Source organism: Pantoea agglomerans (assembly GCF_021397715.1).
Lineage (GTDB): Bacteria > Pseudomonadota > Gammaproteobacteria > Enterobacterales > Enterobacteriaceae > Pantoea > Pantoea astica.
On the sequence record NZ_CP090207.1, the window covers coordinates 3,778,250 to 3,833,563 of the forward strand.

The 55,314-nt window shown below is 55.9% G+C and carries 57 protein-coding genes (2 of these 57 only partly in view); 29 read left to right on the top strand and 28 right to left on the bottom strand.

Features of this window, described 5'->3' with window-relative positions; all coding sequences use genetic code 11:
- A protein-coding gene (gene fepD, locus LZU96_RS17975) for a Fe(3+)-siderophore ABC transporter permease (protein WP_233985467.1) crosses the window boundary here: on the bottom strand, window positions 1-604 show its 5' portion. The gene continues 386 nt to the left of window position 1, outside the view; 604 of the gene's 990 nt are visible here — the first part of the coding sequence; its start codon is at window positions 602-604; its stop codon lies beyond the left edge, outside the window.
- A 145-nt stretch (window positions 605-749) separates the two neighbouring features.
- On the opposite strand from fepD, the gene entS reads away from it, so the two are divergent.
- Complete coding sequence (gene entS, locus LZU96_RS17980; RefSeq protein WP_233985468.1) at window positions 750-2,000, top strand: enterobactin transporter EntS; 1,251 nt, start codon at window positions 750-752, stop codon at window positions 1,998-2,000.
- 30 nt (window positions 2,001-2,030) lie between these two features.
- Here entS and fepB read toward each other — a convergent pair whose 3' ends face one another.
- A complete protein-coding gene (fepB, locus tag LZU96_RS17985) occupies window positions 2,031-2,990 on the bottom strand; it encodes a Fe2+-enterobactin ABC transporter substrate-binding protein (protein WP_233985469.1) in 960 nt (319 codons plus the stop codon).
- A gap of 177 nt (window positions 2,991-3,167) precedes the next feature.
- Between fepB and LZU96_RS17990 the strand changes: the two genes are divergently transcribed.
- Genes LZU96_RS17990 through LZU96_RS18010 form a run of 5 tightly spaced genes read left to right on the top strand, consistent with a single transcriptional unit; the run spans window position 3,168 to window position 8,024 of the window.
- The gene (locus LZU96_RS17990; RefSeq protein ID WP_233985470.1) at window positions 3,168-4,346 is read left to right on the top strand and encodes an isochorismate synthase; all 1,179 of its coding nucleotides are present in this window, start codon (window positions 3,168-3,170) and stop codon (window positions 4,344-4,346) included.
- Between the two features lie 10 nt (window positions 4,347-4,356).
- On the top strand, window positions 4,357-5,973 hold the full coding sequence (locus LZU96_RS17995; RefSeq protein WP_233985471.1) for a (2,3-dihydroxybenzoyl)adenylate synthase: 1,617 nt from the start codon (window positions 4,357-4,359) through the stop codon (window positions 5,971-5,973).
- A 19-nt stretch (window positions 5,974-5,992) separates the two neighbouring features.
- Window positions 5,993-6,847: an isochorismatase family protein gene (locus LZU96_RS18000; RefSeq protein ID WP_094122259.1), complete on the top strand. Its 855-nt coding sequence runs from the start codon at window positions 5,993-5,995 to the stop codon at window positions 6,845-6,847.
- Window positions 6,844-7,602 (top strand): 2,3-dihydro-2,3-dihydroxybenzoate dehydrogenase, encoded by a 759-nt coding sequence (gene dhbA / locus LZU96_RS18005; protein WP_233985472.1) that lies wholly within the window; start codon window positions 6,844-6,846, stop codon window positions 7,600-7,602. Before LZU96_RS18000 ends, dhbA begins: the two co-directional genes overlap by 4 nt.
- Window positions 7,603-7,604: 2 nt before the next feature.
- Window positions 7,605-8,024 carry a hotdog fold thioesterase gene (locus tag LZU96_RS18010; protein ID WP_233985473.1) on the top strand — a complete coding sequence of 140 codons (420 nt, stop codon included), beginning with the start codon at window positions 7,605-7,607 and terminating at the stop codon, window positions 8,022-8,024.
- Window positions 8,025-8,102: 78 nt separating this feature from the next.
- On the opposite strand, the gene cgtA is transcribed toward LZU96_RS18010, so the two are convergent.
- From cgtA to rplU, 3 genes are all read right to left on the bottom strand, one after another.
- A complete protein-coding gene (gene cgtA, locus LZU96_RS18015; RefSeq protein WP_233985474.1) occupies window positions 8,103-9,275 on the bottom strand; it encodes an Obg family GTPase CgtA in 1,173 nt (390 codons plus the stop codon).
- A 242-nt stretch (window positions 9,276-9,517) separates the two neighbouring features.
- Window positions 9,518-9,775, bottom strand: a complete 258-nt coding sequence (gene rpmA, locus LZU96_RS18020) for a 50S ribosomal protein L27 (protein WP_031375434.1) — start codon at window positions 9,773-9,775, stop codon at window positions 9,518-9,520.
- A gap of 15 nt (window positions 9,776-9,790) precedes the next feature.
- Entirely contained in the window at window positions 9,791-10,102 is a 312-nt protein-coding gene (gene rplU / locus LZU96_RS18025) for a 50S ribosomal protein L21 (RefSeq protein ID WP_031375435.1), read from the bottom strand.
- A 256-nt stretch (window positions 10,103-10,358) separates the two neighbouring features.
- Between rplU and ispB the strand changes: the two genes are divergently transcribed.
- On the top strand, window positions 10,359-11,330 hold the full coding sequence (gene ispB / locus LZU96_RS18030; RefSeq protein WP_233985475.1) for an octaprenyl diphosphate synthase: 972 nt from the start codon (window positions 10,359-10,361) through the stop codon (window positions 11,328-11,330).
- A gap of 240 nt (window positions 11,331-11,570) precedes the next feature.
- Window positions 11,571-11,864, top strand: a complete 294-nt coding sequence (locus LZU96_RS18035) for a helix-turn-helix domain-containing protein (protein WP_233985476.1) — start codon at window positions 11,571-11,573, stop codon at window positions 11,862-11,864.
- Between the two features lie 67 nt (window positions 11,865-11,931).
- On the opposite strand, the gene murA is transcribed toward LZU96_RS18035, so the two are convergent.
- From murA to mlaF, 7 genes are all read right to left on the bottom strand, one after another.
- On the bottom strand, window positions 11,932-13,194 hold the full coding sequence (gene murA / locus LZU96_RS18040) for a UDP-N-acetylglucosamine 1-carboxyvinyltransferase (RefSeq protein ID WP_233985477.1): 1,263 nt from the start codon (window positions 13,192-13,194) through the stop codon (window positions 11,932-11,934).
- A 67-nt stretch (window positions 13,195-13,261) separates the two neighbouring features.
- A complete protein-coding gene (gene ibaG / locus LZU96_RS18045; protein WP_010251880.1) occupies window positions 13,262-13,519 on the bottom strand; it encodes a BolA family iron metabolism protein IbaG in 258 nt (85 codons plus the stop codon).
- A 113-nt stretch (window positions 13,520-13,632) separates the two neighbouring features.
- Entirely contained in the window at window positions 13,633-13,938 is a 306-nt protein-coding gene (mlaB, locus tag LZU96_RS18050; protein WP_233985478.1) for a lipid asymmetry maintenance protein MlaB, read from the bottom strand.
- Complete coding sequence (gene mlaC, locus LZU96_RS18055; protein WP_233985479.1) at window positions 13,938-14,573, bottom strand: phospholipid-binding protein MlaC; 636 nt, start codon at window positions 14,571-14,573, stop codon at window positions 13,938-13,940. Before mlaC ends, mlaB begins: the two co-directional genes overlap by 1 nt.
- 15 nt (window positions 14,574-14,588) lie before the next feature.
- The gene (mlaD, locus tag LZU96_RS18060; RefSeq protein ID WP_233985480.1) at window positions 14,589-15,134 is read right to left on the bottom strand and encodes an outer membrane lipid asymmetry maintenance protein MlaD; all 546 of its coding nucleotides are present in this window, start codon (window positions 15,132-15,134) and stop codon (window positions 14,589-14,591) included.
- A 4-nt stretch (window positions 15,135-15,138) separates the two neighbouring features.
- Window positions 15,139-15,921 (bottom strand): lipid asymmetry maintenance ABC transporter permease subunit MlaE, encoded by a 783-nt coding sequence (gene mlaE / locus LZU96_RS18065; RefSeq protein WP_233985481.1) that lies wholly within the window; start codon window positions 15,919-15,921, stop codon window positions 15,139-15,141.
- Window positions 15,922-15,925: 4 nt separating this feature from the next.
- Complete coding sequence (gene mlaF / locus LZU96_RS18070) at window positions 15,926-16,741, bottom strand: phospholipid ABC transporter ATP-binding protein MlaF (RefSeq protein ID WP_233985482.1); 816 nt, start codon at window positions 16,739-16,741, stop codon at window positions 15,926-15,928.
- Between the two features lie 227 nt (window positions 16,742-16,968).
- On the opposite strand from mlaF, the gene LZU96_RS18075 reads away from it, so the two are divergent.
- From LZU96_RS18075 to npr, 11 genes are all read left to right on the top strand, one after another.
- Window positions 16,969-17,949, top strand: coding sequence for a calcium/sodium antiporter (locus tag LZU96_RS18075; protein ID WP_233985483.1), 981 nt, complete (start codon window positions 16,969-16,971; stop codon window positions 17,947-17,949).
- A 16-nt stretch (window positions 17,950-17,965) separates the two neighbouring features.
- Window positions 17,966-18,949, top strand: coding sequence for an arabinose-5-phosphate isomerase KdsD (gene kdsD, locus LZU96_RS18080; RefSeq protein WP_233985484.1), 984 nt, complete (start codon window positions 17,966-17,968; stop codon window positions 18,947-18,949).
- A gap of 13 nt (window positions 18,950-18,962) precedes the next feature.
- A complete protein-coding gene (kdsC, locus tag LZU96_RS18085; protein ID WP_233985485.1) occupies window positions 18,963-19,529 on the top strand; it encodes a 3-deoxy-manno-octulosonate-8-phosphatase KdsC in 567 nt (188 codons plus the stop codon).
- Window positions 19,526-20,095 carry an LPS export ABC transporter periplasmic protein LptC gene (gene lptC / locus LZU96_RS18090; protein WP_233985486.1) on the top strand — a complete coding sequence of 190 codons (570 nt, stop codon included), beginning with the start codon at window positions 19,526-19,528 and terminating at the stop codon, window positions 20,093-20,095. Before kdsC ends, lptC begins: the two co-directional genes overlap by 4 nt.
- Window positions 20,070-20,621, top strand: a complete 552-nt coding sequence (gene lptA / locus LZU96_RS18095) for a lipopolysaccharide ABC transporter substrate-binding protein LptA (protein WP_233985487.1) — start codon at window positions 20,070-20,072, stop codon at window positions 20,619-20,621. Before lptC ends, lptA begins: the two co-directional genes overlap by 26 nt.
- Window positions 20,622-20,626: 5 nt before the next feature.
- A complete protein-coding gene (gene lptB, locus LZU96_RS18100) occupies window positions 20,627-21,352 on the top strand; it encodes an LPS export ABC transporter ATP-binding protein (protein ID WP_031375449.1) in 726 nt (241 codons plus the stop codon).
- A gap of 48 nt (window positions 21,353-21,400) precedes the next feature.
- Window positions 21,401-22,834, top strand: a complete 1,434-nt coding sequence (gene rpoN / locus LZU96_RS18105; protein ID WP_233985488.1) for an RNA polymerase factor sigma-54 — start codon at window positions 21,401-21,403, stop codon at window positions 22,832-22,834.
- 21 nt (window positions 22,835-22,855) lie between these two features.
- Window positions 22,856-23,143 (top strand): ribosome hibernation promoting factor, encoded by a 288-nt coding sequence (gene hpf / locus LZU96_RS18110; RefSeq protein WP_031375450.1) that lies wholly within the window; start codon window positions 22,856-22,858, stop codon window positions 23,141-23,143.
- A gap of 151 nt (window positions 23,144-23,294) precedes the next feature.
- Window positions 23,295-23,774: a PTS IIA-like nitrogen regulatory protein PtsN gene (gene ptsN, locus LZU96_RS18115; protein WP_031375451.1), complete on the top strand. Its 480-nt coding sequence runs from the start codon at window positions 23,295-23,297 to the stop codon at window positions 23,772-23,774.
- A gap of 47 nt (window positions 23,775-23,821) precedes the next feature.
- A complete protein-coding gene (gene rapZ, locus LZU96_RS18120) occupies window positions 23,822-24,676 on the top strand; it encodes an RNase adapter RapZ (protein ID WP_094122240.1) in 855 nt (284 codons plus the stop codon).
- The gene (gene npr / locus LZU96_RS18125) at window positions 24,673-24,945 is read left to right on the top strand and encodes a PTS phosphocarrier protein NPr (RefSeq protein WP_094122239.1); all 273 of its coding nucleotides are present in this window, start codon (window positions 24,673-24,675) and stop codon (window positions 24,943-24,945) included. Before rapZ ends, npr begins: the two co-directional genes overlap by 4 nt.
- A 3-nt stretch (window positions 24,946-24,948) precedes the next feature.
- Here npr and mtgA read toward each other — a convergent pair whose 3' ends face one another.
- Both mtgA and arcB read right to left on the bottom strand, forming a co-directional pair.
- Complete coding sequence (gene mtgA, locus LZU96_RS18130) at window positions 24,949-25,668, bottom strand: monofunctional biosynthetic peptidoglycan transglycosylase (protein ID WP_233985489.1); 720 nt, start codon at window positions 25,666-25,668, stop codon at window positions 24,949-24,951.
- Window positions 25,669-26,538: 870 nt separating this feature from the next.
- Window positions 26,539-28,890, bottom strand: a complete 2,352-nt coding sequence (gene arcB / locus LZU96_RS18135; RefSeq protein WP_233985490.1) for an aerobic respiration two-component sensor histidine kinase ArcB — start codon at window positions 28,888-28,890, stop codon at window positions 26,539-26,541.
- An 891-nt stretch (window positions 28,891-29,781) separates the two neighbouring features.
- Here arcB and LZU96_RS18140 point away from each other — a divergent pair.
- Window positions 29,782-35,313, top strand: a complete 5,532-nt coding sequence (locus LZU96_RS18140; protein WP_233985491.1) for a glutamate synthase-related protein — start codon at window positions 29,782-29,784, stop codon at window positions 35,311-35,313.
- A gap of 182 nt (window positions 35,314-35,495) precedes the next feature.
- Complete coding sequence (locus LZU96_RS18145) at window positions 35,496-37,253, top strand: sulfite reductase subunit alpha (RefSeq protein WP_233985492.1); 1,758 nt, start codon at window positions 35,496-35,498, stop codon at window positions 37,251-37,253.
- 109 nt (window positions 37,254-37,362) lie between these two features.
- Here the strand turns inward: LZU96_RS18145 and sspB are convergent, their stop codons facing one another.
- From sspB to zapE, 5 genes are all read right to left on the bottom strand, one after another.
- On the bottom strand, window positions 37,363-37,848 hold the full coding sequence (gene sspB / locus LZU96_RS18150; RefSeq protein WP_233985493.1) for a ClpXP protease specificity-enhancing factor: 486 nt from the start codon (window positions 37,846-37,848) through the stop codon (window positions 37,363-37,365).
- 3 nt (window positions 37,849-37,851) lie between these two features.
- Window positions 37,852-38,493, bottom strand: a complete 642-nt coding sequence (gene sspA, locus LZU96_RS18155) for a stringent starvation protein SspA (protein WP_031375458.1) — start codon at window positions 38,491-38,493, stop codon at window positions 37,852-37,854.
- Between the two features lie 330 nt (window positions 38,494-38,823).
- A complete protein-coding gene (rpsI, locus tag LZU96_RS18160) occupies window positions 38,824-39,216 on the bottom strand; it encodes a 30S ribosomal protein S9 (RefSeq protein WP_031375459.1) in 393 nt (130 codons plus the stop codon).
- A gap of 15 nt (window positions 39,217-39,231) precedes the next feature.
- Window positions 39,232-39,660 carry a 50S ribosomal protein L13 gene (rplM, locus tag LZU96_RS18165; protein ID WP_008925400.1) on the bottom strand — a complete coding sequence of 143 codons (429 nt, stop codon included), beginning with the start codon at window positions 39,658-39,660 and terminating at the stop codon, window positions 39,232-39,234.
- Between the two features lie 227 nt (window positions 39,661-39,887).
- Window positions 39,888-41,015, bottom strand: a complete 1,128-nt coding sequence (gene zapE, locus LZU96_RS18170) for a cell division protein ZapE (RefSeq protein ID WP_233985494.1) — start codon at window positions 41,013-41,015, stop codon at window positions 39,888-39,890.
- 178 nt (window positions 41,016-41,193) lie between these two features.
- Here zapE and zapG point away from each other — a divergent pair, with 178 nt between their 5' ends.
- The 3 genes from zapG (at window position 41,194) to degS (ending at window position 44,230) form a co-directional block, all read left to right on the top strand.
- On the top strand, window positions 41,194-41,595 hold the full coding sequence (gene zapG / locus LZU96_RS18175; protein WP_233985495.1) for a Z-ring associated protein ZapG: 402 nt from the start codon (window positions 41,194-41,196) through the stop codon (window positions 41,593-41,595).
- 110 nt (window positions 41,596-41,705) lie between these two features.
- A complete protein-coding gene (gene degQ, locus LZU96_RS18180) occupies window positions 41,706-43,079 on the top strand; it encodes a serine endoprotease DegQ (protein ID WP_233985496.1) in 1,374 nt (457 codons plus the stop codon).
- A gap of 89 nt (window positions 43,080-43,168) precedes the next feature.
- Entirely contained in the window at window positions 43,169-44,230 is a 1,062-nt protein-coding gene (degS, locus tag LZU96_RS18185) for an outer membrane-stress sensor serine endopeptidase DegS (protein ID WP_233985497.1), read from the top strand.
- Window positions 44,231-44,400: 170 nt separating this feature from the next.
- Here the strand turns inward: degS and epmA are convergent, their stop codons facing one another.
- Window positions 44,401-45,378, bottom strand: coding sequence for an elongation factor P--(R)-beta-lysine ligase (epmA, locus tag LZU96_RS18190; RefSeq protein ID WP_233985498.1), 978 nt, complete (start codon window positions 45,376-45,378; stop codon window positions 44,401-44,403).
- A 135-nt stretch (window positions 45,379-45,513) separates the two neighbouring features.
- On the opposite strand from epmA, the gene LZU96_RS18195 reads away from it, so the two are divergent.
- Complete coding sequence (locus tag LZU96_RS18195) at window positions 45,514-46,038, top strand: lipocalin family protein (RefSeq protein ID WP_233985499.1); 525 nt, start codon at window positions 45,514-45,516, stop codon at window positions 46,036-46,038.
- A gap of 54 nt (window positions 46,039-46,092) precedes the next feature.
- Here LZU96_RS18195 and LZU96_RS18200 read toward each other — a convergent pair whose 3' ends face one another.
- From LZU96_RS18200 to efp, 3 genes are all read right to left on the bottom strand, one after another.
- On the bottom strand, window positions 46,093-46,227 hold the full coding sequence (locus tag LZU96_RS18200; protein ID WP_233985500.1) for an entericidin A/B family lipoprotein: 135 nt from the start codon (window positions 46,225-46,227) through the stop codon (window positions 46,093-46,095).
- A gap of 103 nt (window positions 46,228-46,330) precedes the next feature.
- Entirely contained in the window at window positions 46,331-46,462 is a 132-nt protein-coding gene (locus LZU96_RS18205; protein ID WP_031375467.1) for an entericidin A/B family lipoprotein, read from the bottom strand.
- A gap of 50 nt (window positions 46,463-46,512) precedes the next feature.
- Window positions 46,513-47,079, bottom strand: a complete 567-nt coding sequence (gene efp / locus LZU96_RS18210; RefSeq protein ID WP_233985501.1) for an elongation factor P — start codon at window positions 47,077-47,079, stop codon at window positions 46,513-46,515.
- Window positions 47,080-47,122: 43 nt separating this feature from the next.
- Here efp and epmB point away from each other — a divergent pair, with 43 nt between their 5' ends.
- Window positions 47,123-48,151, top strand: coding sequence for an EF-P beta-lysylation protein EpmB (epmB, locus tag LZU96_RS18215; RefSeq protein ID WP_233985502.1), 1,029 nt, complete (start codon window positions 47,123-47,125; stop codon window positions 48,149-48,151).
- A 53-nt stretch (window positions 48,152-48,204) separates the two neighbouring features.
- Here the strand turns inward: epmB and LZU96_RS18220 are convergent, their stop codons facing one another.
- The 5 genes from LZU96_RS18220 to LZU96_RS18240 form a co-directional block, all read right to left on the bottom strand.
- Window positions 48,205-48,552, bottom strand: coding sequence for a DUF4156 domain-containing protein (locus LZU96_RS18220; RefSeq protein ID WP_233985503.1), 348 nt, complete (start codon window positions 48,550-48,552; stop codon window positions 48,205-48,207).
- A 303-nt stretch (window positions 48,553-48,855) separates the two neighbouring features.
- Window positions 48,856-49,011, bottom strand: coding sequence for a YegP family protein (locus LZU96_RS18225; protein WP_233985504.1), 156 nt, complete (start codon window positions 49,009-49,011; stop codon window positions 48,856-48,858).
- A gap of 213 nt (window positions 49,012-49,224) precedes the next feature.
- Window positions 49,225-50,874, bottom strand: coding sequence for a chaperonin GroEL (groL, locus tag LZU96_RS18230; RefSeq protein WP_094122227.1), 1,650 nt, complete (start codon window positions 50,872-50,874; stop codon window positions 49,225-49,227).
- Between the two features lie 48 nt (window positions 50,875-50,922).
- Complete coding sequence (locus tag LZU96_RS18235; protein WP_003848316.1) at window positions 50,923-51,216, bottom strand: co-chaperone GroES; 294 nt, start codon at window positions 51,214-51,216, stop codon at window positions 50,923-50,925.
- A 240-nt stretch (window positions 51,217-51,456) separates the two neighbouring features.
- Complete coding sequence (locus LZU96_RS18240; protein WP_233985505.1) at window positions 51,457-51,918, bottom strand: FxsA family protein; 462 nt, start codon at window positions 51,916-51,918, stop codon at window positions 51,457-51,459.
- Window positions 51,919-52,246: 328 nt separating this feature from the next.
- On the opposite strand from LZU96_RS18240, the gene aspA reads away from it, so the two are divergent.
- The 3 genes from aspA to cutA all read left to right on the top strand — a co-directional run.
- Complete coding sequence (gene aspA / locus LZU96_RS18245; protein ID WP_233985506.1) at window positions 52,247-53,683, top strand: aspartate ammonia-lyase; 1,437 nt, start codon at window positions 52,247-52,249, stop codon at window positions 53,681-53,683.
- Window positions 53,684-53,794: 111 nt separating this feature from the next.
- On the top strand, window positions 53,795-55,096 hold the full coding sequence (locus tag LZU96_RS18250; RefSeq protein WP_233985507.1) for an anaerobic C4-dicarboxylate transporter: 1,302 nt from the start codon (window positions 53,795-53,797) through the stop codon (window positions 55,094-55,096).
- A gap of 64 nt (window positions 55,097-55,160) precedes the next feature.
- Window positions 55,161-55,314 carry the beginning of a divalent cation tolerance protein CutA gene (cutA, locus tag LZU96_RS18255; RefSeq protein WP_233985508.1) on the top strand. The gene runs 161 nt beyond the window's last position, so only the first 154 of its 315 coding nucleotides appear in the window; it begins with the start codon at window positions 55,161-55,163; its stop codon lies beyond the right edge, outside the window.

Consider the following 55,314-nt stretch of genomic DNA (forward strand, 5'->3'; position numbering starts at 1 on the left):
GAGAGCCGACCACCACCGCGGGAAACGTCGTGCGCAGAATGGCAAAATTGCGGATATCCAGCGACCCGCTGTGCCAGAAACGCAGGTGGTCGTAGATGTCAGGATTAAGCAGCGACAAGCCGGAGGTTAAGCCTTCCAGCACCGCGCCCAGCGCGACCCCGGCCAGCGTCAGCCGTACCGGATTGACCCGCCCGCCACCGACCGCCCCGGTCAGCGCCACCAGCAACGACGCCAGCAGCGCGCCGCCAAAGGCAAAACCGAGCCAGTCAATCGGGGAATCCGCACCATAGAGCGCAATGCCGATCACTACCGCAAAACCTGCACCGGCATTAATACCCAGGATTCCGGGATCGGCCAGCGGGTTGCGTGTCAGGCTCTGCATCAGCGCGCCCGCCACGCCCAGACCTGCGCCCGCCAGCAGCCCGGCCAGGGTACGCGGCAGCCGGGCATCACGCACAATGATGCAGTCTGCGCTGGAGCAGTTGGTCAGCAGTGCCTGGGTGACATCATGGAAGGCTATGGATTTGGCCCCCAGCATCAGGCTGAGCGCGAGGAGCAGCAACAGCAGCATCCCTGAGCCTGCTATTACATGGAATTGACGCATCACAGTTAAACCTTTACGGATTCAATGGCATCGGGATGGAAACCATTATGATAATGATACTTGTTATCGTTATTACGCATTTTTTGTATGTTACCATGACTCGCAAACTCAATGATGAGGAAAATGGGTGCAAAAAGGCGACGTTATGAACAAACCCTCCCACTTTATCGATCTCAGCCTGCTGAAAACCCATCCCGCTTTTCGCGCCGTGTTTATTGCTCGCTTCATCTCGATTGTCGCGCTCGGTATGCTGGCGGTCGCCGTCCCGGTGCAGATTCAGCAGTTAACGCAATCGCCGTTGCTGGTGGGTCTGGCGGTCACGCTGGCCGGTGCCGGTATGTTTATTGGCCTGCTCACCGGTGGCGTACTGGCCGATCGCTATGAGCGCCGCCGCCTGATCCTGTTTGCCCGTTCAACCTGCGGCCTCGGTTTTGTCGCCCTGTGTGTGAATGCGCTGCTGCCTGCTCCGTCGGTGATCGCGGTGTTTGTGCTGGGCCTGTGGGATGGCTTTTTTGGGGCGATCGGCGTGACCGCGCTGCTGGCCGCCACACCAGCGCTGGTCGGCCGCGAAAACATTATGAAAGCGGGCGCGATCACCATGCTGACGGTGCGCTTTGGCGCCATTCTGTCACCGGCGATTGCCGGGCTGGTGATCGCCCACGGCGGCGTGGCCTGGAACTACGGACTGGCGGCGCTCGGCACCTTGCTGACGGTACTCACTCTGCTGCGCCTGCCGACGCTGGCCCCACCGCCACAGCCGCGTGAACATCCGCTGACCGCCTTATCCGCCGGGATGGGTTTCCTGTTTGCCAGCCCGATAGTCGGTATGGCGGCGCTGGTTGGCGCGCTGGTGACCTTAGCCAGTGCGGTACGCGTACTCTATCCGGCACTGGCGCCACACTGGCAGGTCGGGCTGGAGCAGCTGGGGCTGATGTATGCCGCCGTGCCGCTCGGGGCCGCGGTCGGAGCCTTAACCAGCGGCCGGCTGGCGCAGTCAGCGCAGCCGGGCCGCCTGATTCTGGCCAGCGCCATTGCCGCCTTTATTGCCCTTACCCTGTTCAGCCTGATGCCGTGGTTCAGCCTGAGCCTGGTCTGCCTCGCCGCGTTTGGCTATTTCAGCGCCATCAACAGCCTGGTGCAATATGCTCTGATCCAGACGCTGACCCCGGATGCGCTGCTTGGCCGGATCAACAGCCTGTGGACAGCGCAGAACGTCACCGGTGACGCGATTGGCGCGGCGATGATTGGTGCGATGGGTTCACTGCTGCTGCCGCAACAGGCGGCAGGCCTGTTGGGACTGGCCGCCATCGTGCTGGGGATGGTGATGTGGCTACTGATGGCGCGTTTGCGCCGCTATCAGCCGCCTGCTGCTGAGCAGGCGGAATCCACCGGTTAGAAGCCGCCTGCCCTGCGCAGACGGCGGATATCAGGATTTAACGAACAGCGTTTCCAGCCGCGTCAGCAAATTACTGGCGCTGTAGAAATCAAGCCGGAAGGTATCCAGCCCCAGCGCATAAACCGCGCTGGCACGCACCGCTGGGGTCTGCGCCAGGAAAGGGTTCTTCATCACCTGCTCTGCGGTCTGCGGCTCAGCGGCAAACAGCAGATAGGTGTGACCATTCAGTCCCGCCGCCAGATTTTCCCCTGACAGCTGAATAATGTCTTTACGCTGCCCCATGCTGTGACCGTGCTGCATGTCGGCTGGCGGCGTGGCCAGGGTGAACCCCAGTTGCTGCAGCAATTTTCCCTGCGCCGATGCCTCGGTCCAGAGATTAACGGCGCGACCGTCACCGTTCCAGACCATGGCGGAAACCGGCTGCGGCGGCAGCGTTAAGGCGGATTTAAGCGCTTTTTCCTGCGCATCAAACGCGCTGATGCGAGCGGCGGCGTCAGATTCATGACCGGTTGCCTCACCCAGTAGCGTCACCAGCTGCTGCCAGCTCTTATCGTCATAGTTGATCACCAGAACCGGTGCGATAGCGGTCAGCTGATCGACCAGTTTGATCGCCGAATCATTGCCGGTGGCGCTGACCACAATCAGGTCCGGTGCTTCCGCCGCAATCGCTTCAGCATTGGGCTCGCCAATATAGAGACGTTTTACGCCGCGCTGTTTTGCCACCTCGCCCCACTGACGGAAGAACCCCTGCCCATCGGCCAGCCGGCTGTTGGGTGCCGTTGCGCCACTGGCGATCACCGGAGCATTAATCGCCAGCAGCGATCCGGTCAGGGTGACGCTGGTCGAGACAATGCGGGTTGGCGCCTGGGATAAGGTCACACTGTCTTTTGCGCCGGCTATCGTGCGCGGCCAGCCGTTCTGAGCCGCCGCCGCGAAACTGATACAGAAGAAAAACAGCGCGATTGCCGCCTTTACACCACGTTTAGTCATAAATTTCAGTCCACTTTTCTGCTGGCAATTTGCCCTGCTGTTTGTGCTGATTTAACAGGAAAACGCAGCCGAAACACCGCGTATTTATTGACACTCCCGGCTAATCAACGTAGGTTACTGGGCCACAATACAAATGATAATCATTATTAATTATCTTATCATTTATAGGTGAAAATTATGGTGGAATCGTTGACGTTTGAACATCCCTTGTTGCAGGATTTCTCCGCGTTGTGCCGCGGTTTCCTGTTTACCTCTCCCTGGCAAAGCCTGACCACGCAAGGCTGTTTCACCACGCTGACCACCCCGGTCAACGATGGCGATGCGCTGACAGGGGATTTTCAGCAACAATTGCAGCACCATTTCGCCTCGGCCAGAAAACAGGGCATTACCCATCCGATTCTGGTAGGTGCGATTCCGTTTGACGTCAATCAGCCCTCGGCGCTGTTTATCCCTGAGTCCTGGCAAACCTTTAACCGCGCCGATCTGCACGCGGCAACCGCAATCCGTGAAAACGATCTGCCGCAGGTGCGCCGCCGCACGGCGGTACCGGATCATGACATTTTCACCGATATGGTGGCGCAGGCGGTCTCTGCTACGCAGCGTGGCGAGCTGGATAAAGTAGTGCTGTCGCGGCTGATGGATATCACCGCTGAACAGCCGGTGGATACCGCGGCCCTGATGCAACGCATCGTGGCGCAGAACCCGAACAGCTACCACTTTCATCTGCCGCTGCCGGAAGGCGGTGCGCTGGTCGGAGCCAGCCCGGAACTGATGATCCGCAAACAGGGCCACAGTTTCAGCTCCTGTCCGCTGGCCGGTTCGGCCCGCCGTGATGCCGACCCACAGCTGGACCAGGCGGCAGGCGATAGCCTGATGCGCTCAGACAAAGATCGCCATGAGCATAAGCTGGTGACCGATGCGATGCGCAATACGCTGCAAGCGCGCAGCCGGGTGCTGTCGGTGCCAGAGGTGCCGTCGCTGATCACCACCGCAACCCTATGGCATCTCGCCACCCTGATTGAGGGCGAGGTGCTCGACCCTCGTGAAAATGCGCTGTCGCTGGCCTGTCTGCTTCATCCGACCCCCGCCCTGAGCGGCTTCCCGCATCAGCGCGCCCAACAGCTGATTCAGCAACTCGAACCGTTCGAACGTCAGCTGTTTGGCGGCATTGTCGGCTGGTGCGACGATCAGGGCAATGGCGAATGGGTCGTGACCATTCGCTGCGGCACGGTGCATGGCCCGCGCGTGCGACTGTTTGCTGGCGCTGGCATCGTAGCTGACTCACAACCCGAATCAGAATGGCGCGAAACCGGCGTCAAACTCGACACCATGCTTCGCGCTTTTGGACTGCAATAAAGGAACCTGTATGACCCTTTCCTACAGCCGCTGGCCTGACGATCTGGCCGCGCGTTACCGCGAAAAAGGTTACTGGCTGGATCTGCCGATGACCGACATCCTCGAACGCCACCAGCAGCGCGACAGCGTGGCGGTTATTGATGGCGATCGACAGCTCACTTACCGCCAGCTGGCCCGTTTAAGTGACAACCTGGCGGCGGCGTTGCAGCGTCGTGGCCTGAAACCGGGTGATACCGCGCTGGTGCAACTCGGCAACGTGGCGGAGTTTTACCTGACGCTGTTTGCGCTGTTTAAAATTGGTGTTGCGCCGGTTAACGCGCTGTTCAGTCATCAGCGTACTGAGCTGACGGCGTACGCCAGCCAGATTGCGCCCCGCCTGCTGATTGCCGATCGCAGCCACGCGCTGTTCGCCGATGAGGCGTTTATTGACCAGCTGTGCTGCGATCATAACGGGCTACAGCAGGTGATCCTGCGCGGCAACGGCCAGGCTGAAAACAGCCTTGAAGCGCTGCTGGCCGAACCGGCGGGTGATTTTGTCGCTACGCCGACTGCGGGCGATGAAGTGGCCTTTTTCCAGCTGTCAGGCGGCAGCACCGGCACGCCAAAACTGATCCCGCGCACCCATAACGATTACTATTACAGCATCCGCGAAAGTGATGTGATCTGTGGCGTGACCGCTGACACCCGTTATCTGATCGCCCTGCCCGCAGCGCATAATTTTCCAATGAGCTCTCCGGGCGCGCTGGGGGTGTTTTACGCAGGCGGACAGGTGATTCTGGCCGCCGATCCCAGCGCCACGCTCTGCTTCCCGCTGATTGAAAAGCATCAGGTGACCGATACCGGTCTGGTTCCGCCCGCCGTGAGTCTGTGGCTGCAGGCGATTCAGGAATGGGGCAGCAATGCCGCACTGGCATCGCTGCAACGCATTCAGGTTGGCGGCGCGAAGCTGGGCGAGACGCTGGCGGCGCGTATTCAGACCGAGATCGGCTGCAAGCTGCAGCAGGTGTTCGGCATGGCGGAAGGCCTGGTGAACTACACCCGCCTTGATGATGATGAAACCACCATTCTGACCACCCAGGGTCGCCCGATCTCGCCGGATGATGAAGTGTGGGTCGCCGATGAACAGGGTAATCCGCTGCCGACCGGTGCCATTGGTCGACTGATGACGCGCGGGCCTTATACCTTCCGCGGCTACTACAACAGCCCGGAACATAACGCCGCCAGCTTTGATCAACAGGGTTTTTACTGCTCCGGCGATCTGATTGAGATCACCCCGCAAGGTAACATCATCGTCCAGGGCCGGGAGAAAGATCAGATCAACCGCGGCGGCGAGAAGATCGCGGCAGAAGAGATCGAGAATCTGCTGCAACGTCATCCGGATGTGATCCACGCGGCGCTGGTGTCGATGAACGATGAGCTGATGGGTGAGAAAAGCTGCGCCTTTATTGTGGCCCGTCAGCCGGTTAAACCGGTGGCGCTGCGTCGTCACCTGCGTGAATTAGGGGTAGCAGAATTCAAACTGCCCGACCGTATAACCTGCGTAGAAGCCCTGCCGCTGACCCACGTCGGCAAGGTGGATAAAAAACGTCTGCGCCAACAACTTGCCGATCAACAAGCGCAAGCCTGATCTGTCCGGAGATTTTTCTATGGCTATTCCAAAACTGACCTCTTATCCGCTGCCAGCCGCCACTGAGTTGCCGACCAACAAGGTAAAATGGGCGCTGGAGTCCGGTCGCGCCGCGCTGCTGATCCACGATATGCAGCGTTATTTCCTGAATTTCTGGGGCGAAAACAGCCCGCTGGTGGAGCAGGTGGTCGACAATATTGCCCGCCTGCGTCGTTACTGCAAAGCACAAGGGATTCCGGTGTTCTACACCGCCCAGCCCAATGCGCAGAGCGATGAAGATCGTGCGCTGCTCAACGATATGTGGGGACCAGGACTGAATAAGCATCCCGATCAGCAGAAGATCGTGGACGCGCTGGCACCGGATGCCGACGATCAGGTGCTGACCAAATGGCGCTACAGCGCCTTCCATCGCTCGCCGCTGGAGTCGATCCTGCAGGAGATGGGCCGCGATCAGCTGATTATCACCGGCGTTTATGCCCACATCGGCTGCCTGACCACCGCCACCGATGCGTTTATGCGCAACATTCAGCCGTTTATGGTGGCCGATGCGCTGGCGGATTTCAGCCGCGAAGAGCACATGATGGCGCTGACCTACACCGCAGGCCGCAGTGGCAAAGTGGTGATGACCGCCGACCTGATGCCGCTGCCGCTGAGCAAAGACGATTTGCGGGCGCTGATTCTGCCGCTGCTGGAAGATGATGACGTGCCGGAAGATGATGAAAACCTGATCGATTACGGTCTGGATTCGGTGCGGGTCATGGCGCTGGCGGCTCGCTGGCGTCAGGTGCACGGCGATATCGACTTTGTCAGCCTGGCCAAAAACCCAAGTATTGATGGCTGGTGGGCGCTGCTGTCACGGGAGCCTGCACAATGAGCCACGCATTCGACTTCAGCGGAAAAATTGTCTGGATAACCGGTGCCGGCCAGGGAATTGGTTATCATACCGCGCTGGCGTTTCATCAGGCGGGCGCGCAGGTTGAAGCCTTCGATCAACGTTTTCACGGCCACGACTACCCGTTTCCCTGTCATACGCTGGACGTCTCCGAGCCGGAGCAGGTGAAAACCCTTTGCCAGCGTTTGCTGGCGGTTCAGCCGCGCATTGATGTGCTGGTTAACGCCGCCGGTATTCTGCGGATTGGTGCCACCGATGAGCTGTCGTTTACCGACTGGCAGGCCTGTCTTAACGTCAATGCCGGTGGCGCGTTTAACCTGTTCCAGCAGACCCTGCCAGTGTTCCGGCAGCAGCGGGCGGGCGCGATTGTCACCGTCGCCTCAAACTCAGCGCACGCGCCGCGGATTGGCATGTCCGCCTACGGCGCATCAAAAGCGGCGCTGCGCAGCCTCTGCCTGACCGTGGGTCTGGAGATGGCGCCGTATGGCGTGCGCTGCAACATCGTCTCACCCGGCTCCACCGACACAGAGATGCAGCGCAGCCTGTGGCATACGCCGACCGGTGAGCAGGAGATGATCGCGGGCTTCCCGGATCAGTTTAAGCTCGGCATCCCGCTCGGAAAGATTGCGCAGCCGCAGGAAATTGCCGCCAGCGTGCTGTTTCTTGCCTCCGATCTCGCCAGCCATGTGACCTTACAGGATATCGTGGTGGATGGCGGCGCAACGCTGGGAGCCTGAAGATGTCAGCGATCTGGAAACGATCTATCGATCTTGCGGAGCTGAATGCGCTGGGTGAGAACTCGCTGGTGGCGCATCTGGGGATCATTTTTACCCTGATCGGTGATGATTATCTGGAAGCGACCATGCCGGTCGATGCCCGAACGCATCAGCCTTTTGGCCTGCTGCACGGCGGCGCGTCGGTGGTACTGGCGGAATCGATGGGTTCAATTGCGGGCTATCTGGCAACAGAGGAAGGCAGCAGCGTGGTGGGCGTGGAAGTGAATGCCAGCCATCATCGTGCGGTATCAAGCGGTGTGGTGCGCGGGATTTGTCGTCCGTTACATCTGGGTAAGCGCAGCCAGAGCTGGCAGATAGAGATTCGTAATAGTCGGGATCAGTTGTGTTGCAGTGCCCGTCTGGGCGTGGCGGTGATGCGCTAACGCCGGTGTGATGCTCCCTTTTCAGCCCGAAAAGGGAGCATCACGCATCAGCTATTGTCTGCTGATGCGCACAGAGGGTTAGCGCTGATAAATGATTTCGACGCCTTCGTCGTCTTCATCATCCCACTCCTCATCCCACTCTTCATCTTCCACTTCAACCGCGTTTTCAATGGCTTCTTTGTGGTAATCGTCCCACATGAACTCCACTTTCTCCGGCTGTTTCTCTTCGAGCTCGGCTTCTTTAGGATTCGCGTTGATGAAGCTCATCACGTCCCAGCAGAGTTCGTTGACGCCGGTACGGCTGGCGGCAGAGATCAGGTAATACTTCCCTTCCCAGCCCAGCGCATCAGCAACGGCTTTAGCACGCGACTGCGCCTCTTCTTCACTGATCAGATCAATTTTGTTGAACACCAGCCAGCGTGGCTTGTTGAACAGCTTCTCGCTGTACTTTTCCAGCTCGCCGAGAATGATGCGGGCATTTTCAACCGGATCGCTTTCATCAATCGGGTCGATGTCGATCAGGTGCAGTAATACGCGGCAGCGCTCAAGGTGCTTCAGGAAGCGAATACCGAGGCCTGCGCCATCAGCTGCGCCTTCGATCAGGCCAGGGATATCGGCCACCACGAAGCTCTGCTCACTGTCCATACGCACCACGCCCAGGCTTGGTACCAGGGTGGTAAACGGATAGTCTGCCACTTTCGGTTTGGCTGCCGAGACGGCGCGGATAAAGGTCGATTTACCGGCGTTTGGCAAGCCCAGCATACCGACGTCAGCCAGCAGCATCAGCTCCAGTTGCAGGTCGCGTTTTTCACCGGGCGTACCCATGGTTTTCTGACGCGGACTACGGTTAACCGACGATTTGAAACGGGTGTTGCCCAGGCCATGCCAGCCGCCCTTGCCGACCATCAGTTTCTGGCCGTGACGCGTCATGTCGCCTAAGGTCTCACCGGTACCCTGGTCGATAACCCGGGTGCCAACCGGCACTTTCACCACAATGTCTTTACCGCGTTTGCCGGTACAGTCACGGCTCTGGCCGTTCTGTCCACGCTCGGCGCGGAAGGATTTCTCGAAACGATAATCGATCAGGGTGTTTAGGTTTTCGTCAGCGATCAGATAAACGTCACCACCGTCACCGCCATCACCGCCGTCCGGGCCGCCCTTCGGGATATATTTTTCGCGGCGGAAGCTAACGCAACCATTACCGCCATCACCGGCGACGACCAATATTGTCGCTTCATCAACAAACTTCATTTTCTATCTCCGTCACACAATCGTCTGCAGCACTCTGCAAACGGGTCCGCCAGGGTCTTCTGCGCTGACCAGCGGCGGATAAATCAGGATTGGCTTTCGCCAGTGCGTACATAAAGTGTACAGCAAACTTTTGTGATGCGTCGCCTTTACGGCAACCGAGCGCAGAATGTAAAAAGCCCCGCAGCAGTTGCGGGGCCTTTAATTCGTGCGTTCAGACGTTAAACGTCTGCGTCACGACAACCTTACTCAGCAACGATGCTGATGTATTTACGGTTGTTCGGACCTTTAATTTCGAATTTTACTTTGCCGTCTGCGGTAGCAAACAGGGTGTGGTCACGACCACAACCTACGTTGTTACCGGCGTGGAATTTGGTGCCACGCTGACGAACGATGATGCTACCTGCCAGAACAGATTCGCCACCGAAACGTTTTACACCCAGACGTTTTGCGTTGGAGTCACGACCATTTCGAGTCGAACCACCAGCCTTTTTATGTGCCATTTGTCAGATCTCCTCTTAGGCAGTGATGCCAGTGATTTTCACATCAGTGAACCACTGACGGTGGCCCTGCTGCTTACGGTAGTGTTTACGACGACGAAACTTAACGATCTTAATTTTCTCGCCACGACCATGAGCAACAACTTCCGCCTTGATCATACCGCCTGAAACCAGTGGCGCGCCGATTTTCACGTCTTCGCCATTGGCAATCATCAGAACCTGGTCAAACTCAATGGTTTCACCGGTTGCGATGTCCAGCTTTTCCAGGCGAACGGTCTGACCTTCGCTTACTCGGTGTTGTTTACCACCACTTTGGAAAACCGCGTACATATAAAACTCCGCTTCTGCGCTTGCCTTTTAGTTCATCAGGCGGCGCGCTAAATATTCACAATAGGGCGCGAATTCTACGCAAAACTCCAGGAGAAGACAAGAGCACTTTGCACTCTCTTGCAGAAAAAAAACACAGGCTGAACGCAAACGTTCCTCAACCAGAAAATTCAAGTACAATCAGTAACAGATTACCTGAACGCTGGCTGGGTAAAAGCACTTACCATGGCAGAGAAACGAGTCATAGCTGAAAAGACGAATGAACTTAGAACAGATTAATGAATTAACCGCACAGGATATGGCTGCCGTTAACCAGACCATCCTCGACCAGCTGAATTCAGATGTCTCGCTCATCAACCAGTTGGGCTATTACATCATCAGTGGTGGGGGCAAGCGTATCCGCCCCATGATCGCCGTGCTTTCCGCACGCGCCATGGGTTACAAGGGCGATCTGCACGTCACCAATGCGGCGCTAATCGAATTTATCCATACCGCCACGCTGTTGCATGACGATGTGGTGGATGAATCCGATATGCGTCGTGGCAAAGCGACCGCCAATGCGGCGTTCGGCAATGCGGCGAGCGTGCTGGTCGGTGATTTTATTTATACCCGTGCTTTCCAGATGATGACCAGCATGGGCTCATTGCGCATTCTGGCGCTGATGTCGGAAGCGGTGAACGTGATCGCGGAAGGCGAAGTCCTGCAGCTGATGAACGTGAACGATCCGGACATCACCGAAGAGAGCTACATGCGGGTAATTTACAGTAAAACCGCGCGCCTGTTCGAAGCCGCCTCACAGGCCTCTGCGATTCTGGCTGAGGCGACGCCTGAAGAAGAGAAAGCGCTGCAGGATTATGGGCGCTATCTGGGCACGGCTTTCCAGTTAATTGACGATTTACTGGATTACAGCGCCGACGGTGAAACGCTGGGTAAGAATACCGGCGATGACCTGAGCGAAGGGAAACCGACGCTGCCGCTGCTGCATGCCATGCAGCATGGCTCGCCCGATCAGGCAAAGATGATCAGAGAAGCGATTGAACAAGGCAATGGCCGGCATCTGCTGGAACCGGTGCTGGAAGCAATGAATCAGTGTGGTTCGCTGGAATGGACGCGCAAGCGCGCGGAACAGGAAGCGGATAAAGCGATTGCAGCCCTGAAAATTCTGCCGGAAACGCCGTGGCGCAGCGCGCTGGAATCACTGGCGCATATGTCTGTTCAGCGCGATTTTTAACCCCTGACGGAGCCAGCTCTGGCTCCGTTTTGTTTATCTGCCTCACTTCCTTCTCCCCTGTTTCTGTTGTTGCATCGCTTTTGCGTGGGTTCACGCAGATCTGGATTAAGATCCAAATTTTACTGGAAACATACGGAACCTATTTGCTATAAAAACCGTCAACTTTCCAGATAATACTGAAAAAAGGAAAGTCAGCGCCCGCCTGGGTGACGCAATAACAAGGACAAGGAGAACAGGTTTATGCAGAAAAGGATTGAGGACTGGCATCCCGCCGATATTATCGCCGCCTTGCACAAACGCGGTACCACGCTGGCCGCTCTGTCACGGGCGGCAGGCCTGAGTTCATCAACGCTGGCGAATGCACTGTCGCGGCCCTGGCCCAAAGGTGAATGGCTGATCGCGGAGGCGATCAAGGTACATCCTTCGGAGATCTGGCCCAGCCGCTACTACGATCCCGATACACACTGCCTGCTGGATCGTAAGCAGCGGATTCGATCCTCGCTCGATCAACCCGATGACCACAACGATCTCTAGCCTTCACCCGGCAAAAAAAAACCAGCCCTGTTATGGGGCTGGCTCTTTTCCGGACCGTTCAGCAGACTTACTCTTCGCCGCTGACGCGCTCAATATTGGCGCCCATCGCTTTCAGTTTATCTTCGATGTGTTCGTAGCCACGATCGATATGATAAATACGATCGACCAGCGTGGTGCCTTCCGCGATGCAACCCGCCAGTACCAGGCTGGCAGAGGCGCGTAAATCGGTTGCCATCACCTGGGCGCCAGACAGCGTTTCTACGCCGTGGCAGATTGCGGTATTGCTCTCGATTTCCGCGTGCGCACCCATACGAATTAATTCCGGGATGTGCATAAAGCGGTTTTCAAAGATGGTTTCAGTGATCAGGCCAGTACCTTCCGCGACCAGGTTAAGCAGCGTGAACTGCGCCTGCATATCGGTTGGGAAACCCGGATGCGGTGCGGTGCGGACATTGACCGCTTTCGGTCGCTTGCCGTGCATATCCAGGCTGATCCAGTCTTCACCGGTTTCGATATCTGCACCGGCATCACGCAGCTTGGCCAGTACGGCATCCAGCGTATCGGGCTGCGTTTTGTGACAGACCACTTTGCCACCTGAAATGGCTGCCGCCACCAGGAAGGTGCCGGTTTCAATACGGTCCGGCAGCACACGGTAAACCCCACCGCCCAGACGCTCAACGCCTTCGATGGTAATTTTATCGGTGCCTGCGCCGCTGATTTTCGCGCCGAGGGTATTCAGGAAGTTGGCGGTATCGACAATTTCTGGCTCACGGGCAGCATTCTCAATCACCGTGGTACCGGTCGCCAGGGTCGCAGCGCTCATGATCGTCACGGTCGCACCGACGCTGATTTTATCCATCACGATCAGCGCGCCTTTCAGACGGCCATTGACGGAGGCTTTAACATAGCCCTCTTCCAGCTTGATCTCAGCGCCCAGTTGCTCAAGGCCGGTAATATGCAGATCGACCGGACGCGCGCCAATCGCACAGCCACCCGGCAGAGAAACCTGACCCTGACCAAAACGCGCCACCAGCGGACCCAGCGCCCAGATCGAAGCACGCATGGTTTTGACCAGATCGTAAGGGGCACAGAAGACATCCACCGCGCTGGCATCGACATGCACAGAACCGTTACGCTCCACCTTCGCACCCAGCTGGCTCAGCAGCTTCATGGTGGTATCGATATCGCGCAGCTTGGGCACATTCTGGATCTCGACCGGCTCTTCAGCCAGCAGGGCAGCAAACAGAATAGGCAGCGCGGCGTTCTTCGCCCCGGAAATGGTTACTTCACCACTTAAGCGGGTGGGGCCTTGCACACGAAATTTGTCCATTAACACGGCTCTCAATTAACTAGCTAAAGGTCGGACTCGCGCACGGCGAGTTCACCAGGCTGACGGATCAGAAACCGTTGAGTTTACGGTCACGCGCCCATTCAGCGGGAGTATAGGTTTTGATGGAGACAGCATGAATGCGGTTATCCGCGATGAATTCCATCAGCGGCGCGTAAACAGCCTGCTGCTTCTTAACGCGGCTCAGCTCACCAAACAGTTCGCCTACGGCGATCACCTGAAAATGGCTGCCATCATTGCTCATCACATGCACTTCATCTAAAGGCAATGCTGCCATCAGCACGGCCTGAATTTCACTGTTTTCCATTGCGCTTAACTTCACCTGATAATAATAAGGGGGACATCTTAGAGGAAAGCGGCTGACTCTTAAATACGCAAAAGCCCCTGTGTAAAACAGGGGCTTAGCATAACAACCGGAAATCAGGCGCTTTTATCCGCAGAAACAATAATCTGTTGCAGATTGTAAAGGGTAATCAGCGACTGCAGTTTGTCGCTGATACCGGCAAACCTTGGGGTAATGCCCTGCGCCCGGGCGATTTCACGCAGATGCACCAGCAGGGCTAATCCGGAAGAGTCGACCCGCTCCAGCGCCGCGACGTCAATAATATCCACGTCTTTGATCAGCGTGTCACGCTGCTGCCACAGGCTCAGCAGCGTATCGCGGTCCAGCTCACCTTTCAGTGACAGTGTGCTGGCTTCACGCTGCCAGCTTAACGATTCGCGCATTATTGCTGTTTATCCAGCGTGATCGGCTGCGCGGCGGAGGATTTCAGCTGCGCCGTCAGGCCGTCGATCCCTTTAGTGCGTAACAGATCGCTCCACTCATTTTGTTTGGTGGTGATCATGCTGACGCCTTCGGCGATCATGTCATACGCCTGCCAGTTGCCGCTCTGGCTGTTCTTACGCCACTGAAAATCGAGGCGAACCGGCGGACGGCCATTCGGATCGATAATTGAGACGCGAATCGCGATAATTTTCGCATCGCCTAGCGGCTGCTCAGGCTGAATCTGATAGGTCTGACCGTGATAGAGCGCCAGGGCCTGGCCGTAAGCCTGTGCCAGATAGTCACCGAACGCGCTGAAATAGGCTTCGCGCTGCGCAGGTGTTGAGTCACGGTAGTAGCGTCCCAGCACCAGAGCACCGGCATATTTAATCTGCACATACGGCAGCAGTTCCTGACGCACAATCTCACGCAGGTAATTCGGGTCCTGCTTGATTTTCGGCTGCTCATTTTTAAGACGGGTAAAGGTCTTCTGCGCCGCTTCGTTCATCAGTTTGTAGGGATTGCTCTGATCGGCCGCATTCGCCGTCAATGGCACTGCCACGACCAGCATGGCAATCATCAGTAAACGTTTAAACATATATACCCTCTTGTTTTAAGGTTGAGCCGGTGCCGCAGGGGCAGCGTTGCTGTCCTCCTGCGCATCCTTACTGTCATTATTCTGTTTATTATCGCCGCTCTTGTAGAGGAACTGACCAATCAGGTCTTCCAGTACCATCGCCGACTTGGTATCACGTAAGGTGTCGCCATCTTTCAGCATTGCCGATCCCAGCTCGGGATCGTCAAAACCTAAGTTTAGCGCCAGAAATTGTTCGCCCAGCAATCCCTGGGTGCGGATCGCCAGCGAACTGGTGTCTGAAATCTTATTGGCGTACTGATCGCTGATCTCCATAGTGACGCGTGGCAGCAGCGTTTTTGGCTCCAGCTCAATGTCGGTCACCCGGCCAATCACCACGCCGCCAATTTTTACCGGCGAACTGGCTTTCAGGCCGCCAATATTGTCAAAGGTGGCGTAGAGCTTCCACGTCGGTTCCGTGCCCATCGACTTCAAATCGGCGACGCGCAGCGCGAGAAACAGCGCTGCCAGTAACGCCATAATCATGAAAATGCCAACCCAGATTTCGCTTTTTTTGCTTTGCATTGCATCAGTTCCCAAACATCAGTGCTGTCAGCACAAAATCCAATCCGAGCACCGCCAGTGACGCGTGCACCACGGTACGCGTCGTCGCGCGACTGATCCCTTCAGAAGTTGGAATCGCATCGTAGCCGTTAAACAGCGCAATCCACGTTACGGTAACGGCAAATACCGCGCTTTTAATCAGGCAGTTCACTACATCGGAACGAAAATCAACGGCATTCTGCATCGCCGACCAGAAGAAACCGGGATCGATCCCTTTCCAGCTCACGCCGACCAGCGCTCCGCCAGCGATACCCACCGCGGTAAAAATCAGCGCCAGCAACGGCATGCTGATAAACCCCGCCCAGAAGCGCGGCGATACCACCCGGCGTAACGGGTCAACCGCCATCATCTCCATGCTGGAGAGCTGTTCGGTCGCTTTCATCAGGCCGATTTCGGCGGTCAGTGCGGAGCCTGCCCGTCCGGCGAACAACAGCGCGGTCACTACCGGCCCCAGTTCGCGCAGCAACGACAGCGCCACCAGCATACCCAGACTGGTTTCAGCCCCGTAAGTGGTTAAGACCAGATACCCCTGAAGGCCAAGCACCATGCCGATAAACAGACCGGAAACCACGATGATCAGCAGCGACAGCACGCCGACGCTATACAGTTGTTTAATCAGTAGCGGCGTGTGTCTGCGGAACGCTGGTTTGCCGACCAGCGCATGAAACAGCATGAGTCCTGCGCGTCCAAAACTGGCGCACGTTTCAATTCCCTGACGACCTAATGCCGCCAGCGCCTTCAACACCATCAGTTTAGTTACTCCCTGAGCCGGTTAAATCCGCGAGATAGTCGCCGGCAGGAAAACGGAATGGAACCGGACCATCCGCTTCTCCATCAATAAACTGGCGGACACGCGGATCGTTGTTTTCTCGCAGTTCCGGCGTGGTGCCGTGTGCGATAATTTTCTGTCCGGCCACGATATAGGCGTAGTCCGCAATACTTAATACTTCCGGTACGTCGTGCGACACCACAATACAGGTCAGCCCCAGCGCGTGGTTAAGTTCATCAATCAGTTTAACCAGCACGCCCATGGTAATCGGGTCCTGTCCGACAAAGGGTTCGTCGAACATAATCAGTTCTGGTTCCAGTGCTATAGCGCGTGCCAGCGCCACGCGACGCGCCATCCCGCCCGACAGCTCAGCCGGTTTCAGCTGCGCCGCGCCGCGCAGGCCGACCGCTTCCAGCTTCATTAATACCGTGCTGTGCAGTAACGGGGCTGGCAGTTGGGTGTGTTCACGCAGCGGCCAGGCAACATTTTCATACACCGTTAAGTCAGTAAACAGCGCGCCAGACTGGAACAGCATGCTCATTTTTTTACGCGCTTCATACAACTTAGCGCGTGATAGTGACGGGATGTTTTCGCCACGAAAAAAGATTTCGCCGCGGGTCGGCTGAAGCTGACCCCCAATCAAGCGTAGCAGAGTGGTTTTGCCGATCCCGGAGGGTCCCATTATCGCCGTCACCTTGCCTTTCGGTACGGTCAGCGAAATGTCATCGAAGATTTGGCGATCTCCGCGCGCGAAACTCACGCCACGAACCTCAACCAGATTCGTCTGCTGCTGGATCATTATTACCTCTTGTAAGGATCGGGCGTAAACATGGGTTACGATGGTAGCCTGTTCGGTCCTGATTCACGATAGCTTTACAGAAACTTATCGGTAAGATTTGGCGAAAACGGCCATTAAATTTACTTTTGCCTTTCAGACGGTCAAAATCAGCGCCTGATTCATCGCACAGAACCTGAAACCCGTCAGATAAGGCGTGCCGGCCTGGGGTTTTTACGCAAGGATTTTTCATGTTCGTAGCTTCTGCACTGCTGATTATCGGTTTGCTTTTACTGGCTTATGGTGCCGATCGTCTGGTGTTTAGCGCCTCGATACTCTGTCGATCATTTGGCATTCCGCCGTTAATCATCGGTATGACGGTGGTCAGCATCGGCACGTCGCTGCCCGAGATGATCCTCTCCTTCTCCGCCGCGCAGCATGGCCAGATGGATCTTGCTGTCGGCACCGCACTCGGCTCGAATATTACCAACATTTTACTGATTCTGGGTGCCGCTGCGTTAATGCATCCGCTCAGCGTACACTCAAACCTGATTCGCCGGGAACTGCCATTAATGCTACTGGTGACGCTGCTCAGTGGTTTTATGCTGTTTGATAATCAGCTTAGCCGACTGGATGGCATCGGGTTGATCGCCATCGCCGCCATTTATCTGATGGTGGTGATCCGCATCGCGCGCAAAGCGGAACGGGATAACAACGATACCCTGACCCGTGAACAGCTGGCGGAACTGCCGCGCGATGAAGGCGGTAATACGGTGGCCTTCCTCTGGCTGGCGGTCGCACTGATTATCCTGCCGATGTCGACGCGGATGGTGATCGACAACGCCACGGTGTTTGCCGACTATTTTGGCGTCAGCGAGCTGGTGATGGGCCTGACGCTGATTGCGGTTGGCACCAGTCTGCCCGAACTGGCGACGGTGATTGCCGGCGCGCTGAAGGGCGAAGATGATATCGCGATCGGTAACCTGATCGGCGCCAACATTTATAATATTGCTATCGTACTGGGCCTGCCGGCGCTGATGCACCCTGGCAGCATCGACTACCACGCTTTCGCCCGCGATTACTGGGTGATGCTGGGCGTCAGCGCCCTGTTCGCCCTGCTCTGCCTGTTACGCCGCCGACGCGTGGGTCGCCGGGCAGGCGCACTTTTACTCTGTGGTTTCTTCGTCTGGGTGACGCTGCTGTGGATGCAGCCCGCGTTGATGGACGGCTAACAAGGACAGACTGACCATGTCATATCAGCAACCGGCAGTTTTTGATTTCCAGCGCGCAGGCAAAGCGGTATTGCGCATTGAGCGTGAAGGCCTTGAGCAGCTCGATCAGTACATTAACGACGATTTTACCCGCGCCTGTAGCCTGATCTATGGCTGCAAAGGGAAAGTGGTGGTGATGGGGATGGGCAAGTCAGGACACATCGGTAAAAAAATGGCGGCCACCTTTGCCAGTACCGGTACGCCAGCCTTTTTCGTCCATCCGGCTGAAGCCAGCCACGGCGATCTCGGTATGGTAAGCCAGAATGATGTGGTGATCGCCATCTCCAACAGCGGCGAGTCGAATGAAATTCTCGCGTTGATTCCGGTGCTGAAGCGGCAGAAGATCACGCTGATCTGCATGACTGGCCGGCCTGAAAGCGCGATGGGTCGGGCGGCCGATGTCCACTTGTGCGTCAGCGTCCCGCAGGAAGCCTGCCCGCTCGGCCTGGCACCCACCAGCAGCACCACCGCCACGCTGGTGATGGGTGATGCGCTGGCCGTTTCGCTGCTGGAAGCGCGCGGTTTTACCGCCGAAGATTTTGCGCTCTCGCATCCCGGCGGCGCGCTGGGGCGTAAACTGCTGCTGCATGTCGCCGATATCATGCACAGCGGCGATGAACTGCCTCACGTCACTCGTGACGCGTCGCTACGCGATGCCCTGCTGGAAATTACCCGCAAAAACCTCGGACTGACGGTCATCGTCGATGATCTGATGAAGATTGAAGGCATTTTTACCGATGGTGACCTGCGCCGCATCTTCGATATGGGTATCGATTTCCAGCACGCTACCATTGGCGAAGTGATGACGCCTGGCGGCATTCGGGTGCGACCTAATATGCTGGCGGTTGAAGCGCTGAACCTGATGCAAACCAAAAACATTACCTCGATCCTGGTCGCCGATGACGACCATCTGCTCGGTGTGGTACATATGCATGACATGCTACGCGCTGGCGTGGTCTGAACAGGAAATGAAAATGCAACAGGCAACTCCCCCGATTGATACCTGCTACGGACCGGTCAGCGCCGAGGTCATGGCCCGCGCCAGCCAGATTCGTCTGCTGATTTGCGACGTCGATGGCGTGATGTCCGACGGGGTGATTTACATGGGCAATAACGGTGAAGAGCTGAAAGCCTTTAATGTGCGGGACGGCTACGGCATACGTTGCCTGCTGACCTCCGATGTGGAAGTGGCTATTATTACAGGCCGTAATGCGCGTCTGATGGAAGATCGCTGTAAAACGCTCGGCATTCGTCATCTTTATCAGGGACAATCGGATAAGCTTTTGGCCTATGGCGAACTTCTGGATAAACTGTCTCTTTCCGATCGGCAGGTCGCCTATATCGGTGATGACCTGATCGACTGGCCGGTGATGGCAAAAGTGGGATTAAGCGTGGCGGTGGCGGATGCACATCCGGTGCTGTTGCCGCGTGCGCACTACGTGACGCGCATTGCTGGCGGACGCGGCGCGGTGCGTGAACTGTGCGATCTTATCTTAATGTCGCAGAACAAATTTGAGGATGCCAAAGGGCAATCAGTATGAGTAAAAGCAGGCGTTGGATGACGCTGATTCTGACCTTGATTGCACTGGTTTTAATCGGCTGGAATCTTACCAATCAGGATGAGAGTACGCCGGTTGCCACCGATGATCAGGCACCGACCTATACCAGTGCGGATTCACACACCGTGGTCTACAACCCACAGGGTGCGCTGTCGTATAAGTTGATCTCCGATAAAGTGACCTATTTTTCGGATCAGGAGATCAGCTGGTTTGATAATCCGGTCATGACGACTTACGACGAAAATAAAGTGCCGACCTGGAAACTCCGTGCGGACAAAGCAAAGCTCACTAAAGATCGTATGCTCTATCTGTATGGTCATGTTGAACTGAACACGCTGACGCAGGATTCTCAGCTTGAACGGGTCAAAACCGACAATGCCCAGATCAATCTTGTCACTCAGGATGTAACTTCTGACGACCAGGTGACGTTATATGGCCGTAGTTTTAACTCCACCGGCATGAAAATGCGCGGCAATTTACGGACAAAAAACGCCGAGTTAATCGAAAAGGTCAAAACTTCTTATGAAATTCAAAATGAACAAAAATAGCCTCAGGTTTTTACTGGCCAGCATGCTGCTGGCGAGCAGCGTACCTGCGCTGGCCCTGACCGGTGACTCGGATAAGCCCGTCAATATTGACTCACAGAACCAGGCGCTGGATCTGCAGGGCAATGTCGCGACCTTTACCGGCAACGTTATCGTCACCCAGGGTTCGATCAAAATCACCGCTGATAAAGTGGTCGTGACCCGTCCGGGCGGCGACAGCAAGAAAACCATCGTCGATGCCTACGGCAATCCGGCTACCTTTTACCAGATGCAGGACAGCGGCAAACCCGTTCAGGGCCACGCGGCAAAACTGCATTATGAACTGGCTAACGACTTTGTAGAGCTGACCGGCAACGCCTTCATTGAGCAGCAGGACAGCAACATCAAAGGCGATCGCATTACCTATCTGGTGAAAGAGCAGAAAATGCAGGCGTACAGCCAGGGCCAGAACAAGCGCGTCACTACAGTGCTGGTGCCATCGCAACTGCAGGATAAAGGTTCGTCCAACAGCGGAAAGAAGAGTAACTGATAGCTATGGCCACATTAATCGCAGAAAACCTGGCGAAGGCATATAAAGGCCGTCGCGTGGTAGAAGATGTCAGTCTGCAGGTAAAGTCCGGCGAGATTGTCGGCCTGCTGGGCCCGAACGGCGCCGGTAAAACCACCACTTTTTACATGGTGGTCGGTATTGTGCCGCGCGACGCAGGCCGCATTATTATTGATGATGAAGATATCAGTATCCTGCCGCTGCACGCCCGCGCGCGCCGCGGTATCGGCTATCTGCCGCAGGAGGCCTCGATTTTCCGTCGCCTCAGCGTCTACGATAACCTGATGGCGGTCCTGCAAATCCGTGACGATCTCACTGAAGAGCAGCGTCAGGATCGCGCCAACGAACTGATGGAAGAGTTTCACATCGAGCACCTGCGCGACAGCATGGGCCAGGCGCTATCCGGCGGTGAACGCCGCCGGGTCGAGATCGCCCGCGCGCTGGCTGCGAACCCCAAATTTATCCTGCTGGATGAGCCGTTTGCCGGTGTTGACCCGATCTCGGTCATCGACATCAAGAAAATCATCGAGCACCTGCGTGACAGCGGTCTGGGCGTATTGATCACCGACCATAACGTGCGCGAAACCTTAGCGGTGTGCGAACGGGCTTATATCGTGAGTCAGGGTCACCTGATCGCGCACGGCACGCCGAATGAAATTCTGGCAGATGAGCAGGTTAAGCGGGTTTATTTGGGTGAAGAGTTCAGACTCTGATAAGGTGTCGTAAATACTGATGTTTACCTGGGAACTACCATCCTGTCTATGAAGCAAGGTTTGCAACTCAGGCTCAGCCAACAGCTGGCGATGACACCGCAGTTGCAGCAGGCGATTCGCCTGCTGCAACTCTCTACGCTTGAACTCCAGCAGGAGTTACAGCTGGCACTGGAAAGTAATCCGCTGCTTGAACAGACCGATCTGCATGAAGAAATCGACTCTCGTGAGGCTCAGGAAGGCGAAGCGCTGGATACCCGTGAAGCGCTTGAGCAGAAAGAGATGCCTGATGAGCTGCCGCTGGATGCGACCTGGGATGAGATTTACACTGCCGGCACGCCGTCAGGCACCGGTACCGATTACCAGGATGATGAATTACCGGTTTATCAGGGTGAGACGACCCAGTCACTGCAGGATTACCTGATGTGGCAGGTTGAACTGACGCCGTTCAGCGATACCGACCGCGCCATTGCCACCTCGATCGTGGATGCGATCGATGACACCGGATACCTCACCGTTTCGCTTGAAGAGATTCTCGACAGCATCGGCAACGATGAGCTTGAGGCCGATGAAGTTGAAGCGGTGCTGAAACGCATCCAGCGCTTTGATCCGATTGGCGTTGGCGCACGCGATCTGCGTGACTGCCTGCTGGTTCAGCTGTCGCAATATGCGCCCGAAACGCCGATGCTGGCGGAAGCCCGGCTAATCGTCAGTGAACATCTGGATCTGCTGGCTAACCACGATTTTCGCAGCCTGATGCGGGTTACGCGCCTTAAAGAAGAGGTGCTGAAAGAGGCGATGCTGTTAATTCAGTCGCTGGACCCGCGTCCCGGTCAGTCGATTAATACCGGCGAACCGGAATATGTCATTCCCGACGTGCTGGTGCGTAAAGTCGGCAACCGCTGGACGGTTGAGCTTAACGCCGACAGCGTTCCGCGCCTGAAAATCAATCAGCAGTATGCCGCCATGAGCGGGGCGACGCGCAACGACAGCGACAGCCAGTTCATTCGCAGTAACCTGCAGGAAGCGCGCTGGCTGATTAAAAGCCTGGAAAGCCGCAACGACACACTGCTGAAGGTGACGCGCTGTATCGTCGAGCAGCAGCAGGCGTTTTTTGAGCAGGGCGAAGAGTACATGCGCCCGATGGTGCTGGCTGATATCGCACAGGCGGTAGAGATGCACGAGTCGACCATTTCCCGCGTGACCACGCAAAAGTATCTGCACAGTCCGCGTGGCATTTTTGAACTGAAGTACTTTTTCTCCAGTCATGTGAATACTGAAGGTGGCGGCGAAGCCTCATCGACGGCGATTCGCGCGCTGGTGAAAAAATTAATCTCGGCGGAAAATCCAGCCAAACCCTTGAGCGACAGTAAACTCACCTCCATGTTATCTGATCAAGGGATCATGGTGGCACGTCGTACCGTCGCCAAATACCGCGAGTCTTTATCCATCCCGCCATCGAACCAGCGTAAACAGCTGGTTTGACAGAAATGAGAAGGAAGACCTATGCAGCTGAACCTTACCGGGCAAAATGTTGAAATCACCGCACCACTGCGCGATTTCGTCAGCGGTAAATTTGCCAAACTGGAACACTATTTCGAACATATCAATCAGGTCTATATTGTCCTGAAGGTCGAGAAGGTCACGCAGGTGGCCGACGCAACGCTTCACATCAACGGTGGCGAGCTGCACGCCACGTCGGAAGCGGAAGATATGTATGCGGCCATCGATGGGCTAATCGACAAGCTTGCCCGTCAGCTGACCAAACACAAAGACAAACTGAAAAAACACTAACCTTCACGCTCGCTAAGCGCGCTCTGCGTGCAGAGCCGACAGTATGGGGCGGATATCCGCCCCGTTTTGTCATCTAAGCAAGCGCCATTCGCTCTCAGCATCATGACAGGCTGAGGGTTAATGACCAGGTTAACTCGCAAGTGAAACGATAATGAACAACGATCTAACACTGGAATTGAGCACAGTGCTTTCGCCCGACTGCACCCGCAGCGGCGTCCACTGCCAGAGCAAAAAACGCGCGCTGGAAATTATCAGCGAACTGGCCGCTAAGCAGCTCAACCTGCCGCACCAGACGCTTTTCGAAGCGATCCTCACCCGTGAGCGCATGGGCAGTACCGGCATTGGCAACGGCATTGCCATTCCGCACGGTAAGCTGGAAGAGGATACGCTGCGCGCTGTCGGGGTGTTTATCAGCCTTGAGCAGCCGATAGCGTTTGATGCCGTTGATAATCAGCCGGTCGATCTGTTGTTTGCCCTGCTGGTGCCGGCTGACCAGTGCAAAACTCACCTGCACACCCTTTCACTGGTGGCGAAGCGTCTGGCGGATAAAACCGTCTGCCGCCGTCTGCGCGCCGCGCAGAGTGATGAAGAGCTTTATGCCATTATCACAGAAGGCCAGTCAGAGCAGTAACGCGTCTTTACCGGCTGCGAGCCGGTTTTAAAACGGGAGAGAAGGTCATGGTGCTGATGATCGTGAGCGGTCGGTCAGGCTCGGGGAAGTCAGTGGCGCTGCGCGCGCTGGAAGATATGGGTTTTTACTGCGTCGATAACCTGCCGGTGGTGCTGTTGCCCGAGTTAGCGAACTCGCTGGCGGAACGCAACATCTCGGCAGCGGTGAGTATCGATGTCCGCAACATGCCTGAATCCCCTGAAGTTTTTGAAACCGCGCTGAATAATCTGCCCGACACATTTTCGCCTCAGCTGCTGTTTCTTGATGCCGATCGTAATACCCTGATTCGCCGCTACAGCGATACCCGCCGTCTGCATCCGCTCTCCAGTAAAAACTTATCGCTGGAAAGTGCCATTGATGAAGAGAGCGATCTGCTGGAGCCGCTGCGTTCGCGTGCTGACCTGATCATTGATACCTCAGAGATGTCGGTGCACGAACTGGCGGAGATGCTGCGAACCCGACTGCTGGGCAAGCGTGAACGCGAGCTGACGATGGTGTTTGAGTCGTTTGGCTTCAAGCACGGTATCCCGATTGATGCCGATTATGTGTTTGACGTGCGCTTTCTGCCGAACCCGCACTGGGACCCTAAGCTGCGCCCGATGACGGGCCTCGATCGGCCGGTTGCCGCCTTTCTCGATCGCCATACCGAGGTGCATAACTTCATTTACCAGACCCGCAGTTATCTGGAACTGTGGCTACCGATGCTGGAAACCAACAACCGCAGTTACCTTACTGTCGCTATCGGCTGTACCGGCGGGAAACATCGTTCGGTCTACATTGCCGAGCAGCTGGCGGACTACTTCCGTTCACGCGGCAAGAATGTCCAGTCACGCCACCGTACGTTGGAAAAGCGTAAATCATGACCGTCAGACAAACCGTTGAAATCAAAAATAAGCTGGGCATGCATGCCCGGCCAGCCATGAAATTGTTTGAACTGGTGCAGAGCTTTGATGCTGAAGTGCTGCTGCGCAACGAAGCCGGCACCGAAGCGGAAGCCAGCAGCGTGATTGCGCTGCTGATGCTCGATTCGGCACAGGGCGGACATATTGAAATCGAAGCCAGCGGACCGGAAGAGATCCCGGCGCTGGCTGCGGTTATTGAGCTGTTTGAAGCGGGCTTTGATGAAGATTAAGGCTTAATCCAGCCGGTTACGCTGCAGGAAGCCCTCGCCGCCCAGCTGGCGCATCTGACGCAAAATCCACTGCTGGCGCTGCCGTACGTAGCCCGACGGCGCCGCCGCACGGAAACGGATAGGATTAGGCAGCACCGCCGCCAGCAACGCCGCTTCAGCGGCCGTCAGCCGACTGGCTGGCTTGTGGAAATAGCGCTGTGACGCTGCCTCCACGCCAAACACCCCTGGCCCGAACTCGGCGATATTCAGATAGACGGTTAAAATACGTCGCTTGGTCCAGACCGTCTCAATGCCCACCGTCAGGCCCGCCTCCAGCCCTTTACGAATCCAGCTGCGTCCATCCCACAGAAACAGATTTTTAGCCGTTTGCTGCGACAGGGTTGAGGCACCACGCATCCGGCTATCACTGTTATCCAGTACCGACTCAATCGCCGCGACATCAAAACCCCAGTGAGTCGGGAATTTTTGATCTTCAGAAGCAATCACCGCTAATCCCATCCAGGGAGAAATATCATCGTGCCCGACCCAGTCCGAATGGGCCACATAGCTGAAGTCTCCGCGCAACCAGGCGCCCAGCTGACGCTCAACCATCACTGCCGAGAACGGCACTGGCAAAAATGAAAACAGCAAAATGCCCGCCAGCCAAATCCCCAGCCACGCCAGAATGAGTCGGATAGCAATCCGCTTAATACGTTGCCCGACGCTTCCTTTATGCTTACTCATGCAATCTTCCCATACTTGTTTCAGGCGTTAATCAATTACTCGCGTAATCAGTGCGTAGTAAAACCATTTATCGCCGTTTTCGGTGAAAATGGCCGTGCGGTTTCCAGACTTCGGGCCGCTATTTTGCATTAAAAAGCTGCAACAGATCGAAATAGTTCAAGCACTTCCGTAAAAAAGGAATCGGTTCCATTCCTCAGCATTGCTTAGCACCTTTCCAGATAAACGCTTATTAATTGGTGATAAGCATTAATTTGAATCATTTGCCATGCTTAACTATCCTGTTTTTCTGGCTTCGATATTTTTCATTGATTGCCTACGATTATTCGCATAATGCATCAATTTTTCGCCACTACCTCCCGGCTGGCATGGCTGAGTTGCTTAACTTATGACCCGCCCTGACGGTCGGGGATGGCGGTCAGCAGCCTGAAGAAGCGAAATCTTTTTTTCCTTTCCAAAACGTTTTGGATAAATCGCGCCATTTTGCACCCCTGCCGAGTAATATCAGCGCGTTAGCAGTGCAGATCCGCCTGAGAGAGCGGCGGCTTCGCCTGACCCCTTCCCCCGGTCTGCCGCTGCCGTCCGGGCGCGTTAAAAGCGCGCAAAAAGCGGGAGAACTGATTAAAATTACCGCAATGCAACGCAGAAAATGATTCCTTACTTGACTGTGTTGCCAAATTAATGTTTTCTGTATTTAAACGCTGCTCAACATCACACATTTTAATGAATCTTGTAACACGTTAAGATGAATTTGCTAAGGTGATGGCAGAGTTAACCAATACCATGCGGCTGCATTTATTACTCAAAGCATAGCAGCCGCTACTTTTTCCCTGGTGTTGGCGCAGTATTCGCGCACCCCGGCCTCGGCTGGGGTCATTTTTTTCTGGCGGATGAAACTTCCTGTTCCGCTACCCAGTCGCGCAGCACCTGCACATCATGTCGCCACTCCTGCTTCAGCTCATCAATCCATTCGACGACGTTATCCCACCAGGCTGGCAGTTCCGGGCTCTGGATCTGTTTTGCCAGCAGTTGCAGATGCTGTAACCCCACCGATCCCGCCGCGCCTTTGATTTTGTGACCCTCTTCAGCGATGCCTTTCTGGTCGCGCGCCATCAGATTAGATTCCAGCACCTCAAGGTAACCCGGCATCATCTTTTCAAACATCGTCAGGCTTTGGGTAATCAGGCTCGGCCCGACCAGTTCGAGATACTGTTCCAGCATCGGGATATCCAGCAGCATCTGACTGTTATCCGCCTCGTCGAGGGCTGTCTCATCCTCCGGCTCCGCCTGGTAGTCCCAGAACTTTTTGATCATCGCCGTCAGCGCCGGCACGGCCAGCGGTTTGCTGAGCACATCATCCATTCCGGCATCGAAATACTCTTTTTTGTCCTTCAGCACGTTGGCGGTCAGCGCCACCAGCGGCGGCAGATGCACACCCTGATGCTGCTGGCGAATCGCCCGCGACACATCCAGCCCGGTCATGTCGGGTAGCTGAATATCCAGCAGCACCAGATCAAACTCCAGCGGGTCAAACATCGCCAGCGCGTCGCTGCCGGTCATCGCCACCTCTACGCTGCAGCCCAGCTTCTCCAGCACCGAGCGCGCCACAATGACGTTCAGTTCAATATCTTCGACCAGCAGAACGTGCAGCGCCGGTAAAGGCAGGCTGTCGTCTACGCCTTCATCTTCGACCTCTTCCGCAATGCGTGGTGCTTTAACCTCTACGGTGAAGCATGAGCCCTGCCCCGGCGCACTTTGCACCCGGATATCGCCGCCCATCGCCTGTGCCAGCCGGCGTGATACCGCCAGACCAATACCGGTGCCGGTCGCCGGTTTGCCGCCGTGCTGATCCTTGACCTGGTAATACATGGCGAAAATCTTGTCCTGCTCCTCCTGGCGGATACCCATGCCGGAATCCTGTACCTCAAAGCGCAGCATCTCATCCTGCCCATACGCCACCCGCACCACGATCTCGCCCTGCTGGGTAAACTTCACGGCGTTGCCAATCAGGTTCCACAGGATCTGTCGCAGTCGGGTGCCGTCGGTGGAGATCATGTGCGGCAGCGGCAGCGCCGGCGCGAGCACAAACTTCAGCCCTTTTGGTTGCGCCAGCAGCCCGGACAGGTTCTCTAAATCGGCGAGGAAACTGGTGAAGTCGAGCGGCTGATTGTCCAGCTGCACTTTACGCCGCTCAATTTTGTCGACCTCAATCACGTCATTGAAGATGTTGCCCAGCGTGATGGCCGAAACATGAATGGTTTTCAGGTACTTCAGCTGTTCCTGATTCAGATCGGTATCGAGCAGAATGCGGCTCAGCCCGACTATGCCGTTAAGCGGCGTACGCAGCTCGTGGCTGATGGTTGAGATAAAGGTGGTCTTTTCCCGGCTGGCGTTCTCTAACGCGTCCTGGTAGCGCTTACGCTCGGTAATATCGCGGCCAAACCCCATCAGTCCACTGCGTTTGCCAACGCGGTCGTAATAAGGCACTTTGCGGATCTCAAAACAGGCTTTGCGCCCGTCAGGGTATTGCAGCCACTGTTCATAAGTCAGCGAGACGTTATGACGGAACACTTTCTCATCGGTTTCCAGCACTTTGGTGGCCGCTTCATCATCGTAGATATCACGCGGCGTCAGGCCAATCAGCTGCTTTTCGCTTTTGCCGGTCAGCAGTTCCATCGCGCGGTTACAGCCCGAGAACTGCTTGTCGATGTTGCGATAGAAGACCAGATCCGGCGAGGCATCGAGGAATGAGCGCAGAAAAGAGGATTGCTGCTCCAGCTCTATCTGTGCCTGTTCGCGCCGCGTCACTTCCTCGCGCAGCTTGTCCATCACCTGTTCACGCGCCTGCTCCGCCTTTTTACGGTCGGTAATCTCCTGATTGAGCTGCGTGATGGTCTCTTTCATCTGCTGATTCAGTTCCAGGTCGCGGGTACGCATCTCTTCCAGCTTGTCCACCAGCCGCGCCAGCCGCTGTCGCGACTCTTCCAGTTGATCGACCACCACCGACAGGAAATAGACCGCCCACGGCGTTATCAGCAGCCCGAAGAACACCGATCGCACCATATCGATGCTCTCGACGTGGCCGCGCAGCACCATGGTGACTGCCATCTGGACAATCATCGCCAGCACCACCAGTGCCGAGGCCAGCAGCAGCGAGAACCGCACCAGGCCGAGCTTCACCATCAAATCAACGTAATATTGCGCCAACAGCCGAATTTGTTTCATAAAAACTCCCTGGAAGAGAAACAGGCTCATGATAGCGTAATTCGGGCTGCGCCGTCGCAGCCGCGCAAGGGAAGATAAGCGATGTAGTGCGCTTTTATGGTGCATCGGCCTTACCGATCGGCGACGTTTATGACAACAGGATTAAAACCCTTGACTGATTGTGCCAAATGAATAATCTGTAAGGCCGCCGCTGAAACGGCAAATCCTCCGCACGGTGTTTTTTCAATCTCCTGGCAACGCTCAGTTGTACAGGCTGACCCCATTTAATGAATACTCATTCATCTTTAATGATGTTTTAAGCATATCCATCCTGATTAATTTTTCTTATAACCCTGCGCTGTTTCATTCAAATATACGGACATAAGAAAAACAGATACATCCTGCGCATCAGCGGTACTGAACAGCATTTAATGCTGTTAAAGACCGACTCACCAGCATGGTGCAGAGATTGGACGGCTGCACTACAGTGAGTCAGTTCACATTTATCGACCGATCGAGAGGGGCTAAAGTAAGACAATTTAAACCCTATAACCCTTTAAATTCATCTAGTTATCGTGATAAACGGCACAATAAGCCCGTCTGTCCGCCTCATTTGACCTGATTACGCTTTCCCGATAAGTTGGAAATCCGCTGAAAGCTTTCCTGACGGGCCAGTGTCTCGGCATATCTATGCAACAAGAAGACTCCCGCGTGGTTTAAGTCATCTCCTTTAAGAGACCGGAAATCGAAGAGCAGCTCAATTAAGGACGTTTCACCGATGTCTGGAGAGAAATGCTCAGGGTTATGACGCGCGCTCGACAGAGCATGGCGATGAAAATGAAGTGCGCCTCAGTTGCGCTAAGACCCTGAAACAGTGCAGGTAATGTCAAAAGCAGTTTAAGGAGACCCTCAATGTCCACTAACAAACCTCATTCCTATGGCTTGTATGACCCAACAGCAGGCAGTGATAGCTGTGGTGTAGGTTTCATAACGCGTAAGGACGGCGAGCAGACCCATGAGATTCTGCAGATGGCGCATAGCGCCCTCTGTACCGTACCGCATCGTGGCGGCATGTCGGCGGAAGGCGTAGGCGATGGCGCCGGCGTTAACGTCGATCTCTCCCTGCATTTCTTCCGTAAAATCACCGGCCAGCCGCTGGAAGCGGGCCGCTTTGGCGTCGGCAACTTCTTTGTGCCGAAAGATGCCGAACTGCGTGCGAATGCAGAACGTCTGGTCGATGAAACGCTGAGCAGCTTTAACCTGCCGGTGATCATGAAACGTGACATGCCGCTCGACAGCAGCGTGACGCGTCCGGCGGCAGTGCAGTTCCAGCTACCGATTCTGCAGTGGATTTTCACCGCACCTCAGGACGTGGTCGATCAAAACGACTTCGAACAACGCATTTACCGCGCCCTGTTAACCATCGAAGCGCGTGCCTTTACCGAAAGCGAATTTGGCGGTCTCTATCCGCTGTCGCTCTCCTCGCGCACTCAGGTATTCAAAGCGCGTCTGAATTCCAATGAAGTCATCCCTTACTTCAAAGATCTGACCGATCCCGATCATCAGGTGCGCGGGCTGTTTTTCCATACCCGCTTCTCGACCAACACCGATCCGCATACCACCATGGCGCAGCCGTTCCGCCTGATGGCGCACAACGGTGAACTGAATACCGACCGTAAAAACCGCATCGCCGAGTCGGCACTGGCGCTGGCGCGCGGCAAGAAAATTGTGCGGCCGAAAGGCCAGTCGGATAGCTCGCGTCTCGACCAGAGCATCCATAGCCGTCTGATGGAAGATAACCTTGACCTGATCACCGCCGTGGTCTCGATGATGCCGCCCGCCTGGGAAAACGACAGCTCGCTGTCGCCACAGGTGCGCGACATGCTGGAATACTTCTCGCTGTATGAAGAGAAGAACGACGGCCCGGCGGCATTAATCTTCGGTAATGGCGAAGTGATTGGCGCGCGTCTCGACCGTCTTGGCCTGCGTCCGCTGCGCTCGGTGGAAACCGCGGAATATATCGGCGCGATGTCCGAAGCGGGCCAGATCGCCTTCCCACCGGAAAGCGTGCTGCGTCGCGGCCGTATCGAAGCGGGCGGAATGCTCTATTTCGATCATCGCGAAAAACGCAGCTACACCACGGTGCAGGCGCTGGAAAAACTGGCGGCCGAAAAAGATTATCCGGCGCTGCTGCGTGAAGCGCGCGTCGGACTGGAAGATCTGCCAGAGATCCCAGCTGAGCAGCAGGGTTCGCCGCTGCGCTATCGCGGTGACCTGAAAACCTATCAGCGCTTTGTGGCCTACTACTACAACCAGGAAAGCTTCAAGTTCATGATGGACCCGATGCTGAACACCGGCGCCGAGAAGATCTCAGCGATGGGTTACGGCAACGCGATTAACGGTCTGTCCGATCATGAAGGCGGCATGGCGCACTATTTCTCTCAGCGCTTCGCCCAGGTGACTAACCCGCCGCTCGACTCTATCCGTGAAGTGGATGGCATGACGCTGCGGGTCGCGCTGGGTGCTAAACCGCATCTCGGCCGCAGCAAAGGTCGTCAGATCGTGGTGCCTTCGCCAATTCTCAGCCACCTCGATATGCTGCGTTTACGCGAGCAGACCATCGCACCTTATGCCCGCTTTGAGATGCTCTATGAGCCGGTGATTGGCAAAGATCTGTTGAGCACCACGGCTAACGCCAACGCGCTGGAAAAGGCGATTGACGATCTGGCGCAGCAGGTGGTCGATTTCGCCCGCAGCCAGGGCGGCATCGCGGTCCTGACCGATCGCCACATCTCCTCTAAGCAGGCGGCGATTCCGATGCTGCTGGTGGTCTCTGCCATCAACCAGCGTCTGGTGCAGGAAGGCCTGCGTCTGGATGTTTCGCTGGTAGTTGAGAGCGGCCAGAGCATTTCGTCGCACCACATTGCCGCCACGCTGGGCTTCGGTGCCTCGGCTATCTATCCGCTCGGTGTGCAGATGCGCGCCGAAGAGAAGTTCGGTGAAGGCGAAGAAGGCAACAAAGCCTTTAAACGCTATGCCAAAGCGGCTGAAAAAGCGCTGATGAAAACCATGGGCAAAGTGGGTCTCTGTACCGTTGAAAGCTACAGCAGCGGTGAGTTCTTTGAGCCAAACTTCCTCAACACTGACGATCCGGTGCTGAAAAAGTATTTCCCGAATATCAAAACCCCGGTTGGCGGCGCTGGTTTCGCCACCATCGCTCAGATGGCGGTCGACTGGCATCAGAGCGCGCTGAAGATTCAGGGCGAATCTGAAGTGCCATTGCTGGGTCTGTTTAAAGAGCGTGCCGAAGGCGCGGGCCACTCGTATGGCACCATCGCGGTACGTACCTTTATTGATATGACCGAAGAGCCGATCCGCTTTGCCAATAAAGCGCGTGAAGAGGATAACTTTATCCGCCTGATGACGCTGGCGAAGCTCGACAACGCCTTTGGCATCAAGCCAGAAACCTTTAAAGACAGCAGCTTCGAGCGCATCCCGGATGAGGTGATCAACAATTTCGCCATCACCGCCGATTACCGTCAGTTCTCCAGCCTGATGTACGAAGAGCGTAAACGTCGCCCGGCGGCACTGCGCGATATTTTGACCTTCCCGGCTGACCTGACCCACATCGACAGTGAAGCGGAGTTCCGCCGCAAGCTGGGCCGTTATTCACTGACCAACAACGGCTTTGCGATCCGCGGCCTGGTGTGTGAAGCGGTGGATGGCAGCCTGAATCACTTTATGCTGCGCCTGACCGATGCGATCGCCGGCCTGAAGCCAGAGCCAGAGCGTCTGCAGAACCTGTCGCGCGCGCTGAAATTCCGCTTTAACGACGATATCGAGAGCAGTGAAGTGGTCGACGGTGGTCTGAAAGTGACCGCTTACGGCAAAGCGGCCGATTATCTGTCGCGTATTTTCACTACTCTGCCGTCATTGCCGCTGAGTGAGGTGCAGCCCGCCTGTGAAATCACCCGGACCTTTGCGTCCGGTGCGATGAGTCACGGTGCGCTGGTCGCGCCAGCCCATGAAGCCGTCGCGCATGGCACCAACATGGTTGGCGGCATGAGTAACTGCGGTGAAGGTGGCGAACACTACTCACGTCACGGCACCATCCGCGCATCACGCATCAAACAGCTGGCGTCGGGTCGCTTCGGCGTCTGGGCAGCCTATCTGGCCGATCCAATGCTGGAAGAGCTGGAGATTAAAATTGGTCAGGGCGCGAAGCCTGGCGAAGGCGGCCAGTTACCGGCTGCTAAAGTCACGGTGGAAATTGCCGCCGCCCGTGGCGGTACGCCTGGCGTCGAGCTGGTCTCGCCGCCACCGCATCACGACACCTATTCGATTGAAGATCTGGCGCAGCTGATCCATGACTGTAAAGCCGCTCGAGTACGGGTCATCGTTAAGCTGGTCTCGTCGGAAGGCATCGGCACCATCGCGGTTGGCGTGGCCAAAGCGGGCGCAGACGTCATCAACGTGGCTGGCAACACCGGCGGCACCGGTGCCGCTTCCGTTACCAGCCTGAAATATACCGGCCGCGTGGCGGAAATCGGCATCGCGGAAGTGCATCAGGCGCTGTGCGCCAATGGCCTGCGTGACAAAGTGCTGCTGCGTTGTTCGGGTGCCCAGCAAACCGGCAGCGACGTGGTGAAATCCGCGCTGCTGGGCGGCGACAGTTTTGAATTTGGCACCACTGCCCTGATGATGCTGAAATGCGTGATGGCGAAAAACTGTAACGTCAAATGCCCGGCAGGCTTAACCACTAACGCCGAAGCCTTTGATGGCGATCCACGCCAGCTGGCGCAGTATTTCCTCAATGTTGCGCATGAAGTGCGTGAGATTCTGGCGCGTATGGGCCTGCGTTCGCTGCGTGAAGCCCGTGGCCGCTCTGACCTGCTGCACCTGATGGATCACCCGCTGGAAGTGGGCAAGCTCGATTTACGCGCCATGCTGACCGTGGTGCCGGAGCTGAAAATCGAACATCCGGTTTATCTGGAAAAAGATTTCGAGCTGGATGATGGCTGGGTTGAGCAGCTGAAACTGGTGCTGGTTGAACAGCGTCAGCCAGAGATTACGCTGGGCGATAACGTGGTGCTCAACAACCGCAATAAGAGCGTGGGCGGCCAGCTGGCGATCGATATTGAGCGGATGCTGAACCATCAGCTGAGCGCAGAGCAACTGCAGGCGATGCCAGCGGTGCTGGCGGACGATCGTGGCCGTCACTATCTGGCACCGGAAAGCGTGAAAATTTCCACTTCCGGTTCTGCCGGTCAGTCGTTTGGTGCCTTCTGCAACGATGGTATGCAGATGCGGCACTACGGCACCTGTAACGACGGCGTCGGCAAAGGACAGTGTGGCGGTGAACTGGTGGTGATGTCGCCAGGCGGCGGCGCACAGGATGGCGATGGCAACGTGCTGATCGGCAACTTCGCCCTGTTTGGTGCCACCGGTGGACGTCTGTTTGTCCAGGGTCAGGCGGGTGACCGTTTCGCGGTGCGTAACTCCGGTGCCACAGCAGTGGTTGAAGGGGTTGGCGATTTCTGCTGCGAATACATGACTAACGGTGCCATCCTTAACCTGGGTACCTTCGGTAAAGGATTTGGTAACGGCATGAGCGGCGGGTTCGCCTATCAGTACGATCCCTATGGCTCACTGGCCAGCCACGCTGCCGGCGATTCGGTGCTGTTTGGTTCGATTGCCGATCAGGATGAGATGGCCCAGGTCCACAAGCAGGCGGTGCTGACCATGCTGAACTGGCATCTGGAAGCGACCCAATCGCCGCGTGCGGCGTGGCTGCTGGAGAACTGGGAAACCGAGTGTCACCACTTCGTCTATGTCATGCCGCGCTCGCTGCTGCTCTACCAGGATGGCGGTGAAATCCTGAAAGCGAAAACGCGCAAAGATCTGCTGGAAGAGCTGTCGACAGCGCTGGCGGGTCATCAGGTGGCGAAGTTTAAAGCCGCGTGGCGTCAGGGGAAAACCATCGCCAACGGCGCGGTACCGGCTTACGGTGCCACCGACACGCTGGAAATGTATGTCCTGCTCAACAACTACACCGTGCTGAGCTTCGCGCAGCAACTGGCGCTGAGCAAATTGCCGAAAGGGACACCGGTTGAAGATCCGGCGGTTGAAAAAGCGGTGCGCAACCTGCTGATGACCGAAGATTTTTCACTGGTCAGCAAGCTGCAACGCCATGCCCGTTCAGCCATTGAAAGCTACACCGACGATGAGCTGGCCAGCCTGATCGGTACCAAACGGATGTCAGATTACAAAGCCGCGTTAACGCAGCGTAACATCCGTTCGATGGACAGCCTGGCGACCTATGGCTGGATTATGTATCAGGATGCCTGTAACCGTGAAGTGCTGGGACATCTGCCTGATTTTGAAGAGCTGTTTGCCCGTGCGGCACTGCCTGAAATTGCCGCAGCGGTGGGTAAACTGTCCTGACAGGACGGCCGACCTGAGTGAACGTGAATATTATTAATTGATATTATCCGGATTAAGCGTGGTAACGCGCAGCAGAAGGTCCGCCCTCTCCGCCGCCGACTCTGGCGGCGGAGAAAACGGACCGGCTTCCTGCGAACGGCGTGGCTTATGACGGGTGAAAACGGGATTGAGTAAAAGTACCCATGAAAATTCCTTATATTCCAGAAGATGCACCCTTTAATGGCGATCAGAAATACTGGCTGGCGGGCTTCCTCGCCGGTCTTCACTCCCGTTTACTGGTGTTAGAAGACAAGCAGCAGCCTGCGGCCGGAACGGGCGCCGCGGCCACTACCCAACTGCATATTCTCTACGGCTCACAAACCGGCAACGCGGAAGCGCTGGCGCAAACTGCCGCCAAATCAGCGCGTGCCAAAGGGCTGGTGCCGGTGGTTCAGGCGCTGGGCGATGTCGATCTGGATGTGTTCGCCACCATGCGTCACGTGTTGATCGTCACCTCCACCTACGGCGAAGGCGAAATGCCGGACAACGCTCAGTTGTTCTGGGATGCGATCTCCGCCAGTACCGCGCCGCGGCTGGAGCAGATGCACTTTGCCGTGCTGGCGATTGGTGATACCGGCTACGATGGCTTCTGCCAGGCGGGTAAATTCATTGATATGCGTCTGGAGCAGCTGGGCGCGAAACGCGTGGTCGATCGTATTGATTGCGATATCGATTATGAAGAGCCGTCCAGCGAATGGCTGAACAGTTCGATGCCACAGTTTGCCGCCAGCGCGGGCAGTAGCGGCACGGTGCTGGAGAGCGCGCCAGAAGCGCCGGTAATCCCGGGCAGCAACAAGTCGAATCCTTACGCTGCAGCGCTGATCACCAATAAGCGCCTGTCGGGCGAGCAGTCCGCGAAAGACATTCGCCACTTTGAATTTGATCTCAGCGACAGCGGCCTGAAATATGAAGCGGGCGATGCGCTGGGCGTGATTCCGGTCAATGAACCGTCGCTGGTCAGCCTGCTGCTGACCCAGCTGAATGCCGATTACCAGACGCCGGTACCCGGTTTTGACCGCAGCCTCGGCGATCTGCTGACCTATCAGTTTGAAATTTCAGAACCGTCACGCAAGCTGATTGAGTGGGTGGGACAGAACACCACCAACCAGGAACTGCGCCACGTATTGCAACACGACGATAAAGATGCGCTCGGCGTGTGGCTGTGGGGCAAAGATACGCTCGACCTGCTGCAGCTTGAGCTGACCCGCTCGCTGCCGGTGCCGGAATTTGTCGCGCTGCTGCGTCCGTTACAGCATCGTGCCTACTCTATCTCGTCCAGCTCAAAGGCGCACCCTAACCAGGTTCACCTGACGGTGGCGTCGGTACGTTATCACAGCGGTGGCCGTAATCGTGGCGGCGTCTGCTCGACCTATCTGGCCGAGCGCGTGCGTCGTGGTGAAAAGCCCGCCATTTTCATCTCGCCAAACAAAGCGTTTCGCGTACCGGCGAATAACAGCGCCCCGCTGATCATGGTCGGACCGGGCACCGGTATCGCGCCATTCCGCGCCTTTTTGCAGGAGCGCCAGGCGACCGGCGCGCAGGGTAAAAACTGGCTGTTCTTTGGCGATCAGCATCAGGAACATGACTTCATCTATCGTGACGAGCTCACCGGCTGGCATGACAGCGGTTTACTGACCCGGCTGGATCTGGCGTTCTCACGCGACCAGGAGAAGAAGATCTACGTGCAGACCCGTATGCTGGAACAGGGCGCAGAGCTCTATGCCTGGCTGCAGGAAGGCGCTTATTTCTACGTCTGTGGTGATGCCTCACGCATGGCGAAAGATGTCGACAGCGCGCTGTATGAAGTGGTGCGTCAGTTCGGCGGACTTTCCAGCGAACGTGCCGCGGACTACATCGATCAGCTGAAGAAAGAGAAGCGTTACCTGCGCGACGTCTATTAATCGGCGCCCGCGTTAACGCATAAAAAATCCGGCTTGCGCAGGCAGCCGGATTTTTTTATGCCCGATCGGCAGGCAAAAAAATACCCGTCGTGATGACGGGTATCTGATGTTATTTCACGACGCGCAGTGAAGGCCGTCCGCCACGCGGTGGTGGATCGTCGTCAGGTGGCGTCTCGTCATCGCCGGCATCGTCAGGACGATCACCATCAATCACGGACATCATCGTCTCTTCCTGACCGTCTGACGTCTCCTGAGAGGCCAGCTCGTAAGCCGGTTCAGGTTCAAACATGGTTCCTGCACCGTTTTCGCGGGCATAGATCGCCAGAATCGCCGCCATCGGCACATTAACCTGGCGAGGAACGCCGCCGAAACGGGCGTTGAACGACACCTGATCGTTAGCCAGATCGAGATTGCCGACTGCGCGCGGCGCAATGTTCAATACGATCTGACCATCGCGCGCATACTCAAGCGGCACCTGCACGCCAGGCAGATTGATGTCGACCACCAGATGCGGCGTTAACTGGTTGTCGAGCAACCAGTCATAGAAAGCGCGCAGCAGATAGGGACGACGTGCGGTAAGTTGCGACATTTCCATAAATCAGCCCCGGGCTTGCAGGCGCATTTCACGTTCAGCTTCAGTTAATGAAGCAAGGAAAGAGTCACGCTCAAACACGCGGTTCATATAGCCTTTCAGCTCTTTTGAACCGGAGCCGATCAAATCGATGCCCATTGACGGCAGACGCCACAACAGCGGTGCCAGATAGCAGTCGACCAGGCTAAACTCTTCGCTCATGAAGAACGGTGTGCGACCAAACAGCGGTGCAATCGCCAGCAGCTCTTCACGCAGTTGCTTGCGAGCCGCTTCAGCTTCCTGACCGCTGCTGTTCTCAACGGTTCTCATCAGGCTGTACCAGTCCTGCTCAATGCGGTGCATCATCAGACGGCTTTCACCACGGGCAACCGGATAAACCGGCATCAGCGGTGGATGCGGGAAACGCTCATCTAAATATTCCATGATGATGCGTGATTCATACAGCGTCAGCTCACGATCTACCAGCGTCGGCACCGTGCGATACGGGTTGAGGTCAATCAGATCCTGCGGCAGGTTATCCATTTCGACCTGCTCGATCTCTACGCTGACACCCTTCTCCGCCAGGACGATACGTACCTGATGGCTGAAAATGTCAGTAGGACCAGAAAACAGCGTCATTACCGAACGTTTGTTGGCAGCGACAGCCATGAAAACCTCCAAGTTTGTTCACAAAAAGTTACTGCGAATAGCCAACCATCCGGCGACTCACTTGCTCATAGAACTCGCACGCAACCCACGTTAGCTGCGTCGTATACTGATATCCCGACGGCGGGGAGACGCATAACGCACCGGCCTGCGGGCGCAAAGTGACACAGAGTTTACCAGATTTTAGGCAGCTTGTGGGCGTGGAATGAATCTTTGCGGGGAAATTGCGAGCGCCGTTAACGTTTTCCGCCAGCACCGGTACGGCGGCAGAAAGCAAAAAACCCGCCGAAGCGGGTTTTTTGTGCCAATTGTCGCAGCCAGAGCTGCAAACAATTAACGCTTGGAGAACTGAGGACGACGACGTGCTTTACGCAGGCCGACTTTCTTACGTTCAACCTGACGCGCATCACGGGTAACGAAGCCAGCTTTACGCAGCTCCGCACGCAGAGATTCGTCATATTCCATCAGAGCGCGGGTGATACCGTGACGGATCGCACCAGCCTGACCAGAAATACCACCACCTTTAACGGTGACGTACAGATCGAATTTACCAACCAGATCCAGCAGCTCAAGCGGCTGACGAACTACCATGCGGGCAGTTTCGCGACCGAAGTACTGTTCCAGAGAACGTTGGTTGATAACGATGTTACCGCTACCCGGCTTAATAAATACGCGAGCGGTAGAGCTTTTGCGGCGACCAGTGCCGTAGTTTTGAGTTTCAGCCATTGCCTTTAATCCCGATTAAATGTCAAGAACTTGCGGTTGCTGTGCCGCATGGGTGTGCTCGTTGCCTGCGTAAACTTTCAGTTTACGGTACATAGCACGACCCAGCGGGCCCTTCGGCAGCATGCCTTTAACCGCGATCTCAATCACACGCTCAGGACGGCGAGCAATCATCTCTTCAAAGGTCGCCTGTTTGATACCACCGATGTGGCCAGTGTGGTGATAGTAGATCTTGTCAGTACGCTTGTTGCCGGTTACAGCAACTTTTTCTGCGTTCAGAACGATGATGTAATCACCCGTATCAACGTGCGGAGTGTATTCCGCTTTATGCTTACCACGCAGACGGCGCGCCAGTTCAGTCGCCAGGCGACCCAAAGTTTTGCCCGTTGCGTCAACTACAAACCAGTCACGTTGGACGGTTTCTGGTTTAGCTGTAAAAGTTTTCATCGAAAAGCTTACCCAAATTAAGTTACACGTTGGTGAAATCCCAAACGCTTAAGTAAACGAATGAGGCTCACACGACCATTTTGACCAGCAAGCCACCCCTTCGGATAGAGTTACTGGAACACAGAGGATTTGGGAAAAAAATCCTTTGCTGTAACGTGGGGTCGCAAGATTATAGAGAAGTCGGTTACAAAAATCGAACCCTATTTCACTATTTATCCGCTTTATTCTCACGGCAGGTGCGGCAGACGCAGGTACTCTTCGCTCTGCATCTCCTGCAGGCGGGATAAGCAGCGCTGGTACTCAAATTTCAGCCGCGTCCCCTGATAAATCTCGGTCAGCGAGGTTTCCGCCGCCACCACCAGCTTCACATGACGCTCATAAAATTCATCAACCAGTGCGAGGAAGCGGCGCGCCTGATCCTCGGTTTTATAAATCATCACCGGTACATCATGCAGCAGCACGCTGTGGAAACGGCGCGACAGGGCAATGTAGTCATGCTGGCTGCGCCCTTCCCCGCACAGGGTCGTGAAGTTGATCGCCAGCACACCCTCACTGACGCCCAGCGTCGGCATCTGACGGTGGTTAATCTCCAGCACCGGTGCCTGCTCCGGTTTACCGCCCGCCAGCGCCTGGAACATGCGCGCCATCTCCGCATGGGTCGCCGCGTTCAGTGGATAGTTCCACAGATGGGCCGAGGTCAGCGTCCGTAACCGGTAATCGATACCCGCATCAACGTTCATTACATCACAGTGGGTTTTAATCTGCTCAATCGCTGGCAGGAAGCGCGCACGCTGCAGCCCGTTGCGGTAGAGATCGTCCGGCGGAATGTTTGAGGTCGCGACCAGCGCGATACCGCGTTCAAACAGCGCCTCCATCAGGGTACCGAGCAGCATCGCATCAGTAATGTCAGAAACGAAAAATTCGTCGAAACAGAGGATATCGGTTTCGGCTTTGAAGCGGTCGGCGATGATCAGCAGCGGATCGCTCTGGCCCTGCAGTTGGGTCAGCTCTTCGTGTACCCGCAGCATAAAGCGGTGAAAGTGCAGCCGCAGTTTGCACTCGCCAGGAATAGACTGAAAAAACAGATCCATGACCCAGGTTTTTCCCCGACCCACACCGCCCCACATGTACAAGCCACGCAGCGGGGCGAGCGTCTCATTTTTCTCTTTGCCGATCAGCTTCGACAGGCGGCCCAGCAGGCCAGATGTGGCAGGCGCAGCAGATTGCTGACGGGCGACCAGAGCGTGCTGGAGCGCGTCTAAACGGGTAATGGCTTCACGTTGTACGTCATCGGGCTTGAATTCGCCCTGCGACAGCGCCTGCTCATAACGAGCAAGCGGAGATGAGGTTTGCATTGTTCTCTCAGAGTCCCTGAATTTTGTCTGATTCATACAGCGGTTGTCGAAAAAAAGGCCGCTCTACACTAAGCCATGCCGCTCCAGAGTTCCACATCCATAAGATTAACGGGTATAGTGACTACTATTGAAATGGTGCAATGCCCTACGGAACAACGGAAATAACACGGGAGTCATTATGACCTGGGAATACGGGCTAATTGGTTTAGTGGTAGGCATTATTGTCGGCGCAGTCGCGATGCGTTTTGGCAACAGGAAATTGCGTGAGCAGCGCAGCATGCAGTACGAACTGGAAAAAACCAAAGCGGAACTGTCAGATTATCGCGAAGAGCTGACCAATCACTTCGCGCAGAGTGCGGAGCTGCTGGACAACATGGCACGCGACTATCGTCAGCTCTATCAGCATATGGCGAAAGGTTCTAACGACCTGCTGCCTAATCTGCCGGGTGAGAAAAACCCGTTTGCCTATCAGCTGACCGAGGCGGAAGCCGATAACGATCAGGTCCCGGTACAGATGCCGCGTGACTACTCTGAAGGGGCATCCGGTTTACTGCGCGGCGAGCGCCCTGCCCGCGACTAATCTTTTTGGGGCGCAGCCGGTCTGCGCCCACGTTTTTTGCGAACCCTGACCTCAAACGACTGTCACACTGATTTATTCCTCCCACTTTTTGCAGCGAGAGCGTTGTAGCAATGAAAAAACAAGCCCGACTGTTTAGCGCATTAGCCTTGAGTATTGGGATGAGCCTTGCCGCCGCGCCAGACGCGATGGCAACGCTACCGGCACAAATCGCCGGTCAGCCGCTGCCAAGCCTGGCGCCGATGCTGGAGAAAGTGCTGCCCGCCGTGGTCAGCGTTCACGTTGAAGGCACCGAGTCAGCGTCTCAGGGCCAGGATATTCCTGAACCACTGAAACGCTTCTTCGGCCAGATGCCTGGCGGAAATAATCAGCCCCAGCCCTTTGAAGGACTCGGCTCAGGGGTAATCATCGACGCCGCCAAAGGTTACGTGCTGACCAATAACCATGTGGTCAACGGCGCGGATAAGATTAATGTGCAGTTGGGCGACGGCAGCGAATATGAAGCCAAACTGATCGGCCATGATGAGCAGACCGATATCGCCTTAATTCAGATCCAGGGTGCAAAAAACCTGACTCAGGTAAAAGTGGCCGATTCCGATCAGCTGAAGGTGGGTGATTTCGCCGTGGCGATCGGTAACCCGTTTGGTCTGGGTCAGACCGCAACCTCCGGTATTATCTCGGCGCTGGGGCGTAGCGGCCTGAATCTGGAAGGACTGGAAAACTTTATCCAGACCGATGCGGCGATTAACCGCGGTAACTCAGGCGGTGCGCTGGTCAATCTGAATGGCGAACTGATCGGCATTAACACGGCGATTCTGGCCTCAAGCGGCGGTAACATCGGCATCGGCTTTGCCATTCCCAGCGATATGGCGATGAATCTCGCTCAGCAGCTGATCAAATATGGCGAAGTGAAGCGCGGCCAGCTCGGCATTAAAGGCACTGAAATGACCGCGGATATGGCCAAGGCGTTTAACGTCGATGCGCAGCGCGGTGCCTTTGTCTCAGAAGTGCTGCCGCAGTCAGCAGCCCAGAAAGCGGGCGTGAAGTCCGGCGATATCATCACCTCGGTGAATGACAAACCGATTACCAGCTTCGCCGAACTGCGGGTGAAGATCGGCACCACCGCGCCAGGCGAGCAGGTGAAGCTCGGCTTGCTGCGTGAAGGTAAGCCGGTCACGGTGACCGTCACACTGGAGCAAAGCGCACAAACCACTGCCAGTGCCCAATTGATGTCGCCGGCACTTCAGGGTGCCACGCTGAGTGATGGCCAGACCAAAACCGGTGATAAAGGGGTGAAGGTCGATACCATCGAGAAAGGCACGCCGGCGGAACAGGTTGGCCTGCAAAAAGATGACGTGATTGTTGGCGTTAACCGCAACCGCGTTCAGTCGATCGCGGAAATGCGTAAAGTGCTGGAAGGCAAACCGCCGGTACTGGCGCTGAATGTGGTACGCGGCGACGAAAGTATCTATCTGTTGTTGAGATAAACCTCGCATTATGGCGGACACAAGCGCGTGTGTGTCCGCCGCTCTCATGTTATTCTGCCCAGCGATCTCCCCTGGCGTAATTTAACACCATGTTTCTTAAACTTTTGCGTGCCGTGGTGCTGGGCCTGATTGTGGCGGGTATTTTGCTCGCAGCACTGCCTGCACTGCGTATGGGCAGCGACGCCCTCTATAACCACGAAGACAGTAACGACGAAACTCCCTTTAGCTTTAACCAGGGGGTGCGACGCGCTGTGCCTGCAGTCGTGAACGTCTACAACCGTAGCGCGCATGGCAATAACAATCGCGGCATCACTACCCTGGGTTCAGGGGTGATCATGAACGCAAAAGGCTACATCCTCACCAATAAGCATGTCATCAACAATGCCGACCAGATTATTGTGGCGCTGCAGGATGGCCGTTTCTTTGAAGCGACGCTGGTGGGCTCAGACGCCATGACCGATCTGGCGGTGTTGAAAATCACCGCCTCCAGCCTGCCTGTTATCCCGATCAATCCTAAACGTCTGGCCCATATCGGCGACGTGGTGATGGCGATCGGCAACCCCTATAACCTCGGCCAGACGGTCACCCAGGGAATTATCAGCGCCACCGGCCGGGTAGGATTAAGTTCTTCGGGCCGGCAAAACTTCCTGCAAACCGACGCCTCGATTAACCAGGGCAACTCTGGCGGTGCGCTGATCAACTCGCTGGGCGAACTGATGGGCATCAATACCCTGACCTTCGACAAAAGCAATGATGGCGAAACGCCGGAAGGCATTGGATTCGCTATTCCGACTGCGCTGGCCTCGAAGATCATGGATAAGCTGATTCGTGATGGCCGGGTGATTCGTGGCTACATCGGCATTACCGGGCGCGAACTGCCGCCACTGCATGGTCAGGGCAGCAGTCTGGATCGGGTACAGGGCATTATTGTTAGCGTGGTGACCCCGGACGGTCCGGCCGATAAAGCCGGTATTCAGGCCAATGATGTGTTGCTGAGCGTCAACGGCAAGCCAGCGGTTTCCGCGCAGGAGACGATGGACCAGGTGGCTGAGATTCGCCCGGGTTCAGTGATTGATGTGCAGGTCTTGCGTAACGATCAGACGCTGACGCTGCCGGTCACCATTCAGGAGTTTCCTGACAGCAGCCAGTAGCACAGCACGCGGCATGCCAGCCGCCATGATTTAGCCTGACAGGCAGGGCTGGCCCAGCTGAAGAGCAAAGCGTCCGAGCCAAGAAGGCGAGGCCGACCTATAGGGAAGTAGGTCTCCTTTGCGATCGGCTGGGCCATCCCTGCCCTTTCCACCTTTTTCCCGCCAGATGGTTAGCAACGATCCACCGGAAACGCGATTACATCACTCAATGACTCCGCTTTCAGCGCCAGCATAATCAGCCGATCCACGCCGAGCGCGACGCCGGAACAGGCGGGCATCCCATGCGCCAGCGCATCCAGCAGATGAGTATCGATGGGATGTTGCGGCAGGCCACGCGCCGCACGACGGCGATTATCCTGCTCGAAGCGCTGACGCTGTTCACGGCTGTCCGTCAGTTCACGGAAACCGTTCGCCAGTTCGATGCCCTTGTAATAGACCTCGAAGCGCTCAGCGACGCGGTGATCCTCGGTACTGATCTCCGCCAGTGCCGCCTGGCTGGCCGGGAAGTGATAAACGAAGCAAGGCTTATCCTGGCCAATCTTCGGTTCCACGCCCAGCATAAACAGCAGCATCAGCAGGGTATCGCGATCGTCTTCCGCCCGCGCCAGTTCGCCTTCGCCCAGCTTTTCTGCCACTTCACGCAGCTGCGCCTTGTCCGCAGAGAGCGGATCGATTTCGAGATGACGAATAAACGCCTGCTGATAGGAGAGGGATTCCGCGCTGTCGCACTCCAGCACCTGTTGCATCAGATCGTCGACTTCATTCATCAGACGATACATGTCGTAGTGCGGCCGGTACCACTCCAGCATGGTAAATTCCGGGTTATGGTGACGGCCCGCTTCCTCATTACGGAAACTGCGCGCCATCTGGTAAATCGGCCCGCTGCCAGCAGCCAACAGGCGCTTCATGTGATATTCCGGGCTGGTCATCAGCCAGAGATCGCGCCCCTGCGCGGCACCCGGCCCGACAAACCGCGTCTGGAACGGCACCAGATGGATATCGGTAATCGTCGCCTGACTCATCGCCGGCGTATCCACTTCCAGTACGCCACGATCGGCAAAGAAACGACGCACTTCGGCTAAAATCGCCGCGCGTTTTAACAAATTGGCGATGGATGCGCTTGGTTGCCAGCTTGCCGTTTCGCTCATGGTGATGACTCCTGATACAAATAAGGGGTGGAAGTCTACCTGCAATACCTGCGGCAAACAATCTCGCGCCCGCGCTGCCAAAAACAGCGTTTCGGCTTCTATACTTAAGCAGTTAAATCACAAAGGAATCCCACTATGTCTCCATGGAAAACCGTTATTGCCAGCCTGAGCGCCTTTCTCTCCGTCGCCTGTAGCACCACGCCGCCAAAGAACGTCACCGTGATTGAAAACTTTGACAGCCAGCGCTACCTCGGCCAGTGGTATGAGATTGCCCGCCTGAATCACCCTTTTGAACGCGGCCTTGAACAGGTGACGGCGAACTACAGTCCGCGCGAAGATGGCGGTCTGAAGGTGATCAATCGTGGCTACAACGTGAAGAAACAGCGCTGGCAGGAGAGCATCGGCAAGGCGTACTTTACCGGCGATCCGCAACGCGCGGCGTTGAAAGTTTCCTTCTTTGGCCCCTTTTACGGCGGCTATAACGTTATCGCCCTCGACCCGGACTACCGCTATGCGCTGGTGTGCGGACCGAATCGTCACTATCTGTGGATTCTTTCGCGGACTCCGCAACTGGAGCCAGGCGTGAAAGAGAAGCTGGTCGATCAGGCACGCCGGGATGGATTCCCGGTTGACGAGTTAATCTGGGTAAAACAGAAATAGTGCGGAAACGAACAGCCGGTACGAAAAGTGTTTCGTACCGGTTGGAATAGCGGTTTACTTAGTGCTGTTTTGAATCGCCTGACCACCCGCTTCGACGTCTTCACCCACGCCACGCGTGGTATTACAGGCCGTCAGCAGTGAAGAGAGAAACAGTACAGATAAGAGTGTGACAATACTTTTCTTTAACATAACAATGTCCTTTTTGATGGATGTAAAAGTACAGCGCTTTAAGCATAGCCGGATTTCCGACGACTGCCGCTGGCGAGTCCACAAAATAGACGATGTTTAACAGTCAGTTTGCCGCACGCGAAATGGCACCACCTAAGTGGGAGACATCTTCGCCAAAACCGTGGAAAGTGTTGCAGGCGCTCAGCGCAGAGGAGACCAGCAACGCGAATGCGATTAATTTTGCCAGCTTTTTCATTTTTTCACTCACACAAGAAAAAGGCGCATCTGAGGATGCGCCTGCGGCACTTATTTTACGCGTGACACGTATTCGCCAGAGCGGGTGTCAACTTTCACCACTTCGCCCTCTTGTACGAACAATGGCACTTTCACCACTGCGCCAGTTGAGAGCTTGGCTGGCTTACCGCCGGTACCTGCGGTGTCACCTTTCAGGCCTGGATCGGTTTCGATGATTTCAGCTTCGATAAAGTTCGGCGGCTGAACGGCGATCGGACGGCCATTCCACAGCGTAACGATACATTCAGCGTTATCCTGCAGCCATTTGGCGGCATCGCTGACGGTCTTCTCTTCAACCTGGAACTGCTCGAAGCTTTCCGGGTGCATGAAGTGGTAGAACTCACCGTCGTTGTACAGGTAGTTCAGGTTAGTATCCATAACGTCTGCGCCTTCGGCGGAGTCGGTGGATTTGAAAGTTTTCTCAACGCGAGAACCCGTCAGCAGGCGACGCATTTTAACGCGCGCGAATGCCTGACCTTTACCCGGTTTAACGAACTCACTGGATTCGATGGCATACGGCTCGCCTTCGAACATGATTTTAAGACCGGGACGGAAATCGTTGCTAGAATAAGTCGCCATGAAGGCCCTCTACGAAAATTGATACTGGTACTAAGCCAAAAAAATGGCACACATTGTAACCCTAAAAACACCTTCCAGAGAAGATTGGTTGCAGCAACTTGCTGATGTTGTCACTGAACCTGATGAATTACTGCGGATTTTAGCGCTGGATCAGCATACCGAGCTGGCCGAAGGTGCGGATGCGCGGCGTCTTTTCGCCTTGCGCGTTCCTCATGCGTTTATCAACCGGATGAAGAAAGGTGATGCGCACGACCCGCTGCTGCTTCAGGTACTGACCCGTCGCCAGGAATTCATCGATGCGCCAGGTTATAGCACCGATCCGCTGGATGAACAAAGCAACGTTGTCCCTGGCTTGCTGCATAAATACCGAAACCGCGCTTTATTGCTGGTGAAAGGCGGCTGCGCGGTCAACTGTCGCTACTGTTTCCGTCGTCATTTTCCGTATCAGGATAATCAGGGAAATAAACGTAACTGGCAGGCGGCGCTGGACTATATCGCTGCTCATCCGGAGCTGGATGAGATCATTTTCTCTGGCGGCGATCCGCTGATGGCAAAAGATCATGAGCTCGCCTGGCTGATTGCGGCGCTGGAGAAAATCCCGCACCTGAAACGGCTGCGTATCCATAGTCGTTTACCGGTGGTGATCCCGGCGCGGATTACCGACGCACTCTGTCAGCTGCTGAGCGAAACGCGGCTGCAGGTGCTGATGGTCACGCACATTAACCATGCGCAGGAGATTGACGACGCGCTGCGTGAGGCGATGGGTGACCTGAAACGTGCGAGCGTCACGCTGCTTAACCAGAGCGTGCTGCTGCGTGGCGTCAACGACAATGCACAGACCCTGGCGACGCTGAGTAATGCGCTGTTCGATGCGGGCATTCTGCCCTATTACCTGCACGTGCTGGATAAGGTACAGGGTGCCGCGCATTTTTACGTCTCTGATGACGAGGCGCGTCAGCTGGTGCGGGCGCTGCTGTCGCAGGTCTCCGGTTATCTGGTGCCGAAGCTGGCGCGGGAAATTGGCGGCGAACCGAGTAAAACACCACTCGATCTGCAGTTGCGGCAGGAATAAAAACGGCCGGCGCAAGGCCGGCCGTCGGAAGAAGGCATCATGCCGGATTTACATTACGGGCACTTATAAACCTGGCCGGTCATTTTGCTGTCGAGTGGCGCGAAGGCAGACAGCAGGTTCTGCGTCGGGCTGGTCGCACCGTAGATCACGTTGCCGCCCATTTCCGCTGCCCGGTTGCGCAGATCATTTGCCGCACCGCGCAGGGCGCTGCTCTCTCCACCTGCACCGCTCAGCCAGTTACTCTGTGAGCCGGTAAGATTCCCCAGAAGCTGACACTCACTGCCGGGCTGCTGATCGGTAAAAGTCACGCGCTGGCCTGCCGAGGAGAGTTGAGTAGAGCTGCTACAGCCCGCCAGCAATAACGCGCCAGCCGTCAGTCCGAGCAAGAGGTTAATCCGCATTGTAATCCCCATTTATTATCATCAGAGTCGGGTGGCAGCGTAGCAGAAAGCGATGTTTTCTTTCTGCACATTCATTGCCCTATCCCGTTATATCGTCTCAATATTTCATGCCGCCAGCAGCCTGGCAAGCGTGCCGATCCTGATGAACTGATTTTAACCAGTAGATCCAGCGATGCCCTCGCAGACAGTGTGACATATCAAGAGAAAAGACGAACGATTGCGCCACTACTTATACTATTTTCCGCCCCAAAAGAAAAACCCCCGACCGTTTCCGATCGGGGGTGACGCTATTACAGCCTGTAATTAGCCTTTGTAGCCATTACGCCGGGCATTTTCGACGCAATCATCCTTATTGACGTATCCCTGACTGGAAGCGCCCGTGATGTTGCCATTCGATGCCGTTCTTCTCCAGCGCCATTTGCCTGCTTCGTCCTTATAGAAATCCCATTTATCGTTCATTTTTTTCCTTAACTCTCTGTTAGTCCGTGACAAAGGGAGCGGTATGCTCCGTTAACCACGTTAGAGCATCCCGGACTGGTCAAACAATGACCTGCAACATAAAAAAAGTTAATGGGTTTTCTTCGCCGCTGCTGACATGCCGACGCCCCAAAAGAAAAACCCCCGACCGTTTCCGATCGGGGGTTCCTGATGACTTAAGCAGTCAACGGCAGATTACATCATGCCGCCCATACCGCCCATGCCACCCATACCGCCAGCGCCGCCGCCTAAATCAGGTGCGTCGCCTTTTGGCAGGTCAGTGACCATACATTCGGTGGTGATCATCAGACCCGCAACAGAGGCCGCGTACTGCAGAGCAGAACGGGTCACTTTGGTTGGGTCCAGGATACCGAAGTCGATCATGTTGCCGTACTCTTCAGTCTGTGCGTTGTAACCGTAGTTACCGTCGCCCGCTTTCACGTTGTTAGCGACGACAGAGGGCTCTTCACCGGCGTTAGAAACGATCTGACGCAGTGGAGATTCCATTGCGCGCAGCGCAACTTTGATACCGACGTTCTGATCTTCGTTCTGACCACGCAGATCGGCCAGCTGTGCAGCAACGCGAACCAGCGCCACACCACCACCAGCAACCACGCCTTCTTCTACCGCAGCACGGGTTGCGTGCAGGGCATCTTCAACGCGGGCTTTCTTCTCTTTCATTTCAACTTCAGTCGCTGCGCCCACTTTCAGAACGGCAACGCCGCCTGCCAGTTTCGCTACGCGCTCCTGCAGTTTTTCTTTATCGTAGTCAGAGGTTGCTTCTTCGATCTGCTGACGAATCTGGGTTACACGGCCCTGAATCGTCGCTTCTTCACCCACACCGTCGATGATGGTGGTGGTGTCTTTGTTGATCACAACGCGTTTTGCCTGACCCAGATCTTCCAGAGCCGCTTTTTCCAGCTCCATACCGATCTCTTCAGAAATCACGGTACCGCCGGTCAGGATAGCGATATCCTGCAGCATGGCTTTACGACGGTCGCCGAAGCCTGGTGCTTTAACCGCAGCCACTTTCACGATGCCGCGCATGGTGTTAACCACCAGCGTTGCCAGCGCTTCGCCTTCTACGTCTTCCGCGATGATCAGCAGAGGTTTGCCCGCTTTCGCCACGGCTTCCAGTACTGGCAGCATTTCACGGATGTTAGAGATTTTCTTGTCAGCCAGCAGGATGAATGGAGATTCCAGTTCAACCGCACCGGTTTCTGGCTTGTTGATGAAGTAAGGTGACAGGTAGCCGCGATCAAACTGCATACCTTCAACCACATCCAGCTCGTCCTGCAGGCCGGTGCCTTCTTCAACGGTGATCACGCCTTCTTTACCCACTTTCTCCATCGCCTGAGCAATCAGCTGGCCCACGGTTTCATCGGAGTTAGCAGAGATCGTACCCACCTGCGCAATTGCTTTAGAATCTGAGCAAGGTACAGACAGCGCTTTCAGTTTCTCAACCGCAGCGATAACTGCCTGGTCGATACCGCGCTTCAGGTCCATCGGGTTCATACCCGCGGCAACCGCTTTCAGGCCTTCGGTGATGATAGACTGCGCCAGAACGGTCGCTGTGGTGGTACCGTCGCCCGCAGCGTCGTTCGCTTTAGAGGCCACTTCTTTCACCATCTGCGCGCCCATGTTCTCGAACTTGTCTTCCAGTTCAATTTCACGTGCCACAGAAACACCATCTTTAGTGATGGTCGGTGCACCAAAAGATTTATCCAGAACCACGTTACGGCCTTTCGGGCCCAGGGTAACTTTTACTGCATCTGCCAGTACGTTCACGCCACGCAGCATTTTTACGCGTGCGTCATTACCGAATTTTACGTCTTTAGCTGCCATTTTAAATATCCCTTAAATTCGTTTCGTTCAGTGAATTACGCGAAAAAATTACGCTTCAACAACGGCCAGAATGTCGCTCTCAGAGATGATCAGCACCTCTTCGTTGTCGATTTTCTCGGTTTTCGCGCCATAACCTTCGTTGAAGATCACGACGTCACCCACTTTCACGTCCAGCGGCTTAACGTCACCACTCTCAAGGATGCGGCCGTTGCCGACAGCCAGCACTTCACCACGAGTGGATTTGCCGGCTGCAGAACCGGTCAGCACGATGCCGCCAGCTGATTTAGCTTCAACTTCTTTACGCTTGACGATAACGCGATCGTGCAATGGACGAATTTTCATTTGATAGCTCTCCTTTGAGAAGTCCAATCATTCAGTTTTGGGGTTGAACACCGGGCTGCATGGCTTCCGGCCTCGTGACCTGAGAGATAGGGCCGCCGCCACCCTCTTTCAAGGGGGCGGACAACAAATTTTTTACGCAGATGTGATAAGTGATGGCTTTTTGAGCAACTGGCGCAAAGATCGCCGCCGGAAATAAAAAACGCAACCCGAAGGTTGCGTTTTACCGTGCTGATAACAGCATCAGCGATCTTTGGGATCGTCATGGTGCTCAAGGCGATCGCTGTTTTTGCGCTCGAACTCGCCATCCATGGTATAGCCGCTGTCCGGTCCGGCGCCCGGACCGCGCCAGACGCGCAGATGCGGCATCAGCTTCAGGGTCAGATGCTTTTGCACCGGCGGCAACAGCAACAGCAGGCCCAGCAGGTCGGTAAAGAAGCCGGGCAGCAGCAGCAGGAAACCGGCGATGATCAGCGACACGCTTTTGATCATCTCTTTGGCCGGGCTTTCGTTACGCGCCAGCTTCTCCTGCATCAGCATGAAGTTTTTCATGCCCTGGTTTTTGACCAGCGAGACCCCGATGCATGAGGTAAAGATCACCAGCAGCATGGTGAGCAGCACGCCCATGACGTGCGCGACCTGAATAAACAGCGAAATTTCGATCCAGGCCAGGACAAAAAAGACTAATAACGGTATCCAGCGCACCGTACTCTCCTGTAAGTGAGGGCTGACCGGCAGCGTGCCGATCAGCAGAAAGCGTTCATCTCAGTGATGATAAGAAAAGAGATGGGCACCCGTGCCGCCTTTTTCAACCGATCCTGTCAAATTTATCCCGCAGGGTTAATTTTGTAACCAACTTCACATATCGTTAACCTGACGGCAGCGTTAAGTGATCTGCATGCGTGCTTTTCTGATGCATCAGAATATGATCGTGCTCACCAGTATGAAGACGGATAAAATGTCGGTACGGGTACACCACGACGAAATAAACACATCCTCTGTGATGGTTAGCGGCAACAACAAGAAGGTTATCATGGCGAACAACATTCGTATCGAAGAAGACCTGTTAGGTATGCGCGAAGTGCCGGCGGATGCCTATTATGGCGTTCATACTCTGCGTGCGATTGAGAATTTTTACATCAGCAATAGTAAAATCAGCGACATACCTGAATTTGTCCGCGGTATGGTGATGGTCAAAAAAGCGGCAGCAATGGCCAACAAAGAGCTGCAAACCATCCCGCGTAACATCGCCAATACCATCATTCAGGCCTGTGACGAAGTGCTTAACAACGGTCGCTGCATGGATCAGTTCCCGGTCGATGTCTATCAGGGCGGCGCCGGAACCTCGGTTAACATGAATACTAATGAGGTGCTGGCGAACATCGGGCTGGAGCTGATGGGACACCAGAAAGGGGAATATCAGTACCTCAACCCTAACGATCACGTCAATAAATGCCAGTCAACCAACGACGCCTACCCGACCGGTTTCCGTATCGCGGTCTACAGTTCCCTGCTGAAGCTGCTGGATGGCATCAGTCAGCTGGCCGAAGGTTTCCAGCGCAAAGCTGATGAGTTCCAGACCATCCTGAAAATGGGCCGTACCCAGTTGCAGGATGCGGTGCCGATGACGCTGGGTCAGGAATTTCACGCCTTCAGCGTGCTGCTGAATGAAGAGACCAAAAGCATTCTGCGCACCGGCGAGCTGCTGCTGGAAGTGAACCTCGGCGCCACCGCTATCGGTACCCGCCTGAATACACCAGATGGCTATCAGCACCTGGCGGTGCAGCGTCTGGCGGAAGTCAGCAACCTGCCGGTGGTGCCGGCGGAAGATCTGATCGAAGCGACCTCCGACTGTGGTGCCTACGTGATGGTGCATTCGTCACTGAAACGCCTGGCAGTAAAACTTTCTAAGATCTGTAATGACCTGCGCCTGCTCTCCTCGGGTCCGCGTGCTGGCCTGAATGAAATTAACCTGCCGGAATTGCAGGCGGGTTCGTCGATCATGCCAGCCAAAGTCAATCCGGTGGTGCCGGAAGTGGTGAATCAGGTCTGCTTCAAAGTGATTGGCAACGACATCACCGTGACGATGGCCTCTGAAGCGGGCCAGCTGCAGCTCAACGTGATGGAGCCGGTTATCGGCCAGGCGCTGTTTGAATCGATCAGCATCCTGACCAACGCCTGCTACAACCTGCTGGAAAAGTGCGTCAACGGCATTACCGCCAACCGCGCGGTGTGCGAAGCCTATGTCTTCAACTCGATCGGCATTGTCACTTACCTCAATCCTTACATCGGCCACCACAACGGCGATATCGTCGGCAAAATCTGCGCGGAAACCGGTAAGAGCGTGCGTGAAGTGGTGCTGGAACGCGGCCTGCTGACCGAAAGCGAACTGGACGATATTTTCTCGGTACAGAACCTGATGTATCCGGTTTATAAAGCGAAACGTTATACCGACGAAAACGAGCAGTAAGGTTTAACCCACGCTGGTTAACTAAAGGCACACCGCGATCAACACGGTGTGCCTTTTTCTTTGGTAAACAGCACAACAGATTCTCGCAGGTTAAATATTCAGGAGTGATGCATGTTTGTGGTTGAGCTGCTTGTCGTGTTGCTGGCGATCTGGTTGGGTGCGCGTCTCGGCGGCATCGGCATCGGGTTCGCAGGCGGAATGGGCGTACTGATCCTGACGCTGGGCTTCGGCCTGCCGCCAGGCACCATCCCGTTCGACGTGATCGAAATTATCATGGCGGTGATCGCCGCCATCGCCGCCATGCAGGTCGCAGGCGGAATGGATTATCTGGTGAGCCTGGCCGAACGGCTGCTGCGCCGGCATCCGCGTCACGTTACGCTGCTGGCCCCGCTGGTCACCTACCTGATGACGCTGCTGGCCGGCACCGGCCATACCGCGTTCTCGACGTTGCCGGTGATTGCGGAAGTGGCGAAAGAGCAAGGCGTGCGTCCTTCCCGTCCGCTCTCCATCGCCGTGGTCGCCTCACAGATTGCCATCACCGCCTCGCCGCTTTCCGCTGCGGTGGTATTCTTCGCGACCCTGCTTGAACCGCGCGGCGTCAGCTACATTACGCTGCTGGCTATCGCGATTCCCTCAACCATGGTCGGCCTGTTTCTGGCGGCGCTGGTCACCAACTTCCTTGGCAAAGAGCTTAAAGATGATGAGGTTTATCAGGCGCGTCTTGCCAAAGGCGAAGTCAGACTTCGCGGTGCCAGCGTCTATCAGCCGAAACCGGGCGCAAAAAAATCGGTGCTGCTGTTTCTGGTTGGCATCATCGCCGTGGTGCTTTACGCCACCGCCACCAGCCCCAGCGTTGGGCTGATCGTTAATCCGCCGCTGCCGCGCAATGAAGCGATTGTGGTGTTTATGCTGACTATCGCCACGCTGATCAGCCTTAGCTGCAAACTGGATACCGGCGAGATCCTCAGCGCCAGCACCTTTAAGTCTGGCATGAGCGCCTGTATCTGCGTGATGGGCGTCGCCTGGCTGGGCGATACCTTCGTTAAAGCCCATCTGGCGGATATTCAGATGCTGGCCGGCGATGCCCTGAAAACCTATCCCTGGATGCTGGCGCTGGTGCTGTTCTTCGCCTCGATGCTGCTCTATTCGCAGGCTGCGACCACCAAAGCGCTGATGCCAGCCGCCCTGCTGCTCGGCGTCTCGCCGCTTACCGCCATCGCCTCCTTTGCGGCGGCTTCGGCGCTGTTCGTGCTGCCGACTTACCCCACCTTACTGGCGGCGGTGGAGATGGACGACACCGGATCGACCCGGATTGGCAAGTTTGTTTTCAACCATGCCTTTATTATTCCCGGCGTGATCGCCATTACGCTGTCGGTGATGGCTGGCTTTATCTTCGGCGGGATGCTGCTATAGCCCGATAACGGCATCGCTGTCTGAGCGTGCTATCATCGGCGCTCTTTGAAACAGGAGCATTGCGATGAATGCCGTCGTTATCCTTTGTACCGCGCCCGATCAGGCGACGGCGCAACGTCTGGCCACCCTGGCGCTTGAGGCCAGACTGGCGGCCTGCGTCACGCTGCTGCCGGGCGCGACCTCGCTTTACCTCTGGCAGGGCCAGCTCGAACAGAGCA

What these genes read in the sequence shown, in the direction of transcription:
- entS (WP_233985468.1), top strand. Translation starts at nt 750, where the DNA reads ATGAACAAACCCTCCCACTTTATCGATCTCAGCCTGCTGAAAACCCAT.
- fepB (WP_233985469.1), bottom strand. Translation starts at nt 2,990, where the DNA reads ATGACTAAACGTGGTGTAAAGGCGGCAATCGCGCTGTTTTTCTTCTGT.
- LZU96_RS17990 (WP_233985470.1), top strand. Translation starts at nt 3,168, where the DNA reads ATGGTGGAATCGTTGACGTTTGAACATCCCTTGTTGCAGGATTTCTCC.
- LZU96_RS17995 (WP_233985471.1), top strand. Translation starts at nt 4,357, where the DNA reads ATGACCCTTTCCTACAGCCGCTGGCCTGACGATCTGGCCGCGCGTTAC.
- LZU96_RS18000 (WP_094122259.1), top strand. Translation starts at nt 5,993, where the DNA reads ATGGCTATTCCAAAACTGACCTCTTATCCGCTGCCAGCCGCCACTGAG.
- dhbA (WP_233985472.1), top strand. Translation starts at nt 6,844, where the DNA reads ATGAGCCACGCATTCGACTTCAGCGGAAAAATTGTCTGGATAACCGGT.
- LZU96_RS18010 (WP_233985473.1), top strand. Translation starts at nt 7,605, where the DNA reads ATGTCAGCGATCTGGAAACGATCTATCGATCTTGCGGAGCTGAATGCG.
- cgtA (WP_233985474.1), bottom strand. Translation starts at nt 9,275, where the DNA reads ATGAAGTTTGTTGATGAAGCGACAATATTGGTCGTCGCCGGTGATGGC.
- rpmA (WP_031375434.1), bottom strand. Translation starts at nt 9,775, where the DNA reads ATGGCACATAAAAAGGCTGGTGGTTCGACTCGAAATGGTCGTGACTCC.
- rplU (WP_031375435.1), bottom strand. Translation starts at nt 10,102, where the DNA reads ATGTACGCGGTTTTCCAAAGTGGTGGTAAACAACACCGAGTAAGCGAA.
- ispB (WP_233985475.1), top strand. Translation starts at nt 10,359, where the DNA reads ATGAACTTAGAACAGATTAATGAATTAACCGCACAGGATATGGCTGCC.
- LZU96_RS18035 (WP_233985476.1), top strand. Translation starts at nt 11,571, where the DNA reads ATGCAGAAAAGGATTGAGGACTGGCATCCCGCCGATATTATCGCCGCC.
- murA (WP_233985477.1), bottom strand. Translation starts at nt 13,194, where the DNA reads ATGGACAAATTTCGTGTGCAAGGCCCCACCCGCTTAAGTGGTGAAGTA.
- ibaG (WP_010251880.1), bottom strand. Translation starts at nt 13,519, where the DNA reads ATGGAAAACAGTGAAATTCAGGCCGTGCTGATGGCAGCATTGCCTTTA.
- mlaB (WP_233985478.1), bottom strand. Translation starts at nt 13,938, where the DNA reads ATGCGCGAATCGTTAAGCTGGCAGCGTGAAGCCAGCACACTGTCACTG.
- mlaC (WP_233985479.1), bottom strand. Translation starts at nt 14,573, where the DNA reads ATGTTTAAACGTTTACTGATGATTGCCATGCTGGTCGTGGCAGTGCCA.
- mlaD (WP_233985480.1), bottom strand. Translation starts at nt 15,134, where the DNA reads ATGCAAAGCAAAAAAAGCGAAATCTGGGTTGGCATTTTCATGATTATG.
- mlaE (WP_233985481.1), bottom strand. Translation starts at nt 15,921, where the DNA reads ATGGTGTTGAAGGCGCTGGCGGCATTAGGTCGTCAGGGAATTGAAACG.
- mlaF (WP_233985482.1), bottom strand. Translation starts at nt 16,741, where the DNA reads ATGATCCAGCAGCAGACGAATCTGGTTGAGGTTCGTGGCGTGAGTTTC.
- LZU96_RS18075 (WP_233985483.1), top strand. Translation starts at nt 16,969, where the DNA reads ATGTTCGTAGCTTCTGCACTGCTGATTATCGGTTTGCTTTTACTGGCT.
- kdsD (WP_233985484.1), top strand. Translation starts at nt 17,966, where the DNA reads ATGTCATATCAGCAACCGGCAGTTTTTGATTTCCAGCGCGCAGGCAAA.
- kdsC (WP_233985485.1), top strand. Translation starts at nt 18,963, where the DNA reads ATGCAACAGGCAACTCCCCCGATTGATACCTGCTACGGACCGGTCAGC.
- lptC (WP_233985486.1), top strand. Translation starts at nt 19,526, where the DNA reads ATGAGTAAAAGCAGGCGTTGGATGACGCTGATTCTGACCTTGATTGCA.
- lptA (WP_233985487.1), top strand. Translation starts at nt 20,070, where the DNA reads ATGAAATTCAAAATGAACAAAAATAGCCTCAGGTTTTTACTGGCCAGC.
- lptB (WP_031375449.1), top strand. Translation starts at nt 20,627, where the DNA reads ATGGCCACATTAATCGCAGAAAACCTGGCGAAGGCATATAAAGGCCGT.
- rpoN (WP_233985488.1), top strand. Translation starts at nt 21,401, where the DNA reads ATGAAGCAAGGTTTGCAACTCAGGCTCAGCCAACAGCTGGCGATGACA.
- hpf (WP_031375450.1), top strand. Translation starts at nt 22,856, where the DNA reads ATGCAGCTGAACCTTACCGGGCAAAATGTTGAAATCACCGCACCACTG.
- ptsN (WP_031375451.1), top strand. Translation starts at nt 23,295, where the DNA reads ATGAACAACGATCTAACACTGGAATTGAGCACAGTGCTTTCGCCCGAC.
- rapZ (WP_094122240.1), top strand. Translation starts at nt 23,822, where the DNA reads ATGGTGCTGATGATCGTGAGCGGTCGGTCAGGCTCGGGGAAGTCAGTG.
- npr (WP_094122239.1), top strand. Translation starts at nt 24,673, where the DNA reads ATGACCGTCAGACAAACCGTTGAAATCAAAAATAAGCTGGGCATGCAT.
- mtgA (WP_233985489.1), bottom strand. Translation starts at nt 25,668, where the DNA reads ATGAGTAAGCATAAAGGAAGCGTCGGGCAACGTATTAAGCGGATTGCT.
- arcB (WP_233985490.1), bottom strand. Translation starts at nt 28,890, where the DNA reads ATGAAACAAATTCGGCTGTTGGCGCAATATTACGTTGATTTGATGGTG.
- LZU96_RS18140 (WP_233985491.1), top strand. Translation starts at nt 29,782, where the DNA reads ATGTCCACTAACAAACCTCATTCCTATGGCTTGTATGACCCAACAGCA.
- LZU96_RS18145 (WP_233985492.1), top strand. Translation starts at nt 35,496, where the DNA reads ATGAAAATTCCTTATATTCCAGAAGATGCACCCTTTAATGGCGATCAG.
- sspB (WP_233985493.1), bottom strand. Translation starts at nt 37,848, where the DNA reads ATGGAAATGTCGCAACTTACCGCACGTCGTCCCTATCTGCTGCGCGCT.
- sspA (WP_031375458.1), bottom strand. Translation starts at nt 38,493, where the DNA reads ATGGCTGTCGCTGCCAACAAACGTTCGGTAATGACGCTGTTTTCTGGT.
- rpsI (WP_031375459.1), bottom strand. Translation starts at nt 39,216, where the DNA reads ATGGCTGAAACTCAAAACTACGGCACTGGTCGCCGCAAAAGCTCTACC.
- rplM (WP_008925400.1), bottom strand. Translation starts at nt 39,660, where the DNA reads ATGAAAACTTTTACAGCTAAACCAGAAACCGTCCAACGTGACTGGTTT.
- zapE (WP_233985494.1), bottom strand. Translation starts at nt 41,015, where the DNA reads ATGCAAACCTCATCTCCGCTTGCTCGTTATGAGCAGGCGCTGTCGCAG.
- zapG (WP_233985495.1), top strand. Translation starts at nt 41,194, where the DNA reads ATGACCTGGGAATACGGGCTAATTGGTTTAGTGGTAGGCATTATTGTC.
- degQ (WP_233985496.1), top strand. Translation starts at nt 41,706, where the DNA reads ATGAAAAAACAAGCCCGACTGTTTAGCGCATTAGCCTTGAGTATTGGG.
- degS (WP_233985497.1), top strand. Translation starts at nt 43,169, where the DNA reads ATGTTTCTTAAACTTTTGCGTGCCGTGGTGCTGGGCCTGATTGTGGCG.
- epmA (WP_233985498.1), bottom strand. Translation starts at nt 45,378, where the DNA reads ATGAGCGAAACGGCAAGCTGGCAACCAAGCGCATCCATCGCCAATTTG.
- LZU96_RS18195 (WP_233985499.1), top strand. Translation starts at nt 45,514, where the DNA reads ATGTCTCCATGGAAAACCGTTATTGCCAGCCTGAGCGCCTTTCTCTCC.
- LZU96_RS18200 (WP_233985500.1), bottom strand. Translation starts at nt 46,227, where the DNA reads ATGTTAAAGAAAAGTATTGTCACACTCTTATCTGTACTGTTTCTCTCT.
- LZU96_RS18205 (WP_031375467.1), bottom strand. Translation starts at nt 46,462, where the DNA reads ATGAAAAAGCTGGCAAAATTAATCGCATTCGCGTTGCTGGTCTCCTCT.
- efp (WP_233985501.1), bottom strand. Translation starts at nt 47,079, where the DNA reads ATGGCGACTTATTCTAGCAACGATTTCCGTCCCGGTCTTAAAATCATG.
- epmB (WP_233985502.1), top strand. Translation starts at nt 47,123, where the DNA reads ATGGCACACATTGTAACCCTAAAAACACCTTCCAGAGAAGATTGGTTG.
- LZU96_RS18220 (WP_233985503.1), bottom strand. Translation starts at nt 48,552, where the DNA reads ATGCGGATTAACCTCTTGCTCGGACTGACGGCTGGCGCGTTATTGCTG.
- LZU96_RS18225 (WP_233985504.1), bottom strand. Translation starts at nt 49,011, where the DNA reads ATGAACGATAAATGGGATTTCTATAAGGACGAAGCAGGCAAATGGCGC.
- groL (WP_094122227.1), bottom strand. Translation starts at nt 50,874, where the DNA reads ATGGCAGCTAAAGACGTAAAATTCGGTAATGACGCACGCGTAAAAATG.
- LZU96_RS18235 (WP_003848316.1), bottom strand. Translation starts at nt 51,216, where the DNA reads ATGAAAATTCGTCCATTGCACGATCGCGTTATCGTCAAGCGTAAAGAA.
- aspA (WP_233985506.1), top strand. Translation starts at nt 52,247, where the DNA reads ATGGCGAACAACATTCGTATCGAAGAAGACCTGTTAGGTATGCGCGAA.
- LZU96_RS18250 (WP_233985507.1), top strand. Translation starts at nt 53,795, where the DNA reads ATGTTTGTGGTTGAGCTGCTTGTCGTGTTGCTGGCGATCTGGTTGGGT.